The organism is Arthrobacter sp. 05N428_2 (assembly GCF_056397065.1).
In genome coordinates this window covers 1-51,067 of record NZ_JBFTMR010000018.1, presented here as the reverse complement: position 1 = coordinate 51,067, position 51,067 = coordinate 1, and the positions used below count along the sequence as shown (strand labels likewise).

Annotated in this window: 48 protein-coding genes and 3 tRNA genes; 37 read left to right on the top strand and 14 right to left on the bottom strand. The window is 67.8% G+C overall.

Annotation, left to right across the window (positions count from 1 at the left end):
• Window positions 1-43 precede the first annotated feature (43 nt).
• A complete protein-coding gene (gene rarD / locus AC1DGI_RS16120) occupies window positions 44-1,150 on the bottom strand; it encodes an EamA family transporter RarD (RefSeq protein WP_476899552.1) in 1,107 nt (368 codons plus the stop codon).
• 95 nt (window positions 1,151-1,245) lie between these two features.
• Here rarD and AC1DGI_RS16115 point away from each other — a divergent pair, with 95 nt between their 5' ends.
• The 9 genes from AC1DGI_RS16115 (at window position 1,246) to AC1DGI_RS16075 (ending at window position 11,893) form a co-directional block, all read left to right on the top strand.
• Window positions 1,246-2,694, top strand: a complete 1,449-nt coding sequence (locus AC1DGI_RS16115) for an FAD-dependent oxidoreductase (protein WP_441400714.1) — start codon at window positions 1,246-1,248, stop codon at window positions 2,692-2,694.
• A gap of 115 nt (window positions 2,695-2,809) precedes the next feature.
• A complete protein-coding gene (locus AC1DGI_RS16110) occupies window positions 2,810-4,216 on the top strand; it encodes a GAF domain-containing protein (protein ID WP_476899548.1) in 1,407 nt (468 codons plus the stop codon).
• A gap of 194 nt (window positions 4,217-4,410) precedes the next feature.
• The gene (gene exaC / locus AC1DGI_RS16105) at window positions 4,411-5,934 is read left to right on the top strand and encodes an acetaldehyde dehydrogenase ExaC (protein ID WP_441400716.1); all 1,524 of its coding nucleotides are present in this window, start codon (window positions 4,411-4,413) and stop codon (window positions 5,932-5,934) included.
• Between the two features lie 70 nt (window positions 5,935-6,004).
• Window positions 6,005-6,412, top strand: coding sequence for a DUF779 domain-containing protein (locus AC1DGI_RS16100; RefSeq protein ID WP_441400718.1), 408 nt, complete (start codon window positions 6,005-6,007; stop codon window positions 6,410-6,412).
• Window positions 6,413-6,551: 139 nt separating this feature from the next.
• Entirely contained in the window at window positions 6,552-8,099 is a 1,548-nt protein-coding gene (locus AC1DGI_RS16095) for an amino acid permease (protein ID WP_441400720.1), read from the top strand.
• 288 nt (window positions 8,100-8,387) lie between these two features.
• A complete protein-coding gene (locus AC1DGI_RS16090) occupies window positions 8,388-9,374 on the top strand; it encodes an ABC transporter substrate-binding protein (RefSeq protein WP_476899547.1) in 987 nt (328 codons plus the stop codon).
• The gene (locus AC1DGI_RS16085; RefSeq protein ID WP_476899546.1) at window positions 9,371-10,213 is read left to right on the top strand and encodes an ABC transporter permease; all 843 of its coding nucleotides are present in this window, start codon (window positions 9,371-9,373) and stop codon (window positions 10,211-10,213) included. Before AC1DGI_RS16090 ends, AC1DGI_RS16085 begins: the two co-directional genes overlap by 4 nt.
• Entirely contained in the window at window positions 10,210-10,983 is a 774-nt protein-coding gene (locus AC1DGI_RS16080; RefSeq protein WP_476899545.1) for an ABC transporter permease, read from the top strand. Before AC1DGI_RS16085 ends, AC1DGI_RS16080 begins: the two co-directional genes overlap by 4 nt.
• Window positions 10,973-11,893 carry an ABC transporter ATP-binding protein gene (locus AC1DGI_RS16075; protein ID WP_476899544.1) on the top strand — a complete coding sequence of 307 codons (921 nt, stop codon included), beginning with the start codon at window positions 10,973-10,975 and terminating at the stop codon, window positions 11,891-11,893. The genes AC1DGI_RS16080 and AC1DGI_RS16075 overlap by 11 nt, the downstream gene beginning before the upstream one ends.
• An 84-nt stretch (window positions 11,894-11,977) precedes the next feature.
• On the opposite strand, the gene AC1DGI_RS16070 is transcribed toward AC1DGI_RS16075, so the two are convergent.
• From AC1DGI_RS16070 to AC1DGI_RS16060, 3 genes are all read right to left on the bottom strand, one after another.
• On the bottom strand, window positions 11,978-13,477 hold the full coding sequence (locus tag AC1DGI_RS16070; protein WP_476899551.1) for a catalase: 1,500 nt from the start codon (window positions 13,475-13,477) through the stop codon (window positions 11,978-11,980).
• A gap of 24 nt (window positions 13,478-13,501) precedes the next feature.
• On the bottom strand, window positions 13,502-13,969 hold the full coding sequence (locus AC1DGI_RS16065; protein ID WP_476899543.1) for a Fur family transcriptional regulator: 468 nt from the start codon (window positions 13,967-13,969) through the stop codon (window positions 13,502-13,504).
• Between the two features lie 184 nt (window positions 13,970-14,153).
• Entirely contained in the window at window positions 14,154-14,981 is an 828-nt protein-coding gene (locus tag AC1DGI_RS16060; protein ID WP_476899542.1) for a class I SAM-dependent methyltransferase, read from the bottom strand.
• A 181-nt stretch (window positions 14,982-15,162) separates the two neighbouring features.
• Here AC1DGI_RS16060 and AC1DGI_RS16055 point away from each other — a divergent pair, with 181 nt between their 5' ends.
• Both AC1DGI_RS16055 and htpX read left to right on the top strand, forming a co-directional pair.
• The gene (locus tag AC1DGI_RS16055; protein ID WP_441400122.1) at window positions 15,163-16,434 is read left to right on the top strand and encodes an MFS transporter; all 1,272 of its coding nucleotides are present in this window, start codon (window positions 15,163-15,165) and stop codon (window positions 16,432-16,434) included.
• A 61-nt stretch (window positions 16,435-16,495) separates the two neighbouring features.
• Window positions 16,496-17,368 (top strand): zinc metalloprotease HtpX, encoded by an 873-nt coding sequence (htpX, locus tag AC1DGI_RS16050; RefSeq protein ID WP_441400120.1) that lies wholly within the window; start codon window positions 16,496-16,498, stop codon window positions 17,366-17,368.
• Window positions 17,369-17,395: 27 nt separating this feature from the next.
• On the opposite strand, the gene AC1DGI_RS16045 is transcribed toward htpX, so the two are convergent.
• Window positions 17,396-17,887, bottom strand: a complete 492-nt coding sequence (locus AC1DGI_RS16045; protein ID WP_441402936.1) for a YajQ family cyclic di-GMP-binding protein — start codon at window positions 17,885-17,887, stop codon at window positions 17,396-17,398.
• Between the two features lie 199 nt (window positions 17,888-18,086).
• Between AC1DGI_RS16045 and AC1DGI_RS16040 the strand changes: the two genes are divergently transcribed.
• Both AC1DGI_RS16040 and AC1DGI_RS16035 read left to right on the top strand, forming a co-directional pair.
• Window positions 18,087-18,320, top strand: coding sequence for a hypothetical protein (locus AC1DGI_RS16040; RefSeq protein WP_476899541.1), 234 nt, complete (start codon window positions 18,087-18,089; stop codon window positions 18,318-18,320).
• A 150-nt stretch (window positions 18,321-18,470) separates the two neighbouring features.
• Window positions 18,471-18,552, top strand: a tRNA-Tyr gene (locus AC1DGI_RS16035).
• A 104-nt stretch (window positions 18,553-18,656) separates the two neighbouring features.
• On the opposite strand, the gene AC1DGI_RS16030 is transcribed toward AC1DGI_RS16035, so the two are convergent.
• Window positions 18,657-19,370, bottom strand: a complete 714-nt coding sequence (locus AC1DGI_RS16030) for an alpha/beta fold hydrolase (RefSeq protein ID WP_476899540.1) — start codon at window positions 19,368-19,370, stop codon at window positions 18,657-18,659.
• Between the two features lie 142 nt (window positions 19,371-19,512).
• Here AC1DGI_RS16030 and AC1DGI_RS16025 point away from each other — a divergent pair, with 142 nt between their 5' ends.
• Together AC1DGI_RS16025 and AC1DGI_RS16020 are read left to right on the top strand one after the other, a co-directional pair.
• Complete coding sequence (locus tag AC1DGI_RS16025; RefSeq protein WP_441402078.1) at window positions 19,513-19,689, top strand: DUF1059 domain-containing protein; 177 nt, start codon at window positions 19,513-19,515, stop codon at window positions 19,687-19,689.
• Complete coding sequence (locus tag AC1DGI_RS16020) at window positions 19,686-20,837, top strand: EAL domain-containing protein (RefSeq protein ID WP_476899539.1); 1,152 nt, start codon at window positions 19,686-19,688, stop codon at window positions 20,835-20,837. The genes AC1DGI_RS16025 and AC1DGI_RS16020 overlap by 4 nt, the downstream gene beginning before the upstream one ends.
• Before the next feature lie 38 nt (window positions 20,838-20,875).
• On the opposite strand, the gene AC1DGI_RS16015 is transcribed toward AC1DGI_RS16020, so the two are convergent.
• From AC1DGI_RS16015 to AC1DGI_RS16005, 3 genes are read right to left on the bottom strand one after another with little or no spacing between them, the layout of a single operon-like run.
• Complete coding sequence (locus AC1DGI_RS16015) at window positions 20,876-21,313, bottom strand: DUF2871 domain-containing protein (RefSeq protein WP_476899538.1); 438 nt, start codon at window positions 21,311-21,313, stop codon at window positions 20,876-20,878.
• A gap of 58 nt (window positions 21,314-21,371) precedes the next feature.
• Window positions 21,372-22,109: an ABC transporter ATP-binding protein gene (locus tag AC1DGI_RS16010; protein ID WP_441402075.1), complete on the bottom strand. Its 738-nt coding sequence runs from the start codon at window positions 22,107-22,109 to the stop codon at window positions 21,372-21,374.
• Between the two features lie 57 nt (window positions 22,110-22,166).
• Entirely contained in the window at window positions 22,167-23,300 is a 1,134-nt protein-coding gene (locus AC1DGI_RS16005; RefSeq protein WP_476899537.1) for an ABC transporter permease, read from the bottom strand.
• Window positions 23,301-23,534: 234 nt separating this feature from the next.
• On the opposite strand from AC1DGI_RS16005, the gene AC1DGI_RS16000 reads away from it, so the two are divergent.
• The 5 genes from AC1DGI_RS16000 (at window position 23,535) to AC1DGI_RS15980 (ending at window position 26,203) form a co-directional block, all read left to right on the top strand.
• Complete coding sequence (locus tag AC1DGI_RS16000; protein ID WP_476899536.1) at window positions 23,535-24,143, top strand: hypothetical protein; 609 nt, start codon at window positions 23,535-23,537, stop codon at window positions 24,141-24,143.
• Complete coding sequence (locus AC1DGI_RS15995) at window positions 24,140-24,694, top strand: GNAT family N-acetyltransferase (RefSeq protein WP_476899535.1); 555 nt, start codon at window positions 24,140-24,142, stop codon at window positions 24,692-24,694. Before AC1DGI_RS16000 ends, AC1DGI_RS15995 begins: the two co-directional genes overlap by 4 nt.
• A gap of 21 nt (window positions 24,695-24,715) precedes the next feature.
• Entirely contained in the window at window positions 24,716-25,120 is a 405-nt protein-coding gene (locus tag AC1DGI_RS15990) for a VOC family protein (protein ID WP_441403265.1), read from the top strand.
• Between the two features lie 67 nt (window positions 25,121-25,187).
• Window positions 25,188-25,733: an acyl-CoA thioesterase gene (locus tag AC1DGI_RS15985; protein WP_476899534.1), complete on the top strand. Its 546-nt coding sequence runs from the start codon at window positions 25,188-25,190 to the stop codon at window positions 25,731-25,733.
• A 65-nt stretch (window positions 25,734-25,798) separates the two neighbouring features.
• Entirely contained in the window at window positions 25,799-26,203 is a 405-nt protein-coding gene (locus AC1DGI_RS15980; RefSeq protein WP_441403267.1) for a thioredoxin family protein, read from the top strand.
• 19 nt (window positions 26,204-26,222) lie between these two features.
• Here the strand turns inward: AC1DGI_RS15980 and AC1DGI_RS15975 are convergent, their stop codons facing one another.
• Window positions 26,223-26,501, bottom strand: a complete 279-nt coding sequence (locus AC1DGI_RS15975; protein WP_441403268.1) for a putative quinol monooxygenase — start codon at window positions 26,499-26,501, stop codon at window positions 26,223-26,225.
• Between the two features lie 112 nt (window positions 26,502-26,613).
• Between AC1DGI_RS15975 and AC1DGI_RS15970 the strand changes: the two genes are divergently transcribed.
• Entirely contained in the window at window positions 26,614-28,290 is a 1,677-nt protein-coding gene (locus AC1DGI_RS15970; RefSeq protein ID WP_476899533.1) for an AMP-binding protein, read from the top strand.
• Between the two features lie 28 nt (window positions 28,291-28,318).
• Here the strand turns inward: AC1DGI_RS15970 and AC1DGI_RS15965 are convergent, their stop codons facing one another.
• Window positions 28,319-29,299, bottom strand: a complete 981-nt coding sequence (locus AC1DGI_RS15965) for a DNA-3-methyladenine glycosylase family protein (RefSeq protein WP_476899532.1) — start codon at window positions 29,297-29,299, stop codon at window positions 28,319-28,321.
• A 185-nt stretch (window positions 29,300-29,484) separates the two neighbouring features.
• On the opposite strand from AC1DGI_RS15965, the gene AC1DGI_RS15960 reads away from it, so the two are divergent.
• Complete coding sequence (locus tag AC1DGI_RS15960) at window positions 29,485-29,907, top strand: VOC family protein (protein WP_441402621.1); 423 nt, start codon at window positions 29,485-29,487, stop codon at window positions 29,905-29,907.
• 26 nt (window positions 29,908-29,933) lie between these two features.
• Here AC1DGI_RS15960 and AC1DGI_RS15955 read toward each other — a convergent pair whose 3' ends face one another.
• On the bottom strand, window positions 29,934-31,067 hold the full coding sequence (locus AC1DGI_RS15955; protein WP_476899550.1) for an SLC13 family permease: 1,134 nt from the start codon (window positions 31,065-31,067) through the stop codon (window positions 29,934-29,936).
• 131 nt (window positions 31,068-31,198) lie between these two features.
• Between AC1DGI_RS15955 and AC1DGI_RS15950 the strand changes: the two genes are divergently transcribed.
• The 7 genes from AC1DGI_RS15950 to AC1DGI_RS15920 all read left to right on the top strand — a co-directional run bounded on the left by AC1DGI_RS15950 (window position 31,199) and on the right by AC1DGI_RS15920 (window position 39,418).
• On the top strand, window positions 31,199-32,584 hold the full coding sequence (locus AC1DGI_RS15950; protein ID WP_441402620.1) for a cystathionine beta-synthase: 1,386 nt from the start codon (window positions 31,199-31,201) through the stop codon (window positions 32,582-32,584).
• 17 nt (window positions 32,585-32,601) lie between these two features.
• Window positions 32,602-33,810, top strand: coding sequence for a cystathionine gamma-synthase (locus tag AC1DGI_RS15945; RefSeq protein ID WP_441402619.1), 1,209 nt, complete (start codon window positions 32,602-32,604; stop codon window positions 33,808-33,810).
• 6 nt (window positions 33,811-33,816) lie between these two features.
• On the top strand, window positions 33,817-35,154 hold the full coding sequence (locus AC1DGI_RS15940) for a glycosyltransferase 87 family protein (protein ID WP_476899531.1): 1,338 nt from the start codon (window positions 33,817-33,819) through the stop codon (window positions 35,152-35,154).
• A gap of 51 nt (window positions 35,155-35,205) precedes the next feature.
• On the top strand, window positions 35,206-35,733 hold the full coding sequence (locus AC1DGI_RS15935) for a winged helix-turn-helix transcriptional regulator (RefSeq protein WP_441403517.1): 528 nt from the start codon (window positions 35,206-35,208) through the stop codon (window positions 35,731-35,733).
• Window positions 35,730-37,082 (top strand): MFS transporter, encoded by a 1,353-nt coding sequence (locus AC1DGI_RS15930; protein WP_476899530.1) that lies wholly within the window; start codon window positions 35,730-35,732, stop codon window positions 37,080-37,082. Before AC1DGI_RS15935 ends, AC1DGI_RS15930 begins: the two co-directional genes overlap by 4 nt.
• Window positions 37,083-37,175: 93 nt before the next feature.
• Window positions 37,176-38,621, top strand: a complete 1,446-nt coding sequence (locus AC1DGI_RS15925) for a glycosyltransferase 87 family protein (RefSeq protein ID WP_476899529.1) — start codon at window positions 37,176-37,178, stop codon at window positions 38,619-38,621.
• A gap of 5 nt (window positions 38,622-38,626) precedes the next feature.
• Entirely contained in the window at window positions 38,627-39,418 is a 792-nt protein-coding gene (locus AC1DGI_RS15920) for an SDR family oxidoreductase (protein ID WP_476899528.1), read from the top strand.
• A gap of 85 nt (window positions 39,419-39,503) precedes the next feature.
• On the opposite strand, the gene AC1DGI_RS15915 is transcribed toward AC1DGI_RS15920, so the two are convergent.
• Window positions 39,504-40,691: an acyl-CoA dehydrogenase family protein gene (locus AC1DGI_RS15915; RefSeq protein ID WP_476899527.1), complete on the bottom strand. Its 1,188-nt coding sequence runs from the start codon at window positions 40,689-40,691 to the stop codon at window positions 39,504-39,506.
• A gap of 54 nt (window positions 40,692-40,745) precedes the next feature.
• Between AC1DGI_RS15915 and AC1DGI_RS15910 the strand changes: the two genes are divergently transcribed.
• The 6 genes from AC1DGI_RS15910 to AC1DGI_RS15885 all read left to right on the top strand — a co-directional run bounded on the left by AC1DGI_RS15910 (window position 40,746) and on the right by AC1DGI_RS15885 (window position 46,744).
• Complete coding sequence (locus AC1DGI_RS15910; protein WP_476899526.1) at window positions 40,746-41,399, top strand: MOSC domain-containing protein; 654 nt, start codon at window positions 40,746-40,748, stop codon at window positions 41,397-41,399.
• A gap of 390 nt (window positions 41,400-41,789) precedes the next feature.
• Window positions 41,790-43,868: a DEAD/DEAH box helicase gene (locus AC1DGI_RS15905; protein WP_476899525.1), complete on the top strand. Its 2,079-nt coding sequence runs from the start codon at window positions 41,790-41,792 to the stop codon at window positions 43,866-43,868.
• Window positions 43,869-44,112: 244 nt separating this feature from the next.
• Window positions 44,113-44,184, top strand: a tRNA-Thr gene (locus AC1DGI_RS15900).
• Window positions 44,185-44,245: 61 nt separating this feature from the next.
• A tRNA-Met gene (locus AC1DGI_RS15895) sits at window positions 44,246-44,319 on the top strand.
• Window positions 44,320-44,421: 102 nt separating this feature from the next.
• Window positions 44,422-45,081: an NAD(P)H-binding protein gene (locus AC1DGI_RS15890; RefSeq protein WP_476899524.1), complete on the top strand. Its 660-nt coding sequence runs from the start codon at window positions 44,422-44,424 to the stop codon at window positions 45,079-45,081.
• Between the two features lie 91 nt (window positions 45,082-45,172).
• Window positions 45,173-46,744: a Na+/H+ antiporter gene (locus AC1DGI_RS15885; protein WP_476899523.1), complete on the top strand. Its 1,572-nt coding sequence runs from the start codon at window positions 45,173-45,175 to the stop codon at window positions 46,742-46,744.
• 89 nt (window positions 46,745-46,833) lie between these two features.
• Here the strand turns inward: AC1DGI_RS15885 and AC1DGI_RS15880 are convergent, their stop codons facing one another.
• Window positions 46,834-48,069, bottom strand: a complete 1,236-nt coding sequence (locus AC1DGI_RS15880; protein ID WP_476899522.1) for an ROK family protein — start codon at window positions 48,067-48,069, stop codon at window positions 46,834-46,836.
• Window positions 48,070-48,144: 75 nt separating this feature from the next.
• Between AC1DGI_RS15880 and AC1DGI_RS15875 the strand changes: the two genes are divergently transcribed.
• Both AC1DGI_RS15875 and AC1DGI_RS15870 read left to right on the top strand, forming a co-directional pair.
• Window positions 48,145-49,851 carry a glycoside hydrolase family 13 protein gene (locus AC1DGI_RS15875; protein ID WP_476899521.1) on the top strand — a complete coding sequence of 569 codons (1,707 nt, stop codon included), beginning with the start codon at window positions 48,145-48,147 and terminating at the stop codon, window positions 49,849-49,851.
• Between the two features lie 5 nt (window positions 49,852-49,856).
• The gene (locus AC1DGI_RS15870; RefSeq protein ID WP_476899549.1) at window positions 49,857-50,846 is read left to right on the top strand and encodes an aldo/keto reductase; all 990 of its coding nucleotides are present in this window, start codon (window positions 49,857-49,859) and stop codon (window positions 50,844-50,846) included.
• Window positions 50,847-51,067: the final 221 nt, after the last annotated feature.

Genomic DNA, 51,067 nt, shown 5'->3' with positions numbered 1-51,067 from the left:
GCCGCGGGCCGCGCGACCGAGCGCCGCCGTTTGGCCGCGAGGCCTAAGCGGCGGCGCGGGCCAGCCTGCGGGTGGCGGAGTTCTTCCGCGCGGTGAGCAGCATGTCGGCGGTCAGCACCACGAGCGCGAGCCAGACGACGCCGAAGCCGATCCAGCGCTCGGTGGTCATCGCCTCCTTGAAGACGGCCAGCGCCACGATGAACTGCAGCACGGGGGCGAAATACTGCAAGAGGCCGATCGTCGTCATCGGCAGTCGGCGTGCGGAGGCTCCGAAGAACAGCAGCGGGACGGCGGTGATGACGCCGGACGCGAGAAGCAGCCAGAAGTGCCCGGCGCCGTTTGCGGTCAGCGTCGCGGCACCGCTCAGGGCCAAAACGATCATGGTGGTCCCGGCGAGCGGTGCGAGCACGACAGTTTCCACCGTGAGGCTGGTCAGCGCGTCCGCCCGCGGCCCCACCCGCTTCTTGAAGAAGCCGTAGAGGCCGAAACTGAACGCCAGGGTCAGCGCGATCCACGGGAGCTTGCCGTAGGAGAAGGACAGCACGCCCACGGCTACGAATCCGATGCCGACGGCGGCCCACTGCAGGGGGCGGAGTTTCTCCTTCAGGACAAAGACGCCCAGGAGCACCGACACCAGGGGGTTGATGAAATAGCCCAGGGACGTTTCGACGGCCTGGCCGGTCGTCACGCCGTAGGTATAGGTCAGCCAGTTGACCGCGATCAATCCGGCGGCGATGGCCAGCGGGCCGATCACGGTGCGGTTCCGGAACGCGGCCCCCAGCACCCGCCACGAACGGGTGACGGTGATCAGCAGGGCACAGAACAACAGGGACCAGATGACGCGGTTGGCCACAATTTCGACGGCACTGGCGGGCGCCAATACGAAGAAGTACAGCGGCAGCAGCCCCCACAGCCCGTAGGCGCCGACGCCGAACAGTACGCCCGCCGTCGTCTCCTTATCCACCGCTTTGAGTCCGGGGGCATTGCCAGCGGGTCGGGCCGGGGTCGCGCCCGCCGGGGAGGTCAGTGTGGCGGGAGCGGGGGCGGGGGAACCGTCGGTGTTTGGCACAAGATCAATAACACCACCGTTGGTGCGGGTATTCCGGCCGGTAAGCGCCGCCCGGCGCCGCCCGGCGCCTGCGATCTCCATCACGCCAGGCTCCACCGAGGCGCGGGGGACATTTAGAATAGGGGACTGTGCGCTGTATTCACCGGCGCACCCGTCAAGACTCAGAAGGGCTCCCGGTGTCCACCTCGGCCGAAACGTCGCCTCAAAGAACATCCAAACGTCCGCTCCGCGTCGCAATCGTCGGCGCGGGACCGGCCGGCGTCTACGCCGCGGACATCCTGACCAAGTCCAATGAGGTCAAGGACGGCGACTTTGAGGTCAGCATCGACCTGTTCGAGGCGTACCCGGCGCCTTACGGCCTGATCCGCTACGGGGTGGCCCCGGACCACCCGCGGATCAAGGGGATCGTCAACGCCCTGCACAAGGTCCTGGACCGCGGCGACATCCGTTTCCTCGGCAATGTCAGCTACGGCCGGGACCTGACCCTGCACGATTTCCGGGCCTTCTACGACGCCGTCATCTTCGCCACCGGCGCCATCAAGGACGCGGACCTGGACATCCCGGGCATCGGGCTGGAGGGCTCTTTCGGCGGCGCCGATTTCGTCTCCTGGTATGACGGCCATCCGGATGTGCCGCGTGACTGGCCGTTGGAGGCCAAGGAGATCGCGGTGATCGGCAACGGCAACGTCGCCCTGGACGTGGCGCGGATGCTGGTCAAGCACGCCGATGAACTGCTCGCCACCGAGATCCCGGACAACGTCTACCAGGCTCTCAAGAACTCTCCCGTCACGGATGTCCATGTCTTCGGCCGCCGCGGGCCGGCGCAGGTGAAATTCACCCCGCTGGAACTGCGCGAGCTCAGCCACGCGAAGGACGTGGACATCGTCCTCTACCCGGAGGACTTCGAGTTCGACGACGCCTCAGACGAGGCTATCCGCACGAACAACCAGATCAAGACCATGGTGAACACGCTGGGCAACTGGCTGGTCGAAGAGCACGCCGAGGCTGAGCAGCCGTCCTCCCGGCGCCTGCACCTGCACTTCCTGCACAGCCCGGTCGAGATCTACGACGACGGCGCCCACCCGGGCAAGGTGTCGGGCATCAAGTTCGAGCGCACCGAGCTCGACGGCACCGGCAACGTCAAAGGCACAGGCCAGTTCGTCGACTACCCCGTCCAGGCCGTTTACCGCGCCATCGGGTACCACGGCTCCGCGTTGGACGAGCTGGAGTACGATGCCCGGCGCGGGGTCATCCCCAATGAGGGCGGCCGCGTGCTCGACGCGGGGGGCAACCCGGTGCCCGGCATCTACGCCACCGGCTGGATCAAGCGCGGCCCGGTCGGACTCATCGGCCACACCAAGGGCGATGCCCTGGAAACGATCGGTTTCCTGCTGGAGGACCGGTTGACCCTTCCGCCGGCCCGGAACCCGGACCCGCAGGCGATCATCGAGCTGCTTGAACAGCGCGGCGTCGAATACACCACTTGGGAGGGCTGGAACAAGCTGGATGCGCACGAGTTGGCCCTCGGCGCGGCATGGTCCGCCGGCGGCGCGGCGGACGGCGTCGTACGTGAACGCATCAAGGTCGTCCCGCGGGACGAAATGATCCGGATTTCCCGGGGCTGACTAGCCGGACGCGCATCCTCTGGCGGGGCTCCCGCCCGCCCCCTAGACTCGTGGGACGACGCCGACTGCGGCATGCCGTCGCTCTGACGAAGGCGTCAATCAGGTGGGAGATTCAATGCGGAATCCGGTCGAGCAGGACGCCCCGCGCGGTTCCGGCCCCGGCATGAGCGCGGAGCTGCTCCAGCGGTATGCCCGCGCAGGGCATGAGCAGCTCGGCGGCCTCGGCCTGAACGGGGAGCAGCTGACCGGGTTGCGCAGCCTGATCCGGGAATCCTGGCAGCGCTCGGCGCAACTGCACGCCAACCCGGATAACCCCGAGGCCCCGCTGGCGATGGACCGCGAGGAAATCGAAGAATACCGCCGGCAGCATCCGCTCGCCGCGATCATGCCCGTGATCCACAAACTACTCGTGCTGCCCAGTTACGACAGCGGCATGCTGGTGGCCGTGGGGGACGAGGTGGGCCGGCTGCTGTGGGTCGAGGGGGATCCCGTCATGCAGCGCCGCGCCGAAGGGATGATGTTCGTCCCGGGCGCCGACTGGTCCGAGGCGACCGTGGGCACGAGCGCCCCGGGCACCGCGCTGGCCCTGGGCCGCGGCATCCAGATCGCCGGCGCCGAACACTACAAGCGGTCGGTGCACCCCTGGAGCTGCACGGCCGTACCGTTCCACGATCCGGACTCCGGCGCCCTCCTGGGCGTCGTGGACATCACCGGCACCGAATCCGCCGTCGCGCCCCACACCCTGTCCCTCGTCGAGGCGACCGTCGCCGCCGCCCAGGCACACCTGCGGGTGGAGCGGCTGCAGCGCGCCGCCGCCCGGCAGGGCCCGCCGGTCCGACGCCGCGCCTCGCCGGACGCCGGCGGTAAGGGGTTCGCCGGCAAGGCCACGTCCGCCGGTCCGCGCGCCGTGACGGCGTCCAGCCTCTACCGCAACAGCCTGCAACTGCTCGGCCGCGACCAGGCGGTGCTGAGCCTGGACGGACGCACCGTCACCCTCTCCGCCCGGCACAGCGAAATCCTGGCCCTGCTCGGCGCGCATCCGGAAGGGCTCAGCGCCGAGGAGCTCAGCGCGCTGCTCTACCCGGGCAGCGGCTCCACCATGACGCTGCGCGCCGAGATGGTGCGGCTGCGCAGGGTCCTGCAGCAGCTCAACCCACAAGCGGTCCCGGCGTCACGGCCCTACCGGCTGCCCGTGGACCTGGCGCCCGACTCCGGCCAGGTGCTCAGCTGCCTGCAGCGCGGCGCGCACCGGATCGCCCTCGAAATCTACCGCGGCGCCGTCCTGCCGCGCTCCGAAGCGCCCGGCATCGTCGAACTCCGCCGCCGCCTGTCCGCCCTGCTGCGTGAGGCCGTCCTGACCGACGGCAGTGCCGAGTCGCTGCTGCGGTACGCGGAGCTGCCCGAAGCGCGGGACGACGTCGTCGTCCGCGCTGCCGCCCTGAAGCTGCTGCCGCCGCGTTCGCCGAAGCGGGCCGCCGTCGTCGCGGACATCGAACGGCTGGAAGCGGAGCTCAGCGCCTGAGACCACCGCGGCGGATTTGGGCCCACGCCTGCCGGGTTCCCTGGCCGAGCTTGCGAGGTTAGGGGGCAGGCGGGGACGGTTGCAACCTGCTTGCAACCTCCCCGCTCCTAGGCTGGTGCCAGCGGCAGCCCCAGGGATCACGGCCGCTCCCGCATTAGTCCTGCATACCAATCTTGCACAGCAAAGGAGCTGCAATGACTGTCTACGCACAGCCCGGTACCGAAGGCTCGAAGGTCACTTTCAAGGACCGCTACGAGAACTGGATCGGCGGCGAGTGGGTGGCCCCGGTCAAGGGCCAGTACTTCGAGAACATCACGCCGGTGACGGGCAAGGCCTTCTGCGAGGTCGCCCGCGGCACCGCCGAGGACATTGAGCTGGCCCTGGACGCCGCCCACAAGGTCGCCCCGTCCTGGGGCAAGACCTCCGTCGCCGAGCGCGCCGCCATCCTGAACAAGATCGCCGACCGGATCGACGAGAACACCGAGCTGCTGGCCGTCGCCGAGTCCTGGGACAACGGCAAGCCGATCCGCGAAACCCTCAACGCGGACATTCCGCTCGCCGCGGACCACTTCCGCTACTTCGCGTCCGCCGTCCGGGCCCAGGAAGGACGGCTGTCCCAGCTCGACGACGATACCACCGCCTACCACTACCACGAGCCGCTCGGCGTCGTCGGCCAGATCATCCCGTGGAACTTCCCGATCCTGATGGCCGTCTGGAAGCTGGCCCCCGCGCTCGCCGCCGGCAACGCCGTGGTGCTCAAGCCGGCCGAGCAGACCCCGTCCTCGATCCTGGTGCTGATGGAACTGATCAGCGACCTGCTGCCCGCGGGCGTCATCAACGTCGTGAACGGCTTCGGCGTCGAGGCCGGCAAGCCGCTCGCCTCCAGCCCGCGGATCCGCAAGATCGCCTTCACCGGCGAGACCACCACCGGCCGCCTGATCAGCCAGTACGCCAGCCAGAACCTGATCCCGGTGACGCTGGAACTGGGCGGCAAGAGCCCCAACATCTTCTTCAACGACGTCGCGGACAACAACGACGCGTTCTACGACAAGGCACTGGAAGGCTTCACGCTCTTCGCCTTCAACCAGGGTGAGGTCTGCACCTGCCCGTCGCGTGCCCTCGTCCAGGAGGGCATCTACGACTCCTTCATGGCCGACGCGCTGGCCCGCACCCAGAAGATCATCCAGGGCAACCCGCTGGACACCGACACCCAGCTCGGCGCCCAGGCCTCCAACGACCAGCTCGAAAAGATCCTCTCCTACATGGACATCGGAAAGCAGGAAGGCGCCAAGGCACTCACCGGCGGTGCCCGCGCCGAACTGTCCGGCGACCTCGCCGGCGGCTACTACGTCCAGCCCACCATCTTCGAGGGCCACAACAAGATGCGGATCTTCCAGGAGGAGATCTTCGGCCCGGTGGTCTCCGTGACCCGCTTCAGCGACTACAGCGACGCCATGGGCATCGCCAATGACACCCTGTACGGCCTCGGCGCCGGTGTCTGGTCCCGCAATGGCAACGTGGCGTACCGCGCCGGCCGCGAGATCCAAGCGGGTCGGGTGTGGGTCAACAACTACCACGCGTACCCGGCCGGGGCGGCGTTCGGCGGTTACAAGTCCTCCGGCATCGGCCGCGAGAACCACGCCATGATGTTGGACCACTACCAGCAGACCAAGAACCTGCTGGTCAGCTACAACGAGAACAAGCTCGGCTTCTTCTAAGCCGCCGCAGCGGGGCGGACCGGTCGGTCCGCCCCGCACGACCGATACCACCGACCCAGGAGAAGCCCCGATGTCCCAGACCAGGCTTGACGCCGCCGTGACACTGGCCGGCGAGGACTTTTCCCGGGTGGCGCTCACCCCCGAGGCTGTGGAGCTGCTTCGCACGCTCTGGCGGCAGCACGGTCCGCTGATGTTTCATCAGTCCGGCGGATGCTGCGACGGTTCCTCGCCCATGTGCTACCCGGCGGGGGAGTTCCTTACCGGCGACTCGGACGTACTGCTGGGCCTGTTCGATATTTCGGACGGGCTGCAGCCGCAGCCGCTGGAATTCTGGATGTCCAAGGAGCAGTTCAACTACTGGAGCCACACCCACCTGACCGTCGACGTCGTACCAGGCCGGGGGAGCGGGTTCTCGGTCGAGGCGCCCGAGGGGAAGCGTTTCCTGATCCGCTCGACCCTGATGGATTGGCCCGTCTAAGCGGTCCGAGCGGCCCCGACGGTCCCGCGGTACCCGCCGCAACGTCTCACGATGTGAGATAAATATGGCCGTCCAGTGGATGGACACTACTCTTAATAGGTCTGTTTTCCATCCAGTTACCGAGATTTTGGACTTAGCCATGAACCTTTTCCGGACCAAATCCATCGAGCAGTCGATTGCCGACGCCGATGAGCCTGGGCGGAGACTGAAACGCTCGCTCAGCACCTGGGACCTGATGATCATGGGAGTCGCCGTCGCCGTCGGCGCCGGGATCTTCTCGGTCGGCGCCAAAGCCGCCGCGAATTTCTCCGGCCCGGCCGTGACCGTCTCCTTCGCGATCGCAGCGGTCACCTGCGCGCTGGCGATCATGTGCTATGCCGAGTTCGCCACCGCCATCCCCGTGGCCGGCTCCGCCTACGTCTTCACCTATGCCACCATGGGCGAGGTGCTCGCCTGGATCATCGGCTGGAACCTCATCCTTGAGCTCTTCACCGCCGCCGCCGTGATCGCCAAGTACTGGGGCATCTACCTCAGCAAGGTCTTTGCACTGATGGGCCTGGACGTTCCGCCGGCCCTCTCCGTGGGCGGTATCGAGCTCTACTGGGGCGCCTTCCTGATTGTCGCCGTGTTCACCGTGCTGCTGGTGCTGGGGACAAAGCTGTCCGCCCGCGTCGGCAACGTCTTCACGCTGATCAAGATCGCCGTCGTGCTCTTCGTTATCGTGGTCGGCTTCAGTTACGTGAAGTTCGAGAACTACACGCCGTTCGTCCCCGCCTCCGAGCCCACCGGCGGCACGGGCGCCACGGACGTGCTGAAGCAGTCCTTCTTCGGCTTCCTCACCGGCGCGGCCCCGGCGCAGTACGGCACCCTGGGCATCTTCGCCGGCGCCGCCCTCGTGTTCTTCGCCTTCATCGGCTTCGACGTCGTCGCCACCTCCGCGGAGGAGGTCAAGAACCCGCAGAAGACGCTGCCGCGCGGCATCTTCGGCGGCCTGGCGATCGTCACGGTGCTCTACATCCTGGTCTCGCTCGCGCTCACCGGCATGGTCTCCTATACCAAGCTGGCCGAGGCGAAGAACCCGACCCTGACCACCGCCTTCGAGGCGGTGGGGAACACCGACGCCGCCAAAGTGATCGCGTTCGGCTCCCTCGTAGGCCTGACCACGGTGATCATGGTGCTGCTGATGGGCCTCTCACGCGTGGTCATGGCGATGAGCCGCGACGGCCTGTTGCCGCGTTCGCTGTCCAAGACCTCGACCATCCGGGCCACCCCGGCACGCCTGCAGATCATTTGTGGCACGGCTGTCGCTGTGGTCGCCGGGCTCACCAACGTGGACCTGCTCGAGGAAATGATCAACATCGGCACGCTGTCCGCATTCGTGATGGTCAGCCTCGGCATCCTGGTGCTGCGCAAGAAGCGCCCGGACCTGAAGCCGGCCTTCCGCGTGCCGTTCGGCAAGGTGCTGCCGGTCGTGTCGGCCGCGCTGTGCCTGTACCTGATGACCAACCTGGCTGTGGAGACCTGGATCTTCTTTGCCATCTGGCTGGTCATCGGCATCGCCATCTACTTCGCCTATGGCCAGCGCCACTCCCGCCTCAACGAGAAATTCGCCGAGGCCAAGGCCGCCGTCAACGGCACGCCCGCCTCGCCGGCCGAAAAGGATGAGCGGGCGCTCACCCGCTCGTAGGCGCACCACCTGAACACCTGCACGCCGCAGTTCAGCGCGGGGTCACTCATGGCCCGTCCGGCATCTCCGGATGGGCCATGCGTGACCCCGCGTTCCTTTGTGCCGGGCGCCGGGCGTGCCGCTGGAGCCTGCCGCCGCGACCGTCTCAGAGCCGTAACAATGCATTCGATGTGGTGGAACTCACAACATCTTCGACTAGGATTGAATTTGAACTTCTGTTCGAAAGGCGAACAGTCCGGGCTTGGGGGGCTTTGACGCTCCCATGCCAATGCGCACATAGGAGTGACCATGAAAAGTCGTATTATCACGGTGCTGGCGGCCGCCTCCGTCCTGGCCCTCTCGGCCTGCGGCAGCGGATCGCCCAGCTCCACCGGCGGCGGCAGCGCATCCGCCGGCGCCGGCGGCGGCGGCGACCTGACCAAGGTCAGCGTCGGCGTCATCCCGATCGTGGACTGCGCCCCGATCTACTTGGGCAACAAGCAGGGCTTCTTCAAGGACGAAGGACTCCAGCTCGACATCCAGACGGCCAGCGGCGGAGCCGCGATCGTCCCCGGCGTCGTCAGCGGCAGCTTTGACTTCGCCTTCTCCAACCTGATCTCCGTGATGGTCGCGAAGGACAAGGGCCTGGACCTGAAGTTCGTGGCCAACGGTGCCTCGACCACTGGTGAGGAGGGCAAGGATGTCGGCGGCGTCGTCGTTCCCGCCGGATCGAGCATCAAGTCCGCAAAGGACCTCGCCGGCAAGACGGTCTCGGTGAACAACCTCTCCAACATCGGTGACACCACCATCAAGCACGCTATCGAAAAGGACGGCGGTGACCCCTCGACGGTAAAATTTGTCGAGGTGGCCTTCCCGGACGCGCCCGCTGCCCTGGCCAACAAGCAGGTCGACGCAGCCTGGATCCTGGAGCCGTTCATGTCCAAGGCCGTGGGCGCCGGCGGAACCGTCGTCGACTGGAACTTCGTGGACATGAGCCCGAAGCTGGATATCGCCGGCTACTTCACCAAGTCGGACACCATCAAGAACAAGCCCGAGCTGACGCAGAAGTTCACCCGGGCCATGAACAAGTCCCTCGAGTATGCCCAGGCCCACCCGCAGGAAGTCCGTGACATCGTGGGAACCTACACCAAGATCGACGAGGCCGCCCGATCCAAGATGACGTTGACGCACTGGACCGTCGACTTCAACAAGGACGCATTCAAGACCCTCGGCGACGCCGCCACCAAGTACGGCACGCTGTCGAAGGCTCCGAACGCCGGCGATCTGCTCCCGTGAGTTCCAACGCCCTGGCCTCCGGCGGTCCCGTCCCCAGCGTGGGACGGGACCGCCGGTCCGGCCGCAAACTACCGACAAAACAGCTGCTCGGCCTCGCGGGGATCATCGGATTCCTGGCAACGTGGGAACTTATTCCCCGGCTCGGCCTCATTGACGAGCAATTCCTGCCACCGGCCAGCGAAGTTATCCTGGCTCTTGTGCGCGACTTCGGCCTGACAGCATTCTGGATTTCGGTCGGGGAGACCATGTCGGCCTGGTTCCTGGGCCTCATCATCGCCGTAGCCCTGGCCGTGCTGCTGGGATTCATCATTGGCTCCAGTGATTTCCTGCGGAAGGCGACCAACTCCACCGTCGAGTTCCTGCGTCCCATCCCGTCAGTGGCCCTGATTCCGCTGGCCGTGCTCCTTTTCGGCGTGAAGATGGAGTCGTCCCTGATGCTGATCACCTACGCCGCCTTCTGGCAGGTCCTGATCCAGGTCCTTTACGGGGTGGCCGACGTCGACATGGTCGCCAACAACACCGCGAAGACGTATGGTCTGGGCCGGATGGCACGGATCCGCTACGTGGTGTTCCCCACCGCACTGCCTTACCTGATGACCGGCGTCCGGCTCGCCGCCACGGTGGCGCTCGTGCTCGCCATCACGGCGGAACTCGTGATCGGGTCCCCGGGACTGGGCCGGGAAATTGCCCTCGCCCAGTCCGGCGGCGCCATCTCCGGCATGTACGCGCTCGTCCTCGCCACCGGCCTGATCGGTGTCCTGATCAATGCCCTGATGCGGCTGATCGAGAAGAAAACCCTCTCCTGGCACAGCTCCGTCCGTTCCGAGGTGATCGTATGAAAGCCCTGAAGACTCTCGGCTACGTGCTGGCGCTGCCGGCCCTGCTGATCCTGCTCTGGTGGGTCTCGACCCTCGGGGCGGTTAACTTCTTCGTTCCAACCCCGGCCGCCCTGGTCGGCAAGTTCGGCGAAGTCTGGTTCGGCCCGCGCTTCGTCACCGATGTGCTGCCCAGCGTCGGCCGGCTCCTGGTCGGCGTCGTCGCGGCAATCGTGATCGGCGTGGTGGGCGGCGTGCTCATCGGCTCGGTCCGCTGGCTGCGGGCCCTGCTGGAACCGGTGTTGGAGTTCTTCCGCGCCATCCCGCCGCCCGTCCTTGTTCCGGTGCTGATCTTGCTGATGGGCATCACTGACTCCATGAAGATCGCCGTCATCGTCTCCGGCTGTGTCTGGCCGGTCCTGCTCAACACCATCGAAGGGGTCCGCGCTGTCGACGGCGTCCTCTCGGATTCCGCGCACACCTACGGCATCGATGGGTGGGCCCGGGTCCGCTACCTGGTGTTGCCGTCGGCCAGTCCGCAGATCCTGGCGGGTGTGCGCCAGTCGCTTTCCCTCGGGCTGATCTTGATGGTCATTTCCGAAATGTTCGCCTCGTCCTCAGGGCTTGGCTTCACCATTGTCCAGTTCCAGCGCTCCTTCGCCATCCCGGAAATGTGGTCCGGCATCGTGGTGCTGGGCCTGCTGGGCGTGGCGATGTCGTTCATCTTCCAGTGGGCCGAGCGGAACATCCTGCGCTGGTACCACGGCCAGAAAGAGGTAGAAAATGCAGCCTGACCCCACCCCGGCGCCAGCCGGGACGACGCAGCCAGCCGGGACGACACTGCCAGCCGGGACGACACTGCCAGCCGGGACGACACTGCCGGAGGCAATGCTCTCCGTCCGCGGTCTGAAGAAGGTCTACCAGACCGACGGCGGCGACATCGAGGCGGTCCGCAACCTTACCTTCGATCTGCGCGCCGGCGAGCTGGCGTGCCTCGTGGGTCCCTCGGGTTCCGGCAAGACCACGCTCCTGAAGTGCATCTCCGGTCTGATGGCGCCCACCGAGGGGGAGGTCCTGCTGGACGGCAAGCGGGTGTCCGGGCCGCCGAAGAAGATGGCGGTCGTCTTCCAGGAGTACGGCCGGTCCCTGTTCCCCTGGATGCGGGTCCGGGACAACGTTGAGTTGCCCCTGAAGAACCAGGGCGTGCCGAAGGCCGAGCGGGACAAACTCGTCGACGAGGCCCTCGAAGCCGTCGGACTGGCCCACGTCCCGCGCTCCTACCCCTGGCAGCTTTCCGGCGGCATGCAGCAGCGCGTGGCGATCGCCCGCGCCATCGCGTACCAGCCCGAGGTGCTGCTGATGGACGAGCCGTTCGCCGCAGTGGACGCGCAGACCCGCGCGGACCTGGAGGACTTGATCAGGGCCATCTGGAAGAAGTTCGGGGTGACGGTCCTCTTCGTCACCCACGACATCGACGAGTCGGTCTACCTTGGCGAACGGGTTATCATCCTGTCCAGCTCCCCGACAGTCGTCCAGGAGGACATCGTGATCGACCTTCCGGTGGACCGTGACCAGTTGGAGACCCGGTCCCTTCCGCGCTTCACGGAACTCCGCCACCACGTGTACGAGCAGATCCAGCTCGCCAAGAAGGGTCATCGGCCCGCCGCGGCAGGCGCTGCCGCCGGTTCGTCGGGGCCTGCGTAGCGTCGCGGAGACAGAAAGAAACACCCCGCCACGGATAGTCCGTGGCGGGGTGTTTTCGTTGTGGCCAGGGGCCGACGGCGGAAGCTACAGCTTGTTGGCTGCCTCGGCGTCGGATTCTGCCTGGCCTGCACCGAGGTTGGCGCGCAGCTTGGCGCCGAGCTCGGCGTCGACGTTGGTCCAGTACTGGATGGCGCGTTCCTTGATGGCGGGGCTCTTCACGCCGCCCACGGCGCCGGTGATGGTGTCCAGCAGGCGGGCCTTGGCGCCGTCGTCGAACACTTCGCGGTACAGCGTGCCGGCCTGGCCGAAATCGCCGTCCTCAGCGTGCAGGGAGTGTGCGGAGAGCGTCAGCTCGCCGTCGTTCTCCCAGCCGCCGGCCGGGCTCTGCGGTTCCACGGCAGCCGGGCCGCCGAAGGAGTTCGGCGCGTACACCGGGACCGACGGAGCGTTGAAGTGGTACCGGCCGGCGCCGTCCTGGCTGTAGTTGTTGACCTGGCTCTTGGGCAGGTTCACCGGGAGCTGAGCGTGGTTGGTGCCCACGCGGTAGCGGTGTGCGTCGGCGTAGGAGAAGATGCGGGCCTGGAGCATTTTGTCCGGCGACGCGGCGATGCCCGGCACGAAGTTCGACGGCGCAAAGGTGGCCTGTTCGATCTGCGCGAAGTAGTTCTCGGGGTTCTTGTTCAGCTCCATGGTGCCCACGTGGATCAGCGGGTAGTCGGAGTGCGGCCACACCTTGGTGAGGTCGAACGGGTTGAAGCGGTAGGTCTTGGCGTCCTCATAAGGCATAACCTGGACGTGCAGCTCCCAGGACGGGAAGTTGCCCGCCGCGATGTTCTCCTGCAGGTCGCGGATGTAGAAGTCCGCGTCCGAGCCGGCCAGTTCTTCAGCCTGGTCGCCGGTGATGGCCTTGACGCCCTGGTTGGATTTGAAGTGGTACTTGACCCAGAAGCGCTCGCCCGCGGCGTTGATCCACTGGTAGGTGTGCGAGCCGTAGCCCTGCATTTCGCGCCAGGAAGCCGGCAGGCCGCGGTCGCCCATGAGCCATGTGACCTGGTGGGCCGACTCGGGGGAGAGCGTCCAGAAGTCCCACTGCATGTCGGCGTCGCGCAGGTGCGTGCCGGGGAGGCGCTTCTGGCTGTGGATGAAGTCCGGGAACTTGATGCCGTCGCGGATGAAGAACACCGGGGTGTTGTTGCCGACCAGGTCGTAGTTGCCCTCGGTGGTGTAGAACTTCACGGCGAAACCGCGGGGGTCGCGCCAGGTGTCGGGCGAGCCGCTCTCGCCGGCGACGGAGGAGAAACGGATGAGCATGTCCGTCTCGGTGCCCGACTGGAACAGGGCGGCCTTCGTGTAGGCGGAGACGTCTCCGGTGGTCTTGAACGTACCGAACGCTCCGCCACCCTTGGCGTGCACGATGCGCTCCGGGACGCGCTCGCGGTTGAACTGGGCGAGCTTCTCGATCAGGTAGTGGTCGGTCAGGATGATCGCGCCGTCGGCGCCGACGGTCTGCGAGTGGGCGTCGGAAGCGACGGGGGCACCGGACTGTGTCGTGGATACTGCGGGCGCAGAGATGTTCTGAGTCATCATTCTCCTATTTCTGTTTCTAACTTAGATTCGGTCGGCGGGAAGTTTTTGTTTGCGCTGGCACTCCTCGCAGATGCCCTGGTACAGGACGTCCGCGATCTGGATGGTCATGGGCCGGGAGTTTGCGTCCCAGTGCGGGGTGAGGCACGGCGCATGGCCGACGGCGCATTCGACGTCCTCGACGCGGCCGCAGCTGATGCAGACGGCGTGGTGGTGGTTGTCGCCGACCCTGGTCTCATACAGCGCGGGCGAATGCGGAGGTTCGAAGCGGCGGAGCATCTGCAGTTCGGTCAGGTCCCCCAGGACCACATAGACGGACTGTGCAGTGAGCTCGGGCAGGTCCTCGCGGGCGGCGGCGAGGATGCCTTCCGCCGGCGAATGCGGGTGGCGTTCGACGGCGGTCAACACGGCGAGCCGCTGCTTGGTCACCCGGCGGCCGTGGGCACGCAGCGCTGCCGCCCATGCCTCGCTGCTACCCAGGTGATCCGTCATGGCCCTATTCAAGCACTTATTGTTAGCTGTTCATAATAAGGTGCGGCTTATTACCGCTGTTCATCCCGCTCGACCGGGGTCGGGCCGCTCTTGCGCAGGGACTGACCAATGCGGGCCTGCGTAGTGCGTCACGCTCATCCCGAGGGGCAGCGCCCGCAGCGGCGGGGGAGCCTCGTCCGATTCCTCACCGCGTGGCCGTCAGCAGGTAGGTCCGGACGTTGGTTTGCTGCCCGGCATCCCGCGAGGCGGGGACCTGAGTTAGTCGACCGAAGTTTGCTGAGGGCTGTCCGGGCTGGACCACCGCCGACTCGCTCCAGCCGCCGGCCCGAAAAAGTGTCTCGGGGGAATCGGTACAAAACGGCAGCGGCCGGCCCGCGCTCTTGCTCGCGGCCACCAGCGGAGCCATGCCTTCCAACGCCAACAAGCCGGTCCCAAAGATATCCGCCAGGAAGGTGGAACCGCCTGCGGACAAGGCTGCGGCATCTCGGACAAGGGACTCGGCATCGGCGTCTGTCAGGTAAAAGAAGAGTCCCTCGGCAACCCATACCGTTGGTGTGCGCCGGTCAAAGCCTGAATCGAGAAGGGCCGAGGTCCAAGGACCGGACAGGTCGGCGTGGACGCACCTTCGTTCGCATCGGGGTATTGCAGTGCGCAGGATGGCTTCCTTCTCTGCGAACGCCTCTGCGTGGTCGATCTCGAACACAGTGCAGGAGACCGGGAGCGCGAGCCGAAAGGCCCTGGCATCCAAGCCAGCGCCAAGCAAGACGATCTGCGAGCCCATCCGGGCCGCGCCGAGAATGCGATCGTCAAAATATCGTGTCCGGACCGGCAGGAACGGGTTGTAGTCCGCGGCCTCCAAGCTGGCTTTGCCGCTTTCTCCCGCCAGAAGCTCGGCCCACGGATCGTTGAAAAGCCGGTCCGGACGGGCCGTCTCCAACGCTCTGGCGGCGGCAATCCAACGGCCCGTGCCGACAACTGCCGCCCGCGCCCGCGGGTCATGATCTCGGGTCATTCCTCCACCCTACTGAAGGGCAGCTTGTAGAAGACGGAGGCTCCTTGGCGTGGTAGCTCTTCCGTATTCGGACGCGCCGGGCAAGCCGCCTCCTGCTGCGAACTGAAGCCCGGTGAAGCGACACCCCGCGATCACAGGGCGCCGCTCCAACGGGTGAGCTTCCCGCCGCTAGAGTTGCCCGGTGGGGAAATTCCTGGCGGACATCACGCCGTTACGCGAGAGCCCGGCGTTCCGGCGCCTGTGGCTCGGTTCCGCCGCTTCGGCGCTGGGCAGCCAGCTCACCCTGGTGGCCGTAAGCCTCGAGGTCTACCGGCTCACCCAGGACAGCCTCTACGTGGGCCTGTTGAGCATTTTCGCTCTCGTTCCGCTGGTGGTCGGCGGACTCCTTGGCGGGTCCATCGCGGATGCCCACGACCGCCGCACCGTCGCGCTGCTCGCCTCCGCGGTGCTCTGGCTGACCACCGTCGGCCTGGCGCTGCAGGCCTGGCTGCAGCTCGGTAACGTGTGGCTGCTGTACGTCCTGATTGCCCTGCAGAGCGGCGCGCAGGCCATCAACCAGCCTGCCCGCAGCGCCATCATCCCGATGCTGGTGCGCAAGGAGCTCCTGCCCGCGGCCAATGCCCTGAGCATGATGATCTTCGGCCTGACCATGACTGCCGGGCCGCTGCTGGCCGGCGTGCTGGTCGCCGCGATCGGCTTCGCCTGGACCTACACGATCGACGTGGCCAGCTTCGCGTTCGTCCTCTGGGCCCTGTTAAGGCTGCCGCCGATGCCCCCGGGGCAAGTCGCGCACCGGGCGGGACTGCGCTCCGTCGTGGAGGGCTTCCGCTTCCTCGGCACCCGGCCCAACCTGCGGATGACCTTCGTGATCGACCTTGTGGCGATGATCCTCGCCCAGCCGCGGGCGCTGCTGCCGGCCATCGCCGCGCTGATGATCGGCGGCGGCGACGCCACCGTCGGGGTGCTGCTCGCCTCGACCGCCGTCGGCGCCTTCCTGGCCGGCCTCTTCTCCGGCCCGTTGGGCGCCGTCCGGGCGCAGGGCGCGGCGGTGGTGTGGTCCGTGATGGGCTGGGGCGCCTCGATCGCCGGGCTGGGCCTCGTCGTCGTACTCGCCGGCCGTTCCGGTGCCCACGGCGTGACCCTGTGGCTGGTGCCCGCCGCCCTGTGCTGCGCGCTGGCCGGCATCGCCGACTCCGTCAGCGCCGTCTTCCGCACCACCATCCTCCAGTCCGCCACTCCGGACCACCTCCGCGGCAGGCTGCAGGGCGTCTTTGTCGTCGTCGTGGCAGGCGGGCCCCGGGTGGGCGACATGTTGGCGGGCGGCGCGACTAGGCTGCTCAGTGAGGGCTGGGTGTTGCTCGCGGGCGGTGTGCTGTGCGCGGCGGTGGCCTGGCTCGTTGCCCGCTGGCAGTCCGGTTTCCTGAAGTACGACGCGCGGAACCCGGCCCCTTAGCGGTTCGTTTCTCAGGTGGGTGATCCCGAAGGACATCCAACGGCACGGCTTGGGAGGATCAGTGCACAACCATCACAACGGCCTGAAGACGGCGGCCCTGTTCGGCGTGCTCTGGGCGGTGCTGCTCGGCCTGGGGGCGCTGATTGCAACCGGGACGCGCAGCTCGGCTCCCATCTGGATCATGGCGCTGATCGGCGTCGGTACCACTGCCTACGGCTACTGGAACAGCGACAAGATCGCGATCCGGTCCATGCAGGCCTACCCCGTGACGGAGGCCGAGGCGCCCCAGCTGTACCAGATTGTCCGCGAACTGTCGGTCCGCGCCAACCAGCCGATGCCGCGCATCTACATTTCACCGACCATGGCCCCGAATGCTTTCGCCACCGGCCGGAATCCGCAGAACGCGGCGGTGTGCTGCACGCAAGGCATCCTGCAGCTGCTCGACGCCCGCGAAGTGCGCGGCGTGCTGGGCCACGAGCTGATGCACGTCTATAACCGGGACATCCTGACCTCTTCGGTGGCTGCCGCCGTCGCCGGCGTGATCACTTCGGTGGGCCAGATGCTGCTGTTCTTCGGCGGCGGGGACCGTCGCAATGCCAACCCGCTGGCCCTGATCGCGACGGCCCTGCTGGCGCCGTTTGCCGCCTCGCTGATCCAGATGGCCATCTCCCGTACCCGGGAGTTCGACGCCGATGAGGACGGCTCAACCCTCACCGGGGACCCGCTGGCGCTCGCCTCCGCCCTGCGCAAGATCGAGCAGGGCGTGCAGCTCGCGCCGCTGCCTCAGGACCAGCGGCTGGTGAACGCCTCGCACCTGATGATCGCCAACCCGTTCCGCAGCGGCGGCGGCGTGGCCAGGATGTTTTCCACGCACCCGCCGATGAGCGAGCGGATTGACCGGCTGGAGCGGATGGCCGGCCGCCCGCTGGGCTAGGTCCGCAGGCAATCCGCGGGCAGCGTCCTAGCTGCGGAAGTTCACGAACTGCAGGTCGGCTTCGTCAAAGCCCTTCAGCAGGTTCATGGTTTCCTGGAGGTCGTCGCGGGACTTGGAGGTCACACGCAGTTCGTCGCCCTGGATCTGCGACTTGACGGACTTCGGGCCCTCGTCGCGGATCAGCTTGTTGATCTTCTTCGCGAGATCCTGCGCAATGCCCTCCTTGATGCTCGCCTCGAGGCGGTATTCCTTGCCCGAGGCGAAGGGCTCGCCCGTGTCGAGGGACTTCAGCGAGATGCCGCGGCGGATCAGCTTGGACTGCAGCACGTCCAGGACTGCCAGCACCCGTTCCTCGGAGTTGGCCTTCATCAGGATCTTCTCACCGCTGAAGTCGACTTCGGCGCCGACGCCCTTGAAGTCGTAACGCTGCGCCAGTTCCTTCTGGGCCTGGTTCAGCGCGTTGGCAACTTCCTGCTTGTCGACCTTGCTGACGACGTCGAATGTGGATTCGCCTGCCATGACTGTCCTCCTGGTGTTGTCCGGACGCCCTCCTGCAGGGCGGTGTTTCCTGCATTCCAGCCTAGTACGGATGCTCCGGTTGTGGAGGTGCCGCGGGCGGCCGGTCCTCTCAGTCGGCTCAAAGCTGAACCTCGGGGGAGACGAAGCTTGGTCCGGCATAGTTGTAGCCGTTGGATAAGTCGTTTGAAGGGCAAGGCACATGAACCGCAAGGCCGTCCGTTACGTCACCCGTTCCACTGCAGCCGCCGCGACGTCGGTGGCGGCGGCTGCCTTGGCGGCCTCCATCATCCTGAGTCCTGCCGCCGAGGCCTCGATCCGGCTCGGCGGGGTGCACGCGGACCTGGCCCGGGCGGTGCAACTGAATCAGGTCACGCCGGAGCAGGCGGCCAAGTTCGAGGCGAAACTGGCGGACCGGATCCGCGGAGAAGCCTGAGTTTCCGGGCCTCCCGGGGCCATCTGGCGCCGATTCGATTCTTCGGCGGAAGTTCTGTAAAGTTGTCTTGCCCGCGGTTGCTGGAAGCGGAACGGACTGGAAACAGCCGTTCCGAACATGGAAGCCGCGAGTGATCTTCTTTCGAAGTTCGGCAGATTACCCGAGCGGCCAAAGGGGGCTGACTGTAAATCAGCTGGCAACGCCTACGGGGGTTCGAATCCCTCATCTGCCACCCTTGAAAAGTCTCCGGAACCACTAGGTTCCGGAGACTTTTCTTTTTGTCCTATGACCCCGCCACTGCTCCGTAAGCGCCCTTTTGAGGCGTGAAAACGGCCGTTACGGAGCAATCGACGTTCGGTCCACGGCGGCCAGGATGGCCGCGCCGAGGTCGGCGGGCCTGGTGAACTGCGGCCAGTGGCCGGTGGGCAAGTCCACGTACTCGACGTCGCGGACCTGTGCCAATTCGGCCACGAACGGGTGACCCGCCGCAATCCATTCACGCAACAGCGACGTCGGAAATTCGCAGGCGATCACGGTGGCCGGGACGTCGTAGCGGCGTTCATCAACGAGCCGCTGCTGGTCATAGGCGACGCCTTTGGGTTCCGGAATGGCACGTGCCCTAAACGCGGCCCGCAGGTCCTCGTTCAGGCCAACCAGATCCTTGTCATCGAAAAATTCCCAGGGCGGCAACGCCAAATTGTCGCCGTCGGCCGGCAGTTCGTCATTGATGACCCCGCCTTCCCCCAAGGGGCCGCTGTCCACGTAGATGGCCCGGGCCACGCGGTCCGGGCGCGCATCGGCGGCGCCGTGGATGATGGCGCCGCCTCCGGAGTGGCCGACCACAACCACTGGAGTGTCGAAGCTGTCCACGGCGGCCACGACGGCGTCGATGTGGGTCCGCAGACCGATGCCGGCGCGCGGAGCATCCGCCGATTCCAGCCCAGGCAGCGTCAGGGGGTGCACACGGTGCCCCGCGGCAACCAGCGGCGGCGTAACCTCCGACCATGAGGACGCGTCCAGCCAGAATCCGGGAACCAGAATAATGTCCATGCCGGCACCCTACGCCGTCCGGCCGCTTCCGGGATCCGCCACGCCCGGCTTGCCCTGCGACACCCGGGGCGCGGAATCGGCCGATACTGCGCTACTGGAGAGTAGGGTAAAGCGCGTCGATCGTTGAGCCTGAGGAGCTGTAATGAAGTCGTTTGCATGTGGTGACGTTGTTCCCGGTTGTGAAGCCCGCTGGGTCTGCAGCACCGAGGACGAAATTCTGGTCAAAGTCGGTGCCCACGCGGCGTCGGTGCACGGCCTGACCGAACTGCCCGCTGAACTCGTCGGGTCGGTCCGCAAAGCGATCCACGCGGCTAGTTGATTCCGGCGGCCGACATCCCAGGCGCCGGGGCCGGCGGGTCCGCGGCCCCGGACTGGGAGAGCCTGCTGGCTTCGGCCTGCCGCGGCGAGGGACTGGCGGCTGCCTATCAGCCCATCGTGGATACCTCTCGGGGCACGGTGGTGGGCTACGAGGCGCTGGCGCGGTTTCCCGGCTACGCCGAAAAGAACCCGGAGATCTGGTTCGCTGCTGCGCGCCAGCACGGAAAAGCCGCAGAGCTCGAGTCCGCGGCGCTGCGTCAGGCACTGACGGCACGGGATGCGCTGCCGGCCAACTGCTTCCTGACCCTTAATGTCTCCCCGGAATTGCTGACCTCGGAGAGCATCCGCGGCGTATGGCGCGACCAGGGCAAACTGGGCGGGCTCATTGTCGAGCTCACCGAGCAGACCCCCATTGAGTCGTATGTGGAGCTGGAGCCGGACCTCAACCAGCTGCGCGCCGCCGGCGCCCTGATCGCCGTCGACGACGCCGGCGCTGGTTACGCGGGGCTGCGGCACCTGCTGGCCTTGCGGCCTTCCCTGATCAAAATCGACCGCGCCCTGATCCAGGACGTCGACCGGGATGAGGCGAAGCGGGCCCTGATCGGGATGCTCGGTGCGTTCGCCAGCCAGGTCGATGCGTGGATCCTGGCGGAGGGCGTGGAACGGTCCGAGGAACTGGACGCACTGGTGTCACTGGGCGTCCCTCTCGTGCAGGGCTACTACCTGGCCCGGCCCGCTCCGCCATGGGCCGGCATCGACCTTGACCTGGCGCACCGACTGGCCAGCACCCGCCCGGCAGACCGCAAGACTGTCATCCGCGACGTCGTCGAACCGGCGACGACGGTGGCGAGTGTCACGCAGGCGGCCGAAGCCTTCGCCGCCAACCCCGCGCTGGAGGCCGTCGTCCTGATCGGCGAGCACCTCCGGCCGGTGGCAGTTCTGGACGCCGGGGCGTCCGCACTGGGCGTGGTCAGCCCGGGAATGCGCGTGAATCTCGATACGCCGTTGAGCCAGGCCCTGGCCCGTGCAATGACCAGGGCCCGGGGCCAACGGTTCGAGTCACTCCTGGTGACGGACAACGCCGGCCGCTTCGCCGGCGTCGCCCGAATGGAGCGGATGGTCATTGCCCTGGCCGGGGCCGGCGACTAAGCCGGGCGTTGGTCTCACTTCCGCGGGTCGCCGCGGGGTCAGCCGGCGGTGCTGAATGCCGCTTCGGATACTTCTTTGCCGGAGACGCGCTTGCCCAGGGCGATGAAAAGCAGGACCAGTCCGGCCGTGAGGCCGATGTGCCCGAGGCCGGCGATGCCTGCCATCGCCGCCGACTGCGCGATGCCCTGCACGGCAAAGACGCCGCTGAGGACCATCATCGCCGTCGTGACGACCAGTCCGGCGTTGTAGGTCCAGAAGAACGCGTTGAAGACGCGCGAGCCGGACAGGCGGAAGATATTGTCCAGTGCCAGGACGGCAAGGAAGAAGAGCATGCCCAGGGCCAGAAGGTGGGTGTGGACCACAGAAAGTTGGCTGGCCCCGGTGAAATCGTTGGCCCTGGTGTATTCGCGATAGAACAGGCCGGAGGCCAGCCCGGCGATCAGGTACGCAAGGCTGGCACAGTAGAGCTTCTTCATGGGGTGATCCTTTGCTGATGGTGTAGTGGCGTGATTCTTCGGGGAGCAGCGGCGGCCGTTAGGCCAGGGTGAGCACGGGGGTGGTGAGCCGGCCGTCGCGCATGGTGGCCACGGAGTCGGTCAGCGGGACGAATTCGGTGTCGTGGGTGACCATGACGGTGGCGACCATGAATTCGTCGGTGACGCGGCGCAGGAGCCGGACGATGGAGTCGCTGCGTTCGTGGTCCAGGGCCGCCGTGGGCTCGTCGACGAGCAGGACCTTGGGGTCGCCCATCAGCGCCCTGGCGATGTTGACGCGCTGGCGCTGCCCCCCGGAGAGCTGGTGCGGCCGCTTGTCCGCGCTGGAGGCGAGCCCGACGACGTCGAGCAGTTCCGCGGCTTTGGCGCGGGCTGCTTTGACTGACCTCCCGCGCAGATGGTCACCGATCACGAGTTGTTCCGCGGCGGTGAGGGACGCGAGGAGATTAGGCTGCTGGAAGATGATGCCGATCTTCTCCCGCCGCAGTGCGGTGAGGTCCTTGTCGCCGAGCCCGGTGGCGTCGGTGCCGTCGATGAGCACCAGGCCATGGGTAGGGCGGACCAAGGTGGCGGCGGCGGCCAGGAGGCTGGACTTGCCGGATCCGGACGGGCCCACGAGGGAGATCATCTGGCCTGCCTGGACCGTGAGGTTCACGGCATCCAAGGCCTTGATGGTCCCGTCGCCGTCCGGGTATTCGAGGGTGATGTTGACGAGGTTCAGGGGGCTGGGGCTGGTGCTGGCGTTGACGACGTTCAAGGGACGAGGTGCAGAGGACATGGTGGTACTTCCTTTTGTGGAGGTGTTCGGGCGGGGCGCTGCTGGCCGGAAGGGGTTTTAGTTGCCGCCGAGGGCGATGAGGGCGTCGACCTTGGTGACCCGGCGCACTGCCAGCGCCGCGCCGGCCATGCCGAGGGCGATGATTCCGAAGATGGGCAGCAACGTCGTCGCGGGAGTGACCAGGAAGGGGGCTGCCTTCGCCGCGAAGAATCCGCCGAGGATGCCGATCCCGCCGCCGAGCCCGGCGCCGGCGAGCAGGACGATGGCTGCCTGCGTGATGGCATCACGCAGGACGTACCCGCCGGACGCACCCATGGCTTTGAGAACCGCGATGTCGCGGGTCCGCTGCACGGTCCAGACCGTCAGGAAGGCCACGATGACAAGGGCGGAGATGCCGTAGAGGAAGGCCTGCATCAGGGTCAGGGAGCCGTTCTCACTCTTGTAGGATCCCAGGGCCTGGAAGGAACCCGTGCGGGATGCGCTGACGGTGTGGGCTGCGGTGTTGGCGGCCGCCTCGTCGACGGCGACGCCTGCCTTGTACGTGACGGCGGCGACGGTTCCGAGCTGTCCAGGGTCGCTCAGGTGCGCCAGCTTGGACCAAGTCGGAAGCGCTGTCCAGACCACGCTGGTGTGGGAGTACCACTGGTCCTCGACCACGGCGCTGACAGTTAGCTCGGCGCCCCCGACGTTGGCTTTGTCACCGGCGGCCAGGGAAAGGGCTTGGGCCACCGTCTTGCCTATCACGACAGTGTCGGCGCTGACGCGGGAAGGGGCCAGATGGCCTTCGGGTGCGACGCCGAAGACGGCGACGTTGGTGGTGCCGGTACCGGCTCCGCTGTCTGCGGCCACGGCCTGGAAGCGGGTCTGGCTGATGCCGACGGCTTCTGCATCTTGCACCCCGGCCCGGTTCTTCCAGCTATCGACCTGCGCGGCGGTGACTTCGCTTTCGGTGTAGGAAGCCTTGGGCTCGTTCAGCCCGGGCGCGCCGAAGACGACGCTGTCCACGGCCTTCGACGGGACTCCACTGCTGTTGACGGTGCCGAGTTTGCCGATGGCGGAGGTTGACTGATCACCCAGGCCCGCCGTCAGCCCCGAGAGCATGACCAGCAGCAGGGTGATCAGGGCAACGACGCCGCCCATCAGGGCGAACCTGCCCTTGGCAAAGCGGATATCGCGGATAGCAAGAAACACGGTCGTTCTTCTTTCAGTGGGTTGAGCGGGGGCCGAAAAGCTCCTCCATCAACTCTCCCGCCGGCCGGCTCCGGCGCCATGGTGCAGGCGGTTGATACCGGCTGGACGAATGGTTGGTCCGCCGGTCAACCATTCGGTTGATCCTTCCCGGGCGGGACGCGCACACGGACTGGCCTTCGGACACCGGGGGCCCGGACCCGCCGGCGTCCTTGACCGCAGTGCGAGGATGAGGGCATGAACTTCTTCGACGGGGTGCCGACCCCACCGCAGCGGCCGCGGATGCCCAGACACGTTCCTCCTGTCTGGGCTGCGCCGCCGTCGGATGAGCTGCCCGCCGTCGTCTCTGTGGGCTGCTTCCTCCAGCGCACCCCGCGGCTGGTGATGGCGGTGAAGAGTGCTGAGGTGTTCACCACCGGGTGCGTGATCGAGCTGGTCTGGACGGTCCGACGCGGGAGCGAGACCGACGCGGAATGGGCCGCGGTGACCGAGCAGTGCTTCAACCGGCCCGGTTTCCGCCGCGGTGCCGCGGGCGACGGCGGCGGGCTCCGCTTCGGCGTCGGCTATCCGGACGGCCAGAAGGCCACGGTGGACGGCATGCGTCCCTGGGGTCCCGAGGAGACCGCGCCCGACGGGCCGGTCCTCATGCCGGCCGGGGGTGGAGGCGGCGCGGGCAGCGACGAGGAGGCGAGCTGCTCCGCCAAATTCTGGGTGTGGCCGCTGCCTTCGGACGGTGACCTCCGGGTCGTGGCGCAGTGGCCGGACCGCGGCATGGGCGAATGCTCGGTGCCGATCGGCGGGCTGTCGGCGGCGGCCGGGAAGATCCAGAAATATTGGGACCAATGATTGACGGCGGCGGCGGGCTGGCGGCGGAGCTGCCCGGCGACGTTACGATCAGGGTGCTTAGAAGCTCCGACGCGGAGCGGCTGGGCGCCGCCTACCGGCGGAACCGGGAGCATCTGGCCCCGTGGGAGCCCCTCCGCAGCGCCGAGTTCTTCACGACGGCGGGCCAGCACGCCAACATTGGTGAAAAACTCGGCTCGCTCGCCGCCGGGACCGGCCTGCCGTGGATCCTGCTGGCGGGCGACCGGGCCGTGGGCGCCATGGCGCTGACCGGGATGGTGCGCGGTCCGTTCCTCAGCGCCAACCTCGGCTACTGGGTGGACCAGGAATTCAACGGCCAAGGCATCGCCTCGGCCGCTGTGGGCCACGTTATCGAGGCGTCCCGGACCCGGCTTGGCCTGCACCGGATCCAGGCCGCCACGCTGAAGCACAACGCCGCCTCCCGCAGAGTGCTGGAGCGCACCGGCTTCCGCGAAATCGGGCTGGCCCCGGAGTACCTGCAGATCGCCGGCTCCTGGCAGGACCACGTCCTGTTCCAGCGCATCCTGCACTGAGCCGCGTGCAAGACTCGGAACGTGGCTGACGAATCCCTCGGTGCCTTGCACCATGTCGAACTGTGGGTGCCGGACCTGGGCCGGGCGCGGGACGAATGGGGCTGGCTGCTGTCCGGACTCGGCTACGACCAGTATCAGGACTGGCCCCGAGGGCGGAGCTGGCGGCGCGGATCCACGTACATCGTCGTCGAGGAGTCCCCGGCCCTGAGCGGCCGGACCCACCGCCGGACCGCGCCCGGGCTGAACCACCTGGCGTTCCACGCCGGAACCCGGCAGCAGGTGGACATGGTGGCCGCGGATGCTCCCGCGAACGGCTGGACCGAACTGTTCCCGGACAAATATCCGCACGCCGGCGGTCCGGAACACTTTGCCGCGTACCTGGTGAATTCGGATGGTTTCGAAGTGGAGCTCATCGCCGCCGGCTGATGAGCTGGCGGGGATCGGTACCGGGAACTGCTTGGCACTGTTGTTACTCGTGAGTAACATAGATCCCATGCATCTGTTGCTCCGCACCCTGATCTTGCTGATCCAGTCCGCCCGACGCTCCCCGCTGAGCATTTGGGAGACGTCCTCGCTGCCGCTTCGCGTGCTGCCCACGGACATTGACATCGCGATGCATGTCAATAACGGCATGTACTTCTCGCTGATGGACCTGGGCCGGTTCGACCTGATGGCGCGCAGCGGCACCTGGAAGGCCATCCGCGGGCGCGGCTGGACGCCGGTGGTGGCGGGGGAGACCATCGCCTTCCGCCGCTCCCTGCAACTGTGGCAGCGCTACACGATCGAGACCAAGGTCATCGGCCTCGACGAGAAGGCCATCTACTTCGAGCAGCGCATGGTGGTCGACGGCGAAATTTATGCCCGTGCGCACATTGCTACCCGGCTTGTCAGCAAGGGCAAACCGGTCAGCCAGGACGAGATCATCCGCGAATTCGGGGAGCCTCCGGCGGACCTGGAACTGCCGGAATGGATTCACGACTGGCGCGAAACCAACGCGCTGCCGGGTGCGCGCCGTCCGGCTCCGCACGTCTGGGCCTAAGCCCGCAGGATTTGCCAAGAGCGAAAAGCAGGCAACTTTCGCAGCGGCTCGCGTACCGTTGAAGCATGGCAACGGTAAACATTACAGGTGAACAGTTCGCATCGACCGTCGAGGGCAACGATATTGTCCTCGTAGACTTCTGGGCCGAATGGTGCGGCCCGTGCAAGCAGTTTGGTCCCACGTACGCGGCCGTCTCGGAGAAGCACCCGGACGTGGTGTTCTCCAAGGTGGATACCGAAGCCGAACAGCAGCTCGCCGCCGAGGCCGGCATCACCTCGATCCCCACGCTGATGGCTTTCCGCGAAAAGGTCCTGGTCTTCTCCCAGCCTGGCGCCCTGAACGCCCAGCAGCTGGAGCAGGTGGTTGACGCCGTCAAGGGCCTGGACATGGCGGAAGTCCACGCGCACGTGGCGCGCTCGCAGGCTGAGGCCGCCGCCCCTCAGGACGGCACCCAGATCCCTGACGCCTAGGTCGGCTCCAGCAACTGACTTAGAGTTTTTCCAATTTGACGGGCTCGGCCAGCAGTGCGCTCAGGGACTCGTTCAGATCCTGGAGCGCCGTCCCCTTGGCGTGCTTGTCCAGATCCTCCTGCGAGGCCCACTGCTCGGTCAGTACCAGCTTGTCCTCGGCCGCCTCGGTCAGTTCGTAGCGGAGACAGCCCGGCTCGTTCACCACCTCGTCGATCGCGATTTCCAGGGCAAGCTTCACTCGGAAGAATTCGCCGTCGTTCGGGATGAAAGTGGCCCGCAGGTCAATGGGTGCGCTCATGGCTTTCACCCTACCGGGCGCTCGCGCCGGGGCCGGAAAATGTTCCGGACATTTCCTAGGACTTCCACGTATTACCCTTCTCATGCCGCCGCAGTGTTGGTAGCGTCACACCATGCTTGCGTACACAGCCGGGGACTCTGACGTCCCGCTGATCGAGGAAACCATCGGCGATCATTTCGAACGGATCGTCGCCCAGTTTCCCTACCACGATGCACTGATTGAGGCCGCGGCGGTCCCGGGCGGGGAAGCCCGGCGGTGGAGCTACACCAAGATGAACGACGACGTCGACCGGCTGGCCCGCGCGCTGCTGGCCCTCGGCGTCGTGAAGGGGGACCGGATCGGGATTTGGAGCCCCAACTGCGCTGAATGGACCATCCTGCAGTATGCCACGGCGAAGATCGGGGCCATCCTGGTCAACGTCAATCCGGCCTACCGCAGCCACGAACTCGAGTTTGTCGTGAAGCAGAACGGCATGCGGATGCTGGTGGCGGCGCCGTCGGACAAGAACAGCGACTACACCGGCATGGCCCGGCAGGCCCTGGCCGAATGCCCCGAATTGCGCGAACTCGTGTTCCTGCCCGACGCCGGACTGCCCGGCCTCACCGCCGGCGACCCTGAAAGCGAGGCGGAGCGGACGTACGCTGAGCTGCTGAAGCGGGCCGACGACGTCGCACATGCCGGTTTGAAGGCGCGGATGGCCGAACTGAACCCGTACGACGCGATCAACCTGCAGTACACCTCCGGCACGACCGGTTTCCCGAAGGGCGCCACCCTCACCCACCACAACCTGCTCAACAACGGCTACTCCATCGGGGAACTGCTCGATTACACCGAGCATGACCGCGTGGTCCTGCCGGTGCCGTTCTACCACTGCTTCGGGATGGTGATCGGCAACCTGGCGGCACTTAGCCACGGCGCCGCCACCATCATTCCGGGCCGCGGGTTCTCCCCGGCGGCCGCTCTGGAGGCTGTGCAGGATTTCGGCGGGACGTCCCTGTACGGCGTGCCGACCATGTTCATCGCCGAACTCGCCCTGCCGGACTTTGCCTCCTACGACCTCTCAACGCTGCGCACCGGCGTGATGGCGGGTTCACTGTGCCCCATCGAGGTGATGAAGCGGGTGATCGCAGAAATGAACATGCGCGACGTGGCCATCTGTTACGGCATGACGGAGACGTCGCCGGTCTCCACCATGACCCGCGGCGTGGACACCCTGGCGCAACGAACGCAGACCGTAGGCCGGACCATGCCGCAGCTGGAGAGCAGGGTGGTGGACCCGGCCACCGGGGCGGTGCTGCAGCGCGGCGAGATCGGCGAGCTGTGCACCCGCGGCTATTCCGTGATGCAGGGCTACTGGAACCAGCCGGACAAGACCGCGGAGGCGATCGACGCCGAGGGCTGGATGCACACCGGAGACCTCGCCCGGATGGACCAGGACGGCTACCTCGTGATCGAGGGCCGGATCAAGGACATGGTGATCCGCGGCGGCGAAAACGTCTATCCGCGCGAGATCGAGGAGTTCCTGTACACCCATCCGGACATCCAGGACGTGCAGGTCATCGGGGTCCCGGACGCCACCTACGGCGAGGAACTGATGGCCTGTGTGATCCTCAAGCCCGGAGCAGCGACTTTGGACGCCGCGGGCCTGGCGGAATTCTGCCGCGGCAAGCTGGCGCACTACAAGATCCCCCGCTACGTGGACGTCCGGGAGAGCTTCCCGATGACCGTGTCCGGCAAGATCCGCAAAGTGGACATGCGGCAGGAGGCCGTGGCCCGGCTCCGGCTCTGACCGTCCCTCGGGTCCCGGCCCGCCGGCGTCAATGCCGGCGGTGGTCCTGGATGGTCATCCGCGGGCCGAAGACCGGTTTCCGGAAGCCGCTGAGGCCGATCATGCGGACCACGCGCTGCCGGTGGCCGGCCCAGGGGGCCAGTAACCGAAGCATGCCGGCGTCGTCCGTCCTCCGGCCGGTCAGGGCGGCGCCGACGCACGCCGCCAGATGGTAGTCGCCCACCGCGATTGAATCCGGACAGCCGTGCGTGCGCTGCACCACCTCGGCCGCCGTCCAGACGCCGATCCCGGGGATCACCTGGAGCTTTGCGGCCGCCTCGGCCGCCGGCAGCGCCGCCAGACGCTCCAGCGCGGCAGCGGAGCGCAACGCCCGCATAATGGTGGCCGCGCGTTGCGGCCCCACGCCGGCCTTATGCCATTCCCAGGACGGAATGCGCAGCCACTGCTCAGGCGTGGGCTGGACCAGGAGGTTGGCGGGGGCCACGGTGCCGGCGCCGGGCGCCGGCGTCCCGAAGCGGTACATCAGGTAGCGGTAGGCGCGGCGCGCCTCGATCACGGTGACCTTCTGCTCCAGGACCGTGGGCACCAGCGAGTCGATCATCCGTCCGGTGGCCGGCAGCCGGAGGGCAAGGTTCCGGCGCCGGGCTTCGGCCACCATCCGCGGGAGGGTGGCGTGGAAAGCCGGTTCGTCGAAGGCTGTCCAGTCGTCGTCGCGGCCCAGCAGCCGGGGGACGGCCTCGACCGCACGGCCCGCCCCCGCGCCCCAGGCGCGCGCTTCGATGCAGGGCGCGGCGGCCGGACCGGTGACGGTCAGGCAAAGCGACGCCGGGCCGCCCGCCGTCGTAAAGGCCATCCAGAGGCCCTCCGCGGCGACCCGGATCGAGGGATCGCCATGGCCGCGGCGGAGCGTGCCCAAGGTCTGCAGCAGATCGTACGGTCCGGCAGGATGCCACCGCAGGGACGCATCCGCCGCGGCGGCCGCGCCGGCGGGAAGCTCTGCAATGGTCACCCGAATATGTTCCCACGACGGGCCGACGGCGGAGTCATCCGTCGCGGCGCCGCGGCGGTACAGGCGGTGCCGCGACGGAACCCCGGGGGCCCTTATCGGCGTCCCCCTCGAGGACTAGAATCCGGCTGTGGCACGAATTTCCGGTGCCTGTCCGTGGGCTAACCCCTGATGGTGAGGAGCATGTGATGGCTGGTGGAGTGGTGCATTTCGAAATCCCCGCAGAGGACGAGGACCGTGCGGGAAAGTTCTACAGTTCCGCCTTCGGCTGGGAAGTCAGCGCCATGCCGGAGATGAGCTACGCCATGATCAAGACGACGCCGACGGACGCGACGGGCATGCCCTCCGTTGCGGGCTCCATCAACGGCGGCATGTTCCGCCGTGAAGGAGACCTCAAGTCCCCGGTGGTCACCGTGGACGTTGATGACATCGACGCGGCGTTGGAGAAGATCAACTCGCTGGGCGGCAGCACTGTCAGGCCGCGGGAGGAAGTCGGCGCCATGGGCTGGACCGCGTACTTCCGGGACACCGAAGGTAATATCGTCGGACTCTGGCAGAACGCCCCGCGTGCGGGAGGCGCCGGCTCGGCCGCGGACGACCTCGGCGCCTGACGCGCCGGGGCCCGGGCCGCGGCGGCTCAGGGCATGCCGCTGGCCAGCCACAGGGCCACGACCGCCAGCGGGACGGTGAGGACGACGGCGACCAGCCCGGCCAGCGCGAAACCGCCCCAGCGGATCTCCACGTTGAGGGCGCGCAGGCGTTCGTGCCAGAGCAGCGTCGCCAGCGACGCCCAGGGGGTCACCAGCGGGCCGAAATTCACGCCGATCAGCAGTGCCGCGAGCCGCAGCGGCGAGCCGCCCACCGGCTCGAGAGCCAGGTATGCCGGCAGGTTGTTGACAGCGTTTGCCGCTCCGGCGCCGAGCCCCGCCAGCTGGAGCAGCGCGGGCAGGCTGTCCCCGGATCCGGCGACGGTCGCCAACGCCTTCGTCAGCCCGTTGGCGTGCATCGCCTCAACCACCATGAACAGGCCAACGGTAAGCATGAGCGGCCGCCAGGGGACCATCGACCAGCGCAGGGTCGAGCGGCGGCGCCACAGGAACAGCACCAGAAGGACGACGGCGGCGGCGGCAGCAGGCAGGTAGACCGGGATACCGGACACTAGGGCCGGCAGCAGGACCAGCATCACGCCGGCCGAGGCATAGAGCAGCACCCTGTCCCGCACCCGGTGGGCAGGCTGCGGGCTGTAGCGGCCGCGCAGCTCCTTACGAAAGGCCAGCCACAGCAGCGCCAGGGGAAGCAGGATCCCCACCAGCGCCGGCGCCCAGACCAGAACGGCGAACCCGGCCGGACTGAGACCAAGCCGGCCCTGGGCCAGCAGGTTGGTCAGGTTGGACACTGGCAGCAGGAGCGAGGCGGTGTTCGCGAGCCAGATGGTGGTCAGGGCGAAGGGCAGCGGGGGAATCCGTGCGTGCACGGCCAGTAACACCACGACGGGGGTCACCAGCACCGCCGTCGTATCCAGCGACAGAAAGATGGTGGACACCGCTGCCAGGGCAATCGCCAGGAGCCACAGCAGCCGGACGCGTCCCCGGCCGAGAGCGGCCAGTCGGTCGGTGACCGCCCGGAACAGGCCGGCGTCGTCGACCAATTCCGTCACGAGGGACATGGCCACCACGAAGCCCAGCACCGGCACCGTGCGGCCGGTGAGCTCCTCGAAGGCGGGCCAGGGGAGGAGCCCGGTGGCCAGCGCCGCGGTCCCGGCCAAGAGCATTCCGCCGGGAACCAGGTAGCTCCGCAGTGTCTTCAGCCAGTTCCGTCGCTTCACCGCCCAATCCTCGCACCCGAGCCGGTGCCAACGCGACGAGGCCAGCGCGCGGCCGCGGAGACGGTAACTTTGTACCTATGAAGTACGCCCAGTCCATCCTGGACCTCATCGGCCACACGCCGCTCGTCAAACTCAACCACGTGACCGACGGCATCGCCGCCACGGTGCTGGTAAAGCTCGAATACCTGAACCCCGGCGGGTCCATCAAGGACCGCATCGCCGCCAAGATGATCGACGAGGCGGAGCGCAGCGGCAAGCTCCTGCCCGGCGGGACCATCGTGGAGCCGACCTCCGGCAACACCGGCGTCGGCCTGGCCCTCGTGGCGCAGCAGAAGGGCTACCGCTGCATCTTCGTGGTCCCGGACAAGGTCGGCGAGGACAAGCGTGCCGTGCTCCAGGCGTACGGTGCGGAAGTCGTGGTGACACCCACGGCCGTCGCCCCGGACAGCCCGCAAAGCTACTACGGCGTCTCGGACCGCCTGGTCACCGAAATCCCCGGCGCCTACAAGCCGGACCAGTTCTCCAACCCGGCCGCGCCGGCCAGCCACTACGAGTCCACCGGCCCGGAGATCTGGAATGACACGGACGGCAAGATCACGCACTGCGTGATCGGCGCCGGCACCGGCGGCACCATCACCGGCACCGGCCGCTACCTCAAGGACATCTCCGCCGGCCGCGCGGCGTCCGACGGCGGCGTGGTCAAGATCATCGCGGCCGACCCTGCCGGTTCGGTCTACTCCGGCGGCACCGGCCGGCCCTACTTCGTCGAAGGCGTCGGCGAGGACATGTGGCCGGCCAACTACGATAAGGCCGTTCCGGACGACGTTATCGCCGTCAGCGACGCCGACTCCTTCTCGATGACCCGCCGGCTGGCCCGCGAGGAGGGCCTGCTGGTGGGCGGTTCCTCCGGCATGGCCGTCGTCGCCGCGCTCCAGGCCGCCAAGGACCTGCCGGCCGACGCGGTCGTCGTCGTGATCCTGCCGGACTCCGGCCGCGGCTACCTGGCGAAGATTTTCAATGACCAGTGGATGCGTTCCTACGGATTCCTAGCCGGCGGCGACGAAGCCTCAGTGGAGGAAGTGCTCAAGTCCAAGACCGGCGAATTGCCGGACCTGGTGCATATCCACCCCAACGAGAGCGTCCGGGACGTCATCAACATCATGAACGAGTACGGCGTCTCGCACATCCCGGTGCTGTCCGCCGAGCCCCCGGTGGTGATGGGCGAAGTCCTCGGCTCGGTGGACGAGCGCACCCTGACGGCCAAGCTTTTCCGCGGTGAAGCCACCCTTACGGACAACATTTCCGACCACATGGAGGCCCGGCTTCCGGTGATCGGTTCGCTCGAATCGATCTCCACGGCCCGTGAACTCCTCTCCGACGCGGACACCCTGATGGTGACGTTCGTCGGTGCCCCGGTGGGGATCCTGACCCGCCACGACCTGCTCGCGTACCTCAGCAACTGACCAGTTCAAGGAGTCCCATGTCCCAGCCAGAAAGCTCTTCCGCGACCAACGCCGGCTTCAACACCCGCGCCGTGCACGCCGGCCAGGCCTTCGAGCCGCGCACCGGCGCGGTGGTGCCCCCGGTGCACTTCTCCTCCACCTATGCGCAGGACGGAATCGGCGGTCTCCGGGCCGGCTACGAATACGGCCGCGGCACCAACCCCACCCGCGACGCCTTGCAGGAGCAGCTCGCCGCGCTGGAGGGCGGTACCGCAGCGTTCTCCTTCAGCTCGGGGCTGGCGGCCGAGGACTCGATGATCCGCGCCCTGACCCGTCCCGGGGACCACATCGTGCTCGGCAATGATGCCTACGGTGGCACGTACCGGCTGATCAGCCGCGTCCTGGGCGAGTGGGGGATCGGCAACACCCCGGTGGACATGTCCGACCTTGACGCTGTCGCGACGGCCGTCGCGGCAGGCGGCTCGGCTTCCGGCGGCGGCAAGACCCGCCTGGTCTGGGTCGAGACGCCGTCGAACCCGATGATGAAGATCACCGACATTGCAGCGCTGGCTGAGGTGGCGCACTTCGCCGGCGCCCTCCTGGTGGTGGACAACACCTTCGCCTCGCCGTACCTGCAGAACCCGCTGGCGCTCGGCGCCGACGTCGTGGTGCACTCCACTACCAAGTACATCGGCGGGCACTCCGACGTCGTCGGCGGCGCCATCATCGTCAACGACGCCGCGCTGGCCGAGAAGATCGGCTTCGTACAGTTCGCCGTTGGCGCCGTGTCCGGTCCGATGGACGCGTTCCTCACCACCCGCGGCCTGAAGACCCTCGGCGTGCGCATGGACCGGCACAGCGACAATGCCCAGGCCGTGGCCGAATGGCTGTTGGAGCGCCCGGAGGTGGAGGCCGTGCTGTACCCGGGCCTGCCTTCGCACCCGGGCCACGAGCTCGCCAAAAAGCAGATGAAGAAGTTCGGCGGGATGATCTCCGTGCAGTTCAAGGGCGGCGAGGCGGCGGCACGCACGGTGGCCGAGTCCACCTCCGTGTTCACCCTGGCGGAGTCCCTGGGCGGCATCGAATCCCTGATGAACTACCCCTCGGAGATGACGCACGCCTCGGTCAGGGGCACCGAACTGGCCGTTCCCGTGAACCTGATCCGGTTGTCCTGCGGCATCGAGGACGTCGAGGACCTGATCGCGGACCTCGAGCAGGCGTTCGCGCGCCTTGAGCCGGGCAGTTAGCCGCCGGTGACCGTCGTTTCCAAAGCAGCCGGCACCACCACGCGCGGTTGGATCGCGACGGCGGCCGGCGCGGCCGCCGTCGCCGCCGCGCTGGTGGTGTTGTACTCCGCGTACATTCCGCTGATGAACGACTTTGAGGTCTACTTCTATGGCGGGAACCGCGTACTGCAGACCGGCGAGGCGGGCGTGAACGAGCTCTACGCCCCCCGCGACGGGCTGCCGTTCACCTACCCGCCCTTCGCCGCCCTGGTCTTCGCCGCCCTCGCCACGCTGGGCCAAAGCGCCGGCAGCCTCATCTTCGTTGCCACGGCCCTGCTCGGCGCCGCCGTCGTGTCCGCCTGGTTGACCCGGCACTACTTCGGGCTGCGCCGCTGGCGGGACGCGGCCGCGGACTGGCGGTTCCGGGCCGTGGCGCTCGCCGGCACCGCTGCCATCCTGCTGCTGGGGCCCTGGCGGGACACCTTCGACTTCGGCCAGATCAATATCATCCTGATGGGCCTGATCCTCGCCGACTTCGCCCTTTATGGGAAGCTGCGGGACGGGAAAGCACTGGATGGGAAACCGCAATCCGGGATGGTGCGGGCGGGGAAACCGAGCGCGGGCGGATTCCGCTGGCCGGCCGGGCTGCTGATCGGGATCGCGGCCGGGATCAAGCTGACCCCGCTCGCCTTCGGGCTGTATTTCCTGGTCCGCCGCGACTTCAAAGCCCTTGGCTGGATGGCCGTCGGCTTCTTCGGGTCGATCGCGCTGGCGTGGGCCGTCCTGCCCACGGCGTCGGTGACTTTCTGGACCAAGATCCTGCCGGACACGGGCCGGATCGGCGGCCCTGCGTACGTGGACAACCTCTCGGTCAAGGGCCTGCTGCTGCACCTGGGCCTGCCGGACTCTTCCCTGACGACCCTGGTGTGGCTGGTGATTTCCCTCGCCCTCGCTGCCGTGGCTGCGCTCGTGATCAAATGGGCGGTCGAGGCGGAGGAGAACTTCGTCGCCGTGTCCGCCACCGCCCTGTTGATGCTGTTGATCAGCCCGGTGTCCTGGTCACACCACTGGGTCTGGATGGCCGTCGCGCTGCCGTGCATGGGGTTCGCGATCCACCGGATTCCGTCGCGCAACGGCAGGATGCGGCTCGCCGGCTGGATCATCCTGGCCGCCTCCGCCGTCGCCTTCTATCTGACCCCCAAGTATCTTTCGGTCATGGCCGGGGCGCACGAATGGGGCAAGGACCCGCAGACGCAGTGGCAACTCATTGTCGCGAGCCTGGGCGTGGTTTGCGGGATGGCGATGCTGGTCTACTGGGCGCTGGCCTACCGGCCCTCCCGCGCTGCGCTGCGGGCAGCGCGTTAGTTTACAGTCCAGGGGCTAGCTTTCTTGAAGATAGCCAGCTAGTCTGCCGATATGGCACTTCGATCCGACTGGTCCGCGCGCAGCTGCAGCATGGCCCGCGGCCTGGATATCCTCGGCGATCCCTGGGGCATATTGGTCCTCCGCGAGATCTTTTTCGGCAACGGGCGCTTCGACGCCATGAAGGCCCGGCTGGGGGCCTCTGACTCGGTCCTCACCCGTCGGCTGGCTGGCCTGGTCGAGGCCGGGCTGCTCAGCCGCCGGCCGTATGACGACGGCGGCCGGCGCCGGCAGGAGTACGTGCTCACCGCCAAGGGCGAAGATGCCCTGCCGGTACTCAACGCCGTCGTGATCTGGGCCGAGAAACACCTTGCCGCGCCGTCCGAACAGGCACACATGTTCGTGGTCCACAGCGGCTGCGGGCAACGCACCACCTCGGCGGACAGCTGCACGGCCTGCGGTGAACGGCTCACCGCCGAAAATACCAGCTGGCACAGCCTCACCCGGACCGCCAACCCGGTACCCCTCGCCACCGCCCCAGTGACACAGGAGACGACACAAGAGAACGGAACCGCGGCATGAGCGAGCCACAAACCACAGCCCGCCCCCGAACCCGGCGCCGGATCCATCCGGCGTGGACCGTCGCCGCCGTCGCGTTTCTTGCACTGGTCGGGGCCGCCGGATTCCGGGCGGCCCCCGGCGTGCTGATGGTGCCGCTGCAGAACGAGTTTGGCTGGTCCACCACGGTCCTCTCGGCTGCCGTCAGCATCAATCTGGTGCTCTTCGGCCTGACCGCCCCGTTTGCCGCGGCCCTGATGGAGCGTTTCGGGATCCGCGCCGTGACCTCCGTGGCGCTGGTGCTTATCGGGGCCGGCAGCGCGCTGACCGTGCTGGTGAGCCAGTCCTGGCAGATTCTGCTGACATGGGGGCTGCTGATCGGGCTCGGCACCGGCTCCATGGCGCTGGTCTTCGCCGCCACGATCGCTAACACCTGGTTCGCCAAGAGCCGCGGACTCGTGGTCGGCATCCTCACCGCGGGCAGCGCAGCCGGCCAACTGGTATTCCTGCCCTTCATCGCCGCCCTCGCCCAGAACCCGGGCTGGCGGCAGGCTTCGCTGCTGATCGCCGCCGGCGCGTTCGCCGTGGTGCCGCTGGTGCTCAAGTTTTTGAAGAACTCACCGGCCGACGTCGGCGCACTGCCATACGGTGCCGACGCCGCCGAGCCGATGGACACGGCCGAGCCGGCTGTGGCGGCCACCGAAGGGCAGGCGCTGCCGGCCGCATCAACCGAACCCCGCCGGAACGCCGCCGTCCGGGCGATCCAGGTGCTCAAGCGGGCCAGCAAGGTGCGGACCTTCTGGGCGCTCGTAGCGGGCTTCGCGATCTGCGGGGCCACCACCAACGGTTTGATCGGTACCCACTTCATCCCCTCCGCGCACGACCACGGCATGCCCGAAACCACCGCCGCCGGCCTGCTCGCCGTCGTCGGAATCTTCGACATCCTCGGCACCATCGCCTCCGGCTGGCTGACGGACCGGTTCAACCCGCGGATCCTGCTCGCGGTCTACTACCAGTTCCGGGGCATCGGGCTGCTCGTCCTGCCGCTGCTGCTCAGCGCCGAAGTCCAGCCCAGCATGCTCGTGTTCGTGGTCATCTACGGCCTGGACTGGGTGGCCACCGTCCCGCCAACCGCCGCGATCTGCCGCCAGGTGTTTGGTGCAGACGGCAGCGTTGTCTTTGGCTGGGTCTTCGCCGCACACCAGCTCGGCGCCGCCGCGGCGGCGCTGGCAGCCGGCGCTGTCCGGGACGCCACCGGCCAGTACACCTACGCGTGGTTTGCCGCAGCGGCCATGTGCACCATTGCCGCCGTCATCAGCGCGACCATCCGCAAGGACACCGGACAGAAGACCAGGGTCCCTGTCCCGGCCTGACTGCTCTGTAGGATGAACGGCGGGGACCGGGGCAGCCGCCGCCGGCTCGCTGCACTTTCGTCCCGCGGCAGCAAATATTGGGGGGATCCACACATGTCACTGCTCGACGCCGAAAACCCGCACGCCCCGCCGGCCGGAGTCCCGCCGGCCGGAGTCCAGACAGGAGGCCCGGCTGGAATCCCGGCCGCGCCCCGGCCGGCGCCGAGCCGCATCAGGGTACGTTCCGTCCGTGCCAGTCTCGCGGCCGTGCTCCTTCCCCTGGCCGTGGCGGTCGTGGCGTACGCGGCGTGGCACTGGCTGGCCGTTTGGGGCGAGCAAGGGCTCGACTTCAGCGTCTACTGGTACGGCGGCAAGATCCTCAACGATGCGGGCCCGACACCCTCGGACCTCTACCAGGGCAACGTTGACTGGTCCGGCGGACCCGGGCTGCCGTTCACCTACCCGCCCTTCGCCGCCCTGCTCTTCAGCCTGCTGGCCCGGGTGCCGGAGAAACTGGCGCTGAACTGGTTCAACGGCGCAGGCGTCATTATCGGGCTCTGGGTCGCGGTCCGCGGGGTCCGCTACTGGAATGCCAAGGCAGACTGGCGCGCCACCTTCCGCTCCCCGGCCAACTCCTGGGCCGCCGCCGTCCTGGTCCTGGCCGTGCTCAACCTCGGCCCCTGGCGTGAGACTCTGGCATTCGGGCAGATCAACATCCTGCTGATGGGCCTGATGGCCGCGGATCTGCTGGCCCGGAATCCCCGCTGGGCCCGCGGCGTCCCCGGCAGCGGGCTCCTGGTGGGCGTCGCCGCAGGCATCAAGCTGACACCGCTGGTCTTTGGACTCTATTTCCTGGTCCGCAAGGACTGGCGCGGCCTCCGGAACATGGCCGCGGGATTCTTCGCCACGGTCCTGGTCGGCGGGCTGTTGCGCCCGGCGGAATCGCTGCAGTTCTGGCTCCACGTCCTGCCGGACACCTCCCGGATCGGCGGGGCGGGCTACGTCGACAACCTGTCGCTCAAAGGCGCCCTGCTGCACTTCGGCGTCCCGGAGGCAGCCGTCACCGCCCCCTGGCTGGTGCTCAGCCTGCTGGTCGTGGCCCTGGCCGCCGGCATCATCGAATCCGCCAGCGAGCAGGGCGCCCGGGTGGTCGCCATCTCGGCGACGGCACTGACCATGCTGCTCATTAGCCCCATCTCCTGGTCCCACCACTGGGTGTGGGTCGCCGTCGTCCTCCCCGCGTTCGCCTGGACCCTACGTGAAACCGCGCACCGCCATCGCCGCACGCGCTGGCTCATGGGCGCAGTGCTGGGCGTCTCCGTGCTCGTGTTCCTCTTCTCGCCGAAGAGGATCGGCACCGCTCTCGGCGCGCAGAACCTCGACATCCAGACGCCCGGGCTCTGGATTATGGCCTCCAGCGCAGGCGTCTTTTGCGCCCTGGCCCTCATGCTGTGCTGGTTGCTGGTCCTCCGGCGCGGCTCCGTTGCCCCGCCAGTCGACCGGGGCAGTGAATCTGCCCCGGGCCACGAGCCTGCCGTCCGGCCCGTCACGCTAGGCTGAGCCGCATGGCCCCGCATCCCACTTTGACGACGCCGGAATCCCCGGCCGCGGATCGCAAGACCGCCCTCGTGACCGGCGTCGGACGGCTCGCGGGTCTCGGGGCCGGCATTGCGCGGCGGCTCGCCGCCGACGGCTGGGACCTGGTGCTCACGTACTGGCAGGACTACGACACCCGGATGCCCTGGGGTGTCCAGCCGGACGACGTCGAACGCCTCACCGCGGAACTGCAGGCGAGCGGAGCCTCGGTGGCGGCAGTGGCCGCCGACTTCGAGGACCCGCAGGCCGTGGACCGGCTGATGGCCGAGACGGCGGTGCGGGCCGGCACCGTGCAGGGGCTCGTGCTCAGCCACGCGGAGTCCGTGGACTCCGGCATCCTGGACACGTCCGTGGCGAGGTTTGAGCGGCACTTTGCCGTCAATACCCGCGCCAGTTGGCAGCTGATCGCGGCATTCGCCCGGCAGGCACCGGCCGACGGCGGCGCGATCGTGGCACTGACCAGCGACCACACCGCGTTCAACCTGCCCTACGGGGCGTCCAAAGGCGCCCTGGACCGGATCGTGATTGCCGCAGCCAGGGAGTTGGGCGCGCTCGGAATCAGCGCCAATGCCCTCAACCCGGGACCGGTGGACACCGGCTGGATGGACGGGCCACTGCGTGAGGAGCTGGCCCGCCGGCAGCCCGGCGGCCGGCTGGGCACTCCTGCGGACGTTGCCGGGACCGTGGCGTTCCTGCTCTCGCCGGAGGGCCGCTGGGTGTCCGGCCAGCTGGTCAAGGCCGACGGCGGCTTCTCGGCCTGAGGGTGCCGGGGGACCCCGCCGAGGTGGCAGATGACGGCAATGCTGCTGCCGAACACTGCCTTAAAGTGTCACCCCACCCGAGCCGTCAGCGGAACGCGGCCAGCCCGGTAATGTGCTGGCCCAGGACCAGGGTGTGCACCTCGTCGGTGCCCTCATAGGTGCGCACCGACTCAAGGTTGGCGGCGTGCCGCAGCGGTGAATAGTCGAGGGTGATGCCGTTCCCGCCCAGGATGGTGCGGGCCTCGCGGGCAATCGCGATCGCCTCCCGGACGTTGTTCAACTTGCCCAGCGAAATCTGCTCCGGCCGCAGCTTCCCGGCATCCTTGAGCCGGCCCAGCTGCAGTGCCACCAGCGTGCCCTTCTGGACTTCGAGCAGCATGTTGACCAACTTTTCCTGGGTGAGCTGGTACCCGGCCAGCGGCCTGCCGAACTGCAGCCGCTCCTGCGAATACCTCAGTGCCGCCTCGTAGGAGTCCCGGGCCGCGCCCATCGCGCCCCAGGCGATCCCATACCGTGCCTCGTTCAGGCAGCTGAAGGGTCCGCGCAGCCCCCGGGCCTCCGGCAGCAGCGCCTCCGGGCCCAGCATGACCGCGTCGAACGTGACATCGCACTGGATCGAGGCGCGCATCGACAGTTTCTGACCGATCGGCGTCGCGGTGACACCCGGGGAGCCGGCGGGGACCAGGAAGCCGCGCACGCCGTCGTCGGTCATCGCCCACACCACCAGCACGTCCGCCACGGAGGCGAGTCCGATCCAGCGCTTGGCTCCGTCAAGGACCCAGCCGGCGTCGTCGCCGGTGCCGTCCCGGCGGGCGAAGGTCTGCATGGCGGCCGGGTCCGAGCCGGCCGTGGGCTCGGTGAGGGCAAAGCAGCCGATCAGCTCGCCGGCGGCCATCCGCGGGAGCCACTGTTGCTTCTGCTCCTCCGAACCCCACAGGTGGATCGCCGTCATGGCGAGGGACCCCTGCACCGAGACGAAGGTGCGGATACCGGAATCACCGGCTTCGAGCTCCATCGCGGCCAAGCCGTATTCCACGGCGGAGCGGCCTGGGCAGCCATAGCCCTGCAGTTGCATGCCCAGCACGCCGAGCTCGCCCAGTTCCGGCGCGAGATCCAGTGGGAAGACGCCGTCGTCGTACCAGCCGGCGATGGCCGGACGGATCCGCTGGCTGGTGAAATCGCGGACCTTTTCCCGCACCGCCAGCTCGTCGGCGCTCAACAGGGAATCGATCGCCAGGACATCGGACACGTCAATTGCTCCAACACTGCTCATGGAAGCATCCTACGTTCCCGGAACTCCCTCCTAGGCCGGGCCTACACTGGTGCCATGGACACCGCTTCCGTGCTTGCCGTCTGCCGCGTATACCAGTTGCTGAGCGACTCCGGGAACGTGGGGGTGACGGCGATTGACAAACGCCCCGTGGAGGGTCCCGTGAAGGTCCATCGCCTGGGACTCCACGGCGATGTCCAGGCCGACCGCATCCACCACGGCGGCGAAGACCAGGCGCTCTACGCCTACTCCCAGGACGACGCCGACTACTGGGCTGAACAACTCGGCCGCGACCTCCCGCCGGGGATGTTCGGTGAGAACCTGCGCATCGCCGGCATCAGCGCCACGAATGCGATCATCGGTGAACGCTGGAAGATCGGGCTCGACGTGGAGGTCGAAGTGACCTCGCCCCGTATCCCCTGTGCGACGTTCCAGCGCCGGATGCAGGAGTCCCAATGGGTCAAGCGGTTCGGGGACGCGGGCCGCGTGGGGGCATATCTGCGGGTGGTGCGGCTCGGCAGCATTGCGGCGGGGGACCACATCCACCGGATCTACATTCCGGCGCACGGGGTGAGCGTGGGCAAGTGGTTCAGCGACCCCGCGATGGAAGACCTGGAAGCCCTGCGGGACGCCGACGCCGACGGTGCGATCCGGCTGCAGCCCGAGTACCGAGAAGAGTTCGAGAAGCTGCAGCGCCGCCTCGGGGTGTAGCGCGGCCGGCGCCTCTGTGCGCAAGCTCACCGCCGCCGTCGGGCTTTCCGTTACCACCTGCGGGGCCGCATGCCTTACACTTGAAATATCCCCCACTCCGGAAATCCCTTATTCCTGCCCAATTTTTGAGGCAGGACTGGCAAGTGTTGGGGCCCGCAAATGTGATGCGGGCATTTTCATAGGGAGAGCCGGCTAAAGAAAACGCTGTACAGACTGCTGGGATAGCAGCCAAGAGATGCAGCGGGAAGTCCTGCCACGGGATTGCGAAAGCGCCGGACTTCTATGTGACCGGCCGGTCAATGTATGCCCGGCACCTAGTGTCACGCGTACTGCGGCTCCGCTCACCTCGGGTTGTGCCGCCTGGCCCCTATGGATGAGGAAGATTCCCCTATGCCCGAAAATCAGGACAACTCCGTCGACACCGAGAACACTCAGGCCGACGTCGAGACTACCGAAACGGCTGCTGCCCCGGCCGAAACGCCCGCTGCCGCAACCGCCGAAAGGACCGCTGAGTCCAGCGGCGAGAAGCCCGCTGAGTCCAGCGGCGAGAAGCCCGCTGAGTCCAGCGACGACGACGACGCCCTCCGCTTCGTCGACCTCGGCATTGACGCCCGTGTCCTTGCCGCCCTGCAGGACGTCGGCTACGAGAAGCCGTCCCCGATCCAGGCGGCAACCATCCCGCTGCTCCTCGAGGGCCGCGACGTCGTTGGCCTGGCCCAGACCGGCACCGGTAAGACTGCAGCATTCGCAGTACCGGCCCTGTCCCGGCTGGCCGAACTCCACGACCTGAACGGCCCCTCCCGCAAGACGCAGGCCCTGGTCCTGGCTCCGACCCGCGAACTCGCCCTCCAGGTCGCGGAGGCCTTCACCTCCTACGCCAAGCACATCGACGACTTCACGGTCCTGCCGGTTTACGGCGGCTCCGCCTACGGCCCGCAACTGGCCGGCCTGCGCCGTGGCGCCCAGGTTGTTGTCGGTACCCCCGGCCGCGTGATCGACCACATCGCCAAGGGCTCCCTGGACCTGTCCGAACTCCAGTACCTCGTGCTGGATGAGGCTGACGAGATGCTGCGCATGGGCTTCGCCGAAGACGTGGAGCAGATCTTCCAGCAGACCCCCGAGGGCCGCCAGGTTGCGCTGTTCTCCGCCACCATGCCGAGCCAGATCCGCCGGCTCTCCAAGCAGTACCTGAACAACCCGGCCGAGATCCAGGTCAAGTCCAAGACCACCACCGGCGCCAACACCCGCCAGCGGTACCTGCAGGTAATGGGCCCGCACAAGCTCGATGCGCTGACCCGCATCCTCGAGGTCGAAGAGTTCGACGGCGTGATCGCCTTCGTCCGCACCAAGATGGCGACCGAGGACCTGGCCGACAAGCTGAAGTCCCGCGGCTTCCAGGCCGCCGCCATCAACGGCGACATCCCGCAGCAGCAGCGCGAACGCACCGTTGACGCGCTCAAGGAAGGCCGGATCGACATCCTCGTCGCCACCGACGTCGCCGCCCGCGGTCTGGACGTCGAACGCATCAGCCACGTGGTCAACTACGACATCCCGCACGACACCGAGTCCTACGTCCACCGCATCGGCCGAACCGGCCGCGCGGGCCGCTCCGGCGACGCGATCCTCTTCATGACGCCGCGGGAGAAGTACCTGCTGCGCTCCATCGAGAAGGCGACCCGCCAGCCGGTTGAGCAGATGCACCTGCCCACCGCCGAGACGGTCAACACCCTGCGCCTGGGCAAGTTCGCTGAGAAGATCACCGAGACCCTCGAATCCGAGGACGTCTCGGCGTTCCGCGACCTGATCGCTTCCTACGAGCAGGAGCACAACGTGCCGGCCGCCGAGATTGCCGCAGCACTGGCCGTCATGGCGCAGGGCGGCCAGCCGCTCCTGGTCAAGGAACTGCCTGCCGCTCCGGAATTCCAGAAGCGCGAGCGCTCCAAGGACGGCTTCGGCTCACGCGGCCCGACCCGCACGCTGACCGAGGGCAACGCCACCTACCGGATCGCCGTCGGACGCCGCCAGCGCGTCATGCCGGGATCCATCGTCGGCGCCATTGCCAACGAAGGCGGCATCTCCTCGGCCCAGATCGGCGGCATCGATATCCGTTCGGACCACTCCCTCGTGGAGCTCCCGGCGGACCTGAGCGCCGAGCAACTGCGTGCCCTGTCCCGCACCCGGATCGGCGGCGAGCTGATCCACCTCGAACTGGACAACGGGCGTAAGCCTTCCGGTGACCGGGGCGCCTACCAGGGCAGCCGCGGCGGCGACCGCGGCGGCTACTCCGGCGGCAGCGGAAACTTCAAGGGCAACGGCGGCTTCAAGCGCGAATTCCGCAAGAGCGACGGCGAGCGTTCCTCCGCGGACCGCGGCGGCCGATCCTTCAGCGACCGCAACGAGCGCGGCGTGGGCACCGACACCCGCAAACCCCGCACCGAAGGCGGCTTCAAGCCCCGCAACAAGTGGTAACCACTAGTTCCTAGGCAACACCAGAACGGGCCGGCTCTTGAGCCGGCCCGTTCTGCGTTGGTCCAGGGCTAAACGCCAGGAGTACGCTTCGTCACATCCCGGCTGCGGACCGGTGCCCGAGGCCCCTGTCCGACCCGGCTGTGGCCCCGAAATTCCCCGGAACGGCGGGGCTTTTGGCGGAACCGGAGGGGGCGGTCGGTCGATTTGTTGGGAGCCGGATCTTCCGGTAGAGTATTTACTCGTTGCCCCCCTAGCTCAGTGGTAGAGCGCGTTCTTGGTAAGAACGAGGTCACCGGATCGATTCCGGTGGGGGGCTCTGGATGAGGGCCTGTGTCAAGGCGGTTTTGACCGGCTTGACGCAGGCTTTTCTCATCCGTGGCGGTGTAGCTCAGTTGGTTAGAGCGCACGACTCATAATCGTGAGGTCGGGAGATCGAGCCTCCCCACCGCTACAGATCAAGACCCCGCAGGTGCGCCCTGCCGGGGTCTTTCTGGTTTAACCCGCTGACGACGGAACAGGTGCGGCGGTGGAGCGCTTGAGACAGAATAGGTCGATGACGCGAATCGCAATCATCGGCGGCCACGGCAAGGTGGCTTTGGAACTCTCCGGCATCCTCGCCAAGGGCGGGGCCGACGTGACATCCATCATCCGCAACCCGGACCACGCCGGCGACGTGGCCGCCACCGGCGCCACCCCGCTGGTACTGGACGTGGAAAAGTCGTCGTCGGCGGAGATCGCCGACGCGGTGAAGGACCACGACGCTGTGGTCTGGTCTGCCGGGGCCGGCGGCGGCAGCCCCGAGCGGACCTACGCCGTGGACCGGGACGCGGCCATCCGCTCCATGGACGCCGCGGCAGAGGCCGGCGTCCGGCGGTATGTCATGGTGTCTTACCTCGGTGCCGGGCCGGACCATGGCGTCCCGCCGGACAACAGTTTCCACGCCTACGCTGAGGCCAAAGCCGCGGCGGACGCGCACCTGCGCGACAGCGGGCTGGAGTGGACCATCCTTGGCCCCGGCGCCCTGACGGACGGCCCCGGCAACGGGCTCATCGACGTCGACCCCGCGGACACCTCCAACGGCACCGGCACTTCCCGCGCCAACGTGGCCCTTGTTGCCGCCGCGGTGCTGGGCCTGCCGCGTACAGCCGGCCGAACCATCGAGTTCCGGGACGGAACGCTCCCGCTCGCCGCCGCCCTGGAACCGATGAACTAGGGCCCCGATAGGGTAGTGGGGCGGCCGGCGCAAAGGCGACCGGATCCCGGGGACTTGATCCCGGCCGCGAAAATCACGGGAAAGTGAGCATATGGACCAGTTGGCCCTCATAGTCGGACTTCTTCTCGCCACGGTGGTGGCGGTGGGCCTCGGTGACCGGCTTCGCCTGCCCTACCCGGTCCTGATGTTGATCCTGGCCGCTTCGCTGACTTTTATCCCGGGCTTTCCCGAGATGGACATCTCGCCTGAGCTGATCCTCCCCATCTTCCTGCCGCCGCTGCTCTTCGCCACCGCGCAGCGCAGCTCCTGGGCGGTGTTCCGGGTCCGCTGGCGCACCCTCCTGATGCTCGCCGTCGCACTCGTGGTGGTTTCCACCGCCGTGGTGGCCGGAGCCGCCTGGCTCATGATTCCCGGCATCGGCATCCCGGCCGCGATCGCCCTCGGCGCCATGGTGGCGCCGCCCGACCCGGTGGCGGTGGACTCCATCGCGGGGAGGGTGCACATGCCCCGGCGGCTCATCACGGTGCTGCAGAGCGAGGGCCTGTTCAACGACGCGGCCGCCATCGTCATCTTCCAGGCCGCCGTCGCCGCTTCCGTCTCCGGTACCAAGATCGGGCCCGAAGTGGTCCTCAAGTTCGTTGTGGGTGCGGCGGTGGCCGTCGGGCTCGGGATCGCGATGGGCTGGCTCACCGGGCTGATCACGCGGCTGGTGCAGTCGATGGTGGCCCGCAGCGCCGTCACCCTGGTGGTCCCGTTTGCCGTCTATATCCTTGCCGAAGAGTTGCACGCCTCCGGGGTGATCGCCGTCGTCGTGACGGCCCTGGAGATGAAGCGGCACTCCAGGCCCCAGGATGCCGCCGAGAGAGTCACCCGTACCGCCTTCTGGGACGTGGTGGAGTTGCTCGTGACCGGGCTGGCCTTCGGGCTCGTGGGCCTCGAGATCCGGCAGGTCATCCGGGACGAAGGCGCCGCCGTTCTTGGCATGGCCGGGACGGCCGGAGTCGTCTGCGTGCTCGTGTTCGCCGTGCGGTTCGGCTGGCTGGCCATGATGTCCGGCATGGCGCGGAGCCAGAAGAACGTCCTGCGCCCCACGTCCGCCAAGGAAGTGCTGATTCTGACCTGGTGCGGGATGCGCGGCCTGGCCACGCTGGCGCTGGCGCTGGCACTGCCGGTCACCCTGGCCGACGGCGCCCCGATCCCGGGCCGCAGCGAAATGCTGGTGACTGCCTGCGCCGTCCTGCTTGCCACCCTCGTGCTGCCGGGCCTGACGCTGCCGTGGTTGATGCGGGTCCTGCATGCGTCCGGGGACGGATCGGAGGAGCGGGACGCCGCCCGGATATTGGCCTCCAGGGCCCAGGAAGCCGCCATCGCAGCGCTGAAGGACACCGAGTTCATGAAGGAACTGCCGCCGGAAAAGGTGGCCTTGGTCAAGGAGAAGATGACCCGGCTGCGTTCCGACTTGCTGGGCGGGAGCCTGCCGAACGAGAGCGTGGACGAGAAACGCAAACGCGGGCGGGAACTGGCCATTGCCGTGCAGACCATTGCCCTCGACGCGGCACGGCAGGAAGTTGTGGAGGCCCGCAACGAACCGGATACGGACCCCGAAGTGGCGGACCGGGTGCTGCGTCAACTGGACCTGCGCACCATGATCATGCCGGAGTGATATCCGGGGCGCGACCGCGGGGCCCTGGCCCCGGGGGCCCGACGGCGCGGGGGCCCGCCGCCCCGAGGGCCCGCCGGCGTCGGGCGTTGCTACGCCGGCGCGGTCAGCTCCAGTTCCAGGGCATTCGCCTCGACGAAGTCCAGGGCGTGCCGGACGGCGCCCACGGTGACGATCGCGTCTCCCAGCGGCGAGACTGTGACCCTCGGGGGAGTGGCGGTGAAGCGCGGCAGCGCGGCGGTGATCCCGGGCAGGAGCGCGCCAGCCGAATCGGCGACGGCGCCGCCGATTACCACCAGTTCCGGGTTGATCAGGCTGGCGATCGCGGCTATGACCCGGGCCATCCGCTCCGAAAGCCGATCCAGGATCGTGAGGGCGGCGGTGTCCCCGGCCGCCGCGTCCGTAAATACGCGCCGGGCGCTCGCTTGGCCGCCGGCAGTCGGACCGCCGTCCGCGCCCTGCCACTGCCGGGCCAGGCTCGCGATCCCGTCGCTGGAGCCGACGCCCGCGACCATGCCCAGGAAGCCCATTTCGCCGGCCCCGCCGCCGTGGCCGTGCAGCAGCCGGCCGGACTCCAGCACTCCCGCACCGAGGCGCTCACCGGCCAGCAGCACGACGAGGTCGTCGACGCCGCCGCCGGACCCGCGCCAGCGTTCCCCGAGCGCGGCCAGGTTCGCGTCGTTTTCCAACAGCACCCGCCAGCCGTGGAGCTCCGCCAGTGCCGAGCGGAGCCCGACGTCGAACAGGCTCCAAAAGTGCTGGGCGGACAGCACGTTGCCGTCACGGTCCACCGGGGCGGCGATGCCAGCACCCACGGCCAGGACCGTGCCAGGGTTTTCGCCCGCCGCCGCCAGCGCCTGCCGACACGCCCGGTCCACCACGCTGATCCGCTCACTGGCCGGGATGTCGGCCGCGCGGAAGCTGGCGCCTGCGCGGCCGATGACCCTGCCCCGGAGATCGGCGACGACGGCGGTCGTGGTGGCGGCGCCGATGTCGAGGCCCAGGACCACGCCGGCGCGGTCCTTGAGTTCAAAGCGCCGGGCCGGCCGGCCCTTCTGCGCGCTGCCGGCAGACGGGGGATTCTTCCCCGGTGCGTCGAGTTCACGGATCCAGCCGCGCCGGATCAGGTCCTCGCAGACGGCTATCACCGAAGCCCGGGTGAGCCCGGTCCCTGCCATCAGCTCCGTGCCGGTGGCCACCTCGGCGCCGCGGATGGCGGCGAGCACTGCCTGCGCGTTCACCCGGCGCAGCAGTGGGGGCGTGGCGGCTCCCTGCGGCTTCGGAATCTTGACCTCCCCGTGAATGCCGACCCATAATTGTTCCGGCAATAGATTTAGCTTCTATCTAAATTGTATGACATGCGATACCTGACTCAGACACCGCCCCCGCCCAAAGGATTCCCCTTGTCGAACACCGCCACGCTGGCAACCCTGCCCGGTTCCGACCTCGCCGCCGACCCCAATTGGTGGCGCCAGGCCGCCGTGTACCAGATCTACCCGCGCAGCTTCTCCGACTCGAACGGTGACGGCCTCGGCGACATCAGAGGCATCACCGCCAAGGTCCCGTACCTGAAGAACCTCGGGATCGACGCCGTCTGGCTCTCCCCGTTCTATCCGTCGGCGCTCGCCGACGGCGGCTACGACGTCGACGACTACCGTGACGTCGACCCGAAGCTGGGCACCCTGGCCGACTTCGACGAGATGTCCGCCGCGTTGCACGCCGCAGGCATCAAACTGATCGCCGACATCGTGCCGAACCACTCCTCCGACCGCCACGTCTGGTTCCAGGAAGCACTCGCCTCACCGCGGGGCTCGGACGCGCGGGAACGCTACATCTTCCGGGACGGCCAGGGCGAGCACGGCGAGATCCCGCCGTCGGACTGGGAATCCGTGTTCGGCGGCCCGGCCTGGGAGCGCATCACCGAGCCGGCCGGCACCCCCGGCCAGTGGTACATGCACATCTTCGCCAAGGAGCAGCCGGATCTGAACTGGTCCAACCGCGAGATCCGCGACGACTTCCTCAAGACCCTGCGTTTCTGGTCCGACCGCGGCGTGGACGGCTTCCGCGTCGACGTGGCGCACGCCCTGACCAAGGACCTGACCGAGCCGCTGCTGTCCCGGCTGGAGCTGGGCGGAGCCAGCGACGGCGCCGACGGCTTTGATGACGGCTCGCACCCCTTCTGGGACCGCGACGAGGTCCACGAGATCTACGTTGAATGGCGCGAGGTGTTCAACGAGTACAACCCGCCGCGCACCGCCGTGGCCGAAGCCTGGGTGCACGCCAGCCGCCGCGCCCGCTATGCCAGCCCGGCGGGTCTGGGCCAGGCGTTCAACTTCGACCTGCTGCAGGCCGACTTCGACGCCGACGAGTTCCGCGAGATCATCACCCGCAACCTCGCCGAAGCGACCGAGTCCGGCGCCTCCTCCACCTGGGTCTTCTCCAACCACGACGTCGTCCGGCACGCCACCCGCTACGGCCTGCCCAAGGGCGGCGGCCGGCACGCCAAGGGCCAGGACGGCAAGGGATGGCTGCTGGCCGGCGCCCCGGCCGAAGAGCTCGACGTGGAACTCGGCCTGCGCCGTGCCCGCGCCGCGACCCTGCTGATGCTGGCGCTGCCCGGCTCCGCCTACCTGTACCAGGGCGAGGAACTGGGCCTGCAGGAAGTGGCCGGGATCCCGGATGCCGACCGCCAGGACCCCACCTTCTTCCGCAACAAAGGCGTGGAAATCGGACGCGACGGCTGCCGGGTACCGCTCCCGTGGGCCACGGATGGAGCCTCGTTCGGCTTCGGCGACGGCGGCGCCCACCTGCCGCAACCGGCGTGGTTCGGCCGCTACGCCGTCACGGCCCAGCACGGCACCGAGGGCTCCACCTTGGAGTTTTACCGGAAGGCCCTGAAACTGCGCCGCGAACTGCAAACCTCCGAAGAGCTGGAATGGCTGGAAACAGGCCACGCCAACGTGCTGCACTTCCGCCGCCACGGCGGCTGGCAGTCCGTGACCAACTTCGGGGACGACGCCGTCGAGCTGCCCGCCGGTGAGGTGCTGATCAGCAGCGGCCCGCTGGACGGGAAGCTGCTCCCCGGCAACACCACCGTCTGGCTCCGGTGAGTTCCCTGTCCGGGCAGCCCGCCGCCGGGTCGCCCGGGCTGTCCGGGCGGTCGGCCCAGGAGCTCATTTATGGCTGCATGGGGCTGGGCGGCAGCTGGTCGGCGGAGCCGTACTCGTCCGCGCACGTGGACGAGGCGGCTGCCGCCGTCGACGCCGCACTGGATGCGGGCATCACGCTCTTCGACCATGCTGACATCTACCGCAACGGCAAGGCCGAGGCGGTGTTTGGCGAGGTGCTGGCACAGAGCACCGGCCTGCGGGAGCGGATCCGGCTGCAGACCAAGTGCGGCATCCGGCTGGGCGAGCAGGGCCTGGACGCGTTCTACGACCTGAGCCGGGACGGCATCCTGGGCCGCGTCAACGCCAGCCTCGCCCGGTTGAAAACTGACTACGTCGACGTACTGATGCTGCACCGGCCGGACCCGCTGCTGGACCCGGCCGAGGTGGCCGCCGCCGTCGGGCAGCTGATGGCCGAGGGCAAAGTCCGGGCACTTGGCGTCTCCAACATGTCGGCCCCGCAGATCGAGTTGCTGCAGGACCGGCTGGATACGCCCGTGGTGGCCAACCAGCTGGAAATGAGCCTGTCCGCGCGGGCCTGGCTGGAGAGCACTGTGCTGGTCAACCACGCCGAGGGCGCGGAGTACAGCTTCCCGCACGGCACTGTGGAGCACTGCGTCCGGCACGGGATCGCACTGCAGGCCTACGGGGCACTGTCGCGGGGTCTGTACACGGGCGCGCCGTCCGCCACCCAGAGTGCAGCGGAGGAGGCCACCGCCGCACTCGTGGCCGAGCTGGCCGTGAAGAAGGACACCACCGGTGAAGCGGTCCTGCTGGGCTGGCTGATGAAGCACCCGGCCGGGATCGCCCCCGTGATCGGCACCGCCAAGCCGGAACGGATCCGGGCATGCGCCGGCGCCGCCGGCGTCGCGGCGGCCATGACCCGGGCCGAGTGGTACCGGCTCTGGATCACGGCCCGGGGCAGCAACATCCCGTAGCCCCCGCCCGCCGTCGTGCCGGCCCAACTGGCTCGCACTTGTTGTCGTTCTGAGGGCTGAAAACGACACCTAACGCAGATTGTCAAGCTGTGTGGAGTCATTGGGTTTGCTGTGTGGGTGTTTTTGTTGCGGGAAGGTTGATCCCTGCGTGGCGGGCGGGGGCTGGTGTGATGGGTCGTTGGCGGAATCGTTCGGGGTTTTCGTCGTAGTAGCGCTGTAGT

Excerpts from the sequence above, each read along its gene's own strand:
- rarD (WP_476899552.1), bottom strand. The coding sequence starts at position 1,150 with ATGGAGATCGCAGGCGCCGGGCGGCGCCGGGCGGCGCTTACCGGCCGG.
- AC1DGI_RS16110 (WP_476899548.1), top strand. The coding sequence starts at position 2,810 with ATGCGGAATCCGGTCGAGCAGGACGCCCCGCGCGGTTCCGGCCCCGGC.
- exaC (WP_441400716.1), top strand. The coding sequence starts at position 4,411 with ATGACTGTCTACGCACAGCCCGGTACCGAAGGCTCGAAGGTCACTTTC.
- AC1DGI_RS16100 (WP_441400718.1), top strand. The coding sequence starts at position 6,005 with ATGTCCCAGACCAGGCTTGACGCCGCCGTGACACTGGCCGGCGAGGAC.
- AC1DGI_RS16095 (WP_441400720.1), top strand. The coding sequence starts at position 6,552 with ATGAACCTTTTCCGGACCAAATCCATCGAGCAGTCGATTGCCGACGCC.
- AC1DGI_RS16090 (WP_476899547.1), top strand. The coding sequence starts at position 8,388 with ATGAAAAGTCGTATTATCACGGTGCTGGCGGCCGCCTCCGTCCTGGCC.
- AC1DGI_RS16080 (WP_476899545.1), top strand. The coding sequence starts at position 10,210 with ATGAAAGCCCTGAAGACTCTCGGCTACGTGCTGGCGCTGCCGGCCCTG.
- AC1DGI_RS16075 (WP_476899544.1), top strand. The coding sequence starts at position 10,973 with ATGCAGCCTGACCCCACCCCGGCGCCAGCCGGGACGACGCAGCCAGCC.
- AC1DGI_RS16070 (WP_476899551.1), bottom strand. The coding sequence starts at position 13,477 with ATGACTCAGAACATCTCTGCGCCCGCAGTATCCACGACACAGTCCGGT.
- AC1DGI_RS16065 (WP_476899543.1), bottom strand. The coding sequence starts at position 13,969 with ATGACGGATCACCTGGGTAGCAGCGAGGCATGGGCGGCAGCGCTGCGT.
- AC1DGI_RS16060 (WP_476899542.1), bottom strand. The coding sequence starts at position 14,981 with ATGACCCGAGATCATGACCCGCGGGCGCGGGCGGCAGTTGTCGGCACG.
- AC1DGI_RS16045 (WP_441402936.1), bottom strand. The coding sequence starts at position 17,887 with ATGGCAGGCGAATCCACATTCGACGTCGTCAGCAAGGTCGACAAGCAG.
- AC1DGI_RS16040 (WP_476899541.1), top strand. The coding sequence starts at position 18,087 with ATGAACCGCAAGGCCGTCCGTTACGTCACCCGTTCCACTGCAGCCGCC.
- AC1DGI_RS16030 (WP_476899540.1), bottom strand. The coding sequence starts at position 19,370 with ATGGACATTATTCTGGTTCCCGGATTCTGGCTGGACGCGTCCTCATGG.
- AC1DGI_RS16025 (WP_441402078.1), top strand. The coding sequence starts at position 19,513 with ATGAAGTCGTTTGCATGTGGTGACGTTGTTCCCGGTTGTGAAGCCCGC.
- AC1DGI_RS16015 (WP_476899538.1), bottom strand. The coding sequence starts at position 21,313 with ATGAAGAAGCTCTACTGTGCCAGCCTTGCGTACCTGATCGCCGGGCTG.
- AC1DGI_RS16010 (WP_441402075.1), bottom strand. The coding sequence starts at position 22,109 with ATGTCCTCTGCACCTCGTCCCTTGAACGTCGTCAACGCCAGCACCAGC.
- AC1DGI_RS16000 (WP_476899536.1), top strand. The coding sequence starts at position 23,535 with ATGAACTTCTTCGACGGGGTGCCGACCCCACCGCAGCGGCCGCGGATG.
- AC1DGI_RS15995 (WP_476899535.1), top strand. The coding sequence starts at position 24,140 with ATGATTGACGGCGGCGGCGGGCTGGCGGCGGAGCTGCCCGGCGACGTT.
- AC1DGI_RS15985 (WP_476899534.1), top strand. The coding sequence starts at position 25,188 with ATGCATCTGTTGCTCCGCACCCTGATCTTGCTGATCCAGTCCGCCCGA.
- AC1DGI_RS15980 (WP_441403267.1), top strand. The coding sequence starts at position 25,799 with ATGGCAACGGTAAACATTACAGGTGAACAGTTCGCATCGACCGTCGAG.
- AC1DGI_RS15975 (WP_441403268.1), bottom strand. The coding sequence starts at position 26,501 with ATGAGCGCACCCATTGACCTGCGGGCCACTTTCATCCCGAACGACGGC.
- AC1DGI_RS15970 (WP_476899533.1), top strand. The coding sequence starts at position 26,614 with ATGCTTGCGTACACAGCCGGGGACTCTGACGTCCCGCTGATCGAGGAA.
- AC1DGI_RS15960 (WP_441402621.1), top strand. The coding sequence starts at position 29,485 with ATGGCTGGTGGAGTGGTGCATTTCGAAATCCCCGCAGAGGACGAGGAC.
- AC1DGI_RS15955 (WP_476899550.1), bottom strand. The coding sequence starts at position 31,067 with ATGCTCTTGGCCGGGACCGCGGCGCTGGCCACCGGGCTCCTCCCCTGG.
- AC1DGI_RS15950 (WP_441402620.1), top strand. The coding sequence starts at position 31,199 with ATGAAGTACGCCCAGTCCATCCTGGACCTCATCGGCCACACGCCGCTC.
- AC1DGI_RS15945 (WP_441402619.1), top strand. The coding sequence starts at position 32,602 with ATGTCCCAGCCAGAAAGCTCTTCCGCGACCAACGCCGGCTTCAACACC.
- AC1DGI_RS15935 (WP_441403517.1), top strand. The coding sequence starts at position 35,206 with ATGGCACTTCGATCCGACTGGTCCGCGCGCAGCTGCAGCATGGCCCGC.
- AC1DGI_RS15930 (WP_476899530.1), top strand. The coding sequence starts at position 35,730 with ATGAGCGAGCCACAAACCACAGCCCGCCCCCGAACCCGGCGCCGGATC.
- AC1DGI_RS15925 (WP_476899529.1), top strand. The coding sequence starts at position 37,176 with ATGTCACTGCTCGACGCCGAAAACCCGCACGCCCCGCCGGCCGGAGTC.
- AC1DGI_RS15920 (WP_476899528.1), top strand. The coding sequence starts at position 38,627 with ATGGCCCCGCATCCCACTTTGACGACGCCGGAATCCCCGGCCGCGGAT.
- AC1DGI_RS15915 (WP_476899527.1), bottom strand. The coding sequence starts at position 40,691 with ATGAGCAGTGTTGGAGCAATTGACGTGTCCGATGTCCTGGCGATCGAT.
- AC1DGI_RS15910 (WP_476899526.1), top strand. The coding sequence starts at position 40,746 with ATGGACACCGCTTCCGTGCTTGCCGTCTGCCGCGTATACCAGTTGCTG.
- AC1DGI_RS15905 (WP_476899525.1), top strand. The coding sequence starts at position 41,790 with ATGCCCGAAAATCAGGACAACTCCGTCGACACCGAGAACACTCAGGCC.
- AC1DGI_RS15890 (WP_476899524.1), top strand. The coding sequence starts at position 44,422 with ATGACGCGAATCGCAATCATCGGCGGCCACGGCAAGGTGGCTTTGGAA.
- AC1DGI_RS15885 (WP_476899523.1), top strand. The coding sequence starts at position 45,173 with ATGGACCAGTTGGCCCTCATAGTCGGACTTCTTCTCGCCACGGTGGTG.